The organism is Acidovorax sp. CCYZU-2555 (genome assembly GCF_018413525.1).
Taxonomy (GTDB): Bacteria; Pseudomonadota; Gammaproteobacteria; order Burkholderiales; family Burkholderiaceae_C; genus Comamonas.
This window is the reverse complement of sequence record NZ_JAHCDD010000034.1, coordinates 1-55,962: the sequence shown is the minus strand read 5'-3', so window position 1 is coordinate 55,962 and position 55,962 is coordinate 1. Positions and strand designations below refer to the sequence as shown.

Annotated in this window: 52 protein-coding genes and 1 pseudogene (1 of these 53 only partly in view); 24 read left to right on the top strand and 29 right to left on the bottom strand. The window is 65.6% G+C overall.

What is annotated here, in order from left to right; all coding sequences use genetic code 11:
* Both KHY18_RS13560 and KHY18_RS13555 read right to left on the bottom strand, forming a co-directional pair.
* On the bottom strand, positions 1-5 hold the beginning of the coding sequence (locus KHY18_RS13560) for a hypothetical protein (RefSeq protein ID WP_213300597.1). The gene continues 556 nt to the left of window position 1, outside the view; 5 of the gene's 561 nt are visible here — the first part of the coding sequence; its start codon is at positions 3-5; the stop codon falls past the left edge of the window.
* A gap of 463 nt (positions 6-468) precedes the next feature.
* A protein-coding gene (locus KHY18_RS13555; RefSeq protein ID WP_213300595.1) for an IS3 family transposase occupies positions 469-1,559 on the bottom strand; the annotation gives its coding sequence in 2 pieces (ribosomal slippage) (positions 469-1,301 and positions 1,301-1,559; 1,092 coding nt in all).
* 632 nt (positions 1,560-2,191) lie between these two features.
* On the opposite strand from KHY18_RS13555, the gene KHY18_RS13550 reads away from it, so the two are divergent.
* Positions 2,192-2,734, top strand: coding sequence for a putative molybdenum carrier protein (locus KHY18_RS13550; protein ID WP_213300594.1), 543 nt, complete (start codon positions 2,192-2,194; stop codon positions 2,732-2,734).
* A gap of 218 nt (positions 2,735-2,952) precedes the next feature.
* Here the strand turns inward: KHY18_RS13550 and KHY18_RS13545 are convergent, their stop codons facing one another.
* Together KHY18_RS13545 and KHY18_RS13540 are read right to left on the bottom strand one after the other, a co-directional pair.
* The gene (locus tag KHY18_RS13545) at positions 2,953-3,156 is read right to left on the bottom strand and encodes a hypothetical protein (protein ID WP_213300593.1); all 204 of its coding nucleotides are present in this window, start codon (positions 3,154-3,156) and stop codon (positions 2,953-2,955) included.
* 367 nt (positions 3,157-3,523) lie between these two features.
* Positions 3,524-4,252: a FadR/GntR family transcriptional regulator gene (locus KHY18_RS13540; RefSeq protein ID WP_213300592.1), complete on the bottom strand. Its 729-nt coding sequence runs from the start codon at positions 4,250-4,252 to the stop codon at positions 3,524-3,526.
* Between the two features lie 115 nt (positions 4,253-4,367).
* Here KHY18_RS13540 and KHY18_RS13535 point away from each other — a divergent pair, with 115 nt between their 5' ends.
* From KHY18_RS13535 to KHY18_RS13525, 3 genes are read left to right on the top strand one after another with little or no spacing between them, the layout of a single operon-like run.
* Positions 4,368-5,564, top strand: a complete 1,197-nt coding sequence (locus KHY18_RS13535) for a mandelate racemase/muconate lactonizing enzyme family protein (protein ID WP_213300591.1) — start codon at positions 4,368-4,370, stop codon at positions 5,562-5,564.
* A gap of 29 nt (positions 5,565-5,593) precedes the next feature.
* Complete coding sequence (locus KHY18_RS13530) at positions 5,594-6,553, top strand: 2-hydroxyacid dehydrogenase (protein ID WP_213300589.1); 960 nt, start codon at positions 5,594-5,596, stop codon at positions 6,551-6,553.
* 48 nt (positions 6,554-6,601) lie between these two features.
* Entirely contained in the window at positions 6,602-7,621 is a 1,020-nt protein-coding gene (locus tag KHY18_RS13525) for a Bug family tripartite tricarboxylate transporter substrate binding protein (RefSeq protein WP_213300588.1), read from the top strand.
* A gap of 229 nt (positions 7,622-7,850) precedes the next feature.
* On the opposite strand, the gene KHY18_RS13520 is transcribed toward KHY18_RS13525, so the two are convergent.
* The 6 genes from KHY18_RS13520 to KHY18_RS13495 form a co-directional block, all read right to left on the bottom strand.
* Positions 7,851-9,302: a cytochrome c gene (locus KHY18_RS13520; RefSeq protein ID WP_249729111.1), complete on the bottom strand. Its 1,452-nt coding sequence runs from the start codon at positions 9,300-9,302 to the stop codon at positions 7,851-7,853.
* Positions 9,303-9,319: 17 nt separating this feature from the next.
* A complete protein-coding gene (locus KHY18_RS13515) occupies positions 9,320-10,945 on the bottom strand; it encodes a GMC family oxidoreductase (protein WP_213300586.1) in 1,626 nt (541 codons plus the stop codon).
* Positions 10,946-11,020: 75 nt separating this feature from the next.
* Positions 11,021-11,560, bottom strand: coding sequence for a sugar dehydrogenase complex small subunit (locus tag KHY18_RS13510; protein WP_213300585.1), 540 nt, complete (start codon positions 11,558-11,560; stop codon positions 11,021-11,023).
* A gap of 217 nt (positions 11,561-11,777) precedes the next feature.
* Entirely contained in the window at positions 11,778-12,215 is a 438-nt protein-coding gene (locus KHY18_RS13505; protein ID WP_213300584.1) for a YbaY family lipoprotein, read from the bottom strand.
* Positions 12,216-12,339: 124 nt separating this feature from the next.
* Positions 12,340-12,726: a type II toxin-antitoxin system RelE/ParE family toxin gene (locus KHY18_RS13500; protein WP_213300582.1), complete on the bottom strand. Its 387-nt coding sequence runs from the start codon at positions 12,724-12,726 to the stop codon at positions 12,340-12,342.
* Between the two features lie 16 nt (positions 12,727-12,742).
* Positions 12,743-13,045, bottom strand: coding sequence for a type II toxin-antitoxin system Phd/YefM family antitoxin (locus tag KHY18_RS13495; RefSeq protein WP_213300580.1), 303 nt, complete (start codon positions 13,043-13,045; stop codon positions 12,743-12,745).
* A 263-nt stretch (positions 13,046-13,308) separates the two neighbouring features.
* Here KHY18_RS13495 and KHY18_RS13490 point away from each other — a divergent pair, with 263 nt between their 5' ends.
* The 8 genes from KHY18_RS13490 (at position 13,309) to KHY18_RS27260 (ending at position 19,799) form a co-directional block, all read left to right on the top strand.
* On the top strand, positions 13,309-14,391 hold the full coding sequence (locus tag KHY18_RS13490; protein WP_213300578.1) for a LuxE/PaaK family acyltransferase: 1,083 nt from the start codon (positions 13,309-13,311) through the stop codon (positions 14,389-14,391).
* Positions 14,388-15,869, top strand: a complete 1,482-nt coding sequence (locus KHY18_RS13485) for an acyl-CoA reductase (RefSeq protein ID WP_213300576.1) — start codon at positions 14,388-14,390, stop codon at positions 15,867-15,869. The genes KHY18_RS13490 and KHY18_RS13485 overlap by 4 nt, the downstream gene beginning before the upstream one ends.
* 2 nt (positions 15,870-15,871) lie before the next feature.
* Positions 15,872-16,618, top strand: coding sequence for an ABC transporter ATP-binding protein (locus KHY18_RS13480; RefSeq protein ID WP_213300573.1), 747 nt, complete (start codon positions 15,872-15,874; stop codon positions 16,616-16,618).
* Positions 16,615-17,403 (top strand): ABC transporter permease, encoded by a 789-nt coding sequence (locus KHY18_RS13475; protein ID WP_213300571.1) that lies wholly within the window; start codon positions 16,615-16,617, stop codon positions 17,401-17,403. The genes KHY18_RS13480 and KHY18_RS13475 overlap by 4 nt, the downstream gene beginning before the upstream one ends.
* 24 nt (positions 17,404-17,427) lie before the next feature.
* Positions 17,428-18,438 carry an ABC transporter substrate-binding protein gene (locus KHY18_RS13470; protein WP_213300569.1) on the top strand — a complete coding sequence of 337 codons (1,011 nt, stop codon included), beginning with the start codon at positions 17,428-17,430 and terminating at the stop codon, positions 18,436-18,438.
* Positions 18,439-18,457: 19 nt separating this feature from the next.
* Positions 18,458-19,225, top strand: coding sequence for an SDR family oxidoreductase (locus tag KHY18_RS13465; RefSeq protein ID WP_502768877.1), 768 nt, complete (start codon positions 18,458-18,460; stop codon positions 19,223-19,225).
* Between the two features lie 134 nt (positions 19,226-19,359).
* Positions 19,360-19,542 carry a CsbD family protein gene (locus KHY18_RS13460; RefSeq protein ID WP_213300565.1) on the top strand — a complete coding sequence of 61 codons (183 nt, stop codon included), beginning with the start codon at positions 19,360-19,362 and terminating at the stop codon, positions 19,540-19,542.
* 122 nt (positions 19,543-19,664) lie between these two features.
* Entirely contained in the window at positions 19,665-19,799 is a 135-nt protein-coding gene (locus tag KHY18_RS27260) for a hypothetical protein (protein WP_283771326.1), read from the top strand.
* A 19-nt stretch (positions 19,800-19,818) separates the two neighbouring features.
* Here KHY18_RS27260 and KHY18_RS13455 read toward each other — a convergent pair whose 3' ends face one another.
* Positions 19,819-20,211, bottom strand: coding sequence for a hypothetical protein (locus KHY18_RS13455; RefSeq protein ID WP_213300563.1), 393 nt, complete (start codon positions 20,209-20,211; stop codon positions 19,819-19,821).
* A 233-nt stretch (positions 20,212-20,444) separates the two neighbouring features.
* Between KHY18_RS13455 and KHY18_RS13450 the strand changes: the two genes are divergently transcribed.
* Both KHY18_RS13450 and KHY18_RS13445 read left to right on the top strand, forming a co-directional pair.
* Positions 20,445-21,512 carry a YcjF family protein gene (locus KHY18_RS13450; protein WP_213300561.1) on the top strand — a complete coding sequence of 356 codons (1,068 nt, stop codon included), beginning with the start codon at positions 20,445-20,447 and terminating at the stop codon, positions 21,510-21,512.
* Between the two features lie 98 nt (positions 21,513-21,610).
* Positions 21,611-22,633, top strand: coding sequence for a sensor domain-containing diguanylate cyclase (locus tag KHY18_RS13445; RefSeq protein ID WP_213300559.1), 1,023 nt, complete (start codon positions 21,611-21,613; stop codon positions 22,631-22,633).
* 78 nt (positions 22,634-22,711) lie between these two features.
* On the opposite strand, the gene KHY18_RS13440 is transcribed toward KHY18_RS13445, so the two are convergent.
* Both KHY18_RS13440 and KHY18_RS13435 read right to left on the bottom strand, forming a co-directional pair.
* The gene (locus KHY18_RS13440; RefSeq protein ID WP_213300558.1) at positions 22,712-22,870 is read right to left on the bottom strand and encodes a DUF3309 family protein; all 159 of its coding nucleotides are present in this window, start codon (positions 22,868-22,870) and stop codon (positions 22,712-22,714) included.
* Between the two features lie 346 nt (positions 22,871-23,216).
* Positions 23,217-24,128, bottom strand: a complete 912-nt coding sequence (locus KHY18_RS13435; protein ID WP_213300602.1) for a LysR family transcriptional regulator — start codon at positions 24,126-24,128, stop codon at positions 23,217-23,219.
* 122 nt (positions 24,129-24,250) lie between these two features.
* On the opposite strand from KHY18_RS13435, the gene KHY18_RS13430 reads away from it, so the two are divergent.
* Complete coding sequence (locus KHY18_RS13430; protein WP_249729110.1) at positions 24,251-25,600, top strand: SGNH/GDSL hydrolase family protein; 1,350 nt, start codon at positions 24,251-24,253, stop codon at positions 25,598-25,600.
* 86 nt (positions 25,601-25,686) lie between these two features.
* Here the strand turns inward: KHY18_RS13430 and KHY18_RS13425 are convergent, their stop codons facing one another.
* Positions 25,687-25,968 (bottom strand): hypothetical protein, encoded by a 282-nt coding sequence (locus KHY18_RS13425; RefSeq protein WP_213300557.1) that lies wholly within the window; start codon positions 25,966-25,968, stop codon positions 25,687-25,689.
* A gap of 327 nt (positions 25,969-26,295) precedes the next feature.
* Here KHY18_RS13425 and KHY18_RS13420 point away from each other — a divergent pair, with 327 nt between their 5' ends.
* The 3 genes from KHY18_RS13420 (at position 26,296) to KHY18_RS13410 (ending at position 29,508) form a co-directional block, all read left to right on the top strand.
* Positions 26,296-26,742: a DUF411 domain-containing protein gene (locus KHY18_RS13420; protein WP_249729116.1), complete on the top strand. Its 447-nt coding sequence runs from the start codon at positions 26,296-26,298 to the stop codon at positions 26,740-26,742.
* Between the two features lie 125 nt (positions 26,743-26,867).
* Positions 26,868-27,377: a DUF1993 domain-containing protein gene (locus KHY18_RS13415; protein ID WP_213300555.1), complete on the top strand. Its 510-nt coding sequence runs from the start codon at positions 26,868-26,870 to the stop codon at positions 27,375-27,377.
* Between the two features lie 157 nt (positions 27,378-27,534).
* The gene (locus KHY18_RS13410) at positions 27,535-29,508 is read left to right on the top strand and encodes an oleate hydratase (protein ID WP_249729109.1); all 1,974 of its coding nucleotides are present in this window, start codon (positions 27,535-27,537) and stop codon (positions 29,506-29,508) included.
* A gap of 103 nt (positions 29,509-29,611) precedes the next feature.
* On the opposite strand, the gene KHY18_RS13405 is transcribed toward KHY18_RS13410, so the two are convergent.
* Positions 29,612-30,052 carry a hypothetical protein gene (locus KHY18_RS13405; RefSeq protein WP_213300552.1) on the bottom strand — a complete coding sequence of 147 codons (441 nt, stop codon included), beginning with the start codon at positions 30,050-30,052 and terminating at the stop codon, positions 29,612-29,614.
* Between the two features lie 290 nt (positions 30,053-30,342).
* Here KHY18_RS13405 and KHY18_RS13400 point away from each other — a divergent pair, with 290 nt between their 5' ends.
* Complete coding sequence (locus KHY18_RS13400) at positions 30,343-30,546, top strand: hypothetical protein (protein ID WP_213300549.1); 204 nt, start codon at positions 30,343-30,345, stop codon at positions 30,544-30,546.
* A 353-nt stretch (positions 30,547-30,899) separates the two neighbouring features.
* On the opposite strand, the gene cobA is transcribed toward KHY18_RS13400, so the two are convergent.
* The 4 genes and pseudogenes from cobA to putA all read right to left on the bottom strand — a co-directional run bounded on the left by cobA (position 30,900) and on the right by putA (position 39,902).
* Positions 30,900-31,700, bottom strand: a complete 801-nt coding sequence (gene cobA / locus KHY18_RS13395; protein ID WP_213300546.1) for a uroporphyrinogen-III C-methyltransferase — start codon at positions 31,698-31,700, stop codon at positions 30,900-30,902.
* A gap of 8 nt (positions 31,701-31,708) precedes the next feature.
* Positions 31,709-34,555 carry a nitrate reductase gene (locus KHY18_RS13390; protein WP_213300543.1) on the bottom strand — a complete coding sequence of 949 codons (2,847 nt, stop codon included), beginning with the start codon at positions 34,553-34,555 and terminating at the stop codon, positions 31,709-31,711.
* A 47-nt stretch (positions 34,556-34,602) separates the two neighbouring features.
* Positions 34,603-35,862 (bottom strand): annotated as a pseudogene (locus KHY18_RS13385) (NAD(P)/FAD-dependent oxidoreductase); the annotation flags it as partial.
* Positions 35,863-36,146: 284 nt separating this feature from the next.
* Positions 36,147-39,902: a trifunctional transcriptional regulator/proline dehydrogenase/L-glutamate gamma-semialdehyde dehydrogenase gene (gene putA, locus KHY18_RS13380; RefSeq protein WP_213300540.1), complete on the bottom strand. Its 3,756-nt coding sequence runs from the start codon at positions 39,900-39,902 to the stop codon at positions 36,147-36,149.
* Between the two features lie 94 nt (positions 39,903-39,996).
* On the opposite strand from putA, the gene KHY18_RS13375 reads away from it, so the two are divergent.
* A complete protein-coding gene (locus KHY18_RS13375) occupies positions 39,997-40,488 on the top strand; it encodes an Lrp/AsnC ligand binding domain-containing protein (RefSeq protein ID WP_213300536.1) in 492 nt (163 codons plus the stop codon).
* A gap of 406 nt (positions 40,489-40,894) precedes the next feature.
* On the opposite strand, the gene KHY18_RS13370 is transcribed toward KHY18_RS13375, so the two are convergent.
* Genes KHY18_RS13370 through KHY18_RS13360 form a run of 3 tightly spaced genes read right to left on the bottom strand, consistent with a single transcriptional unit; the run spans position 40,895 to position 44,260 of the window.
* Positions 40,895-41,425 (bottom strand): GAF domain-containing protein, encoded by a 531-nt coding sequence (locus KHY18_RS13370; protein ID WP_213300534.1) that lies wholly within the window; start codon positions 41,423-41,425, stop codon positions 40,895-40,897.
* Complete coding sequence (locus KHY18_RS13365; protein ID WP_213300532.1) at positions 41,418-42,386, bottom strand: Bug family tripartite tricarboxylate transporter substrate binding protein; 969 nt, start codon at positions 42,384-42,386, stop codon at positions 41,418-41,420. The genes KHY18_RS13370 and KHY18_RS13365 overlap by 8 nt, the downstream gene beginning before the upstream one ends.
* Positions 42,387-42,421: 35 nt before the next feature.
* A complete protein-coding gene (locus KHY18_RS13360; RefSeq protein WP_213300530.1) occupies positions 42,422-44,260 on the bottom strand; it encodes a gamma-glutamyltransferase family protein in 1,839 nt (612 codons plus the stop codon).
* A gap of 104 nt (positions 44,261-44,364) precedes the next feature.
* Between KHY18_RS13360 and KHY18_RS13355 the strand changes: the two genes are divergently transcribed.
* The gene (locus tag KHY18_RS13355; RefSeq protein WP_213300528.1) at positions 44,365-45,324 is read left to right on the top strand and encodes a LysR family transcriptional regulator; all 960 of its coding nucleotides are present in this window, start codon (positions 44,365-44,367) and stop codon (positions 45,322-45,324) included.
* A gap of 7 nt (positions 45,325-45,331) precedes the next feature.
* Here KHY18_RS13355 and KHY18_RS13350 read toward each other — a convergent pair whose 3' ends face one another.
* The 7 genes from KHY18_RS13350 to KHY18_RS13320 form a co-directional block, all read right to left on the bottom strand.
* Positions 45,332-45,541, bottom strand: coding sequence for a hypothetical protein (locus KHY18_RS13350; RefSeq protein WP_213300526.1), 210 nt, complete (start codon positions 45,539-45,541; stop codon positions 45,332-45,334).
* A gap of 95 nt (positions 45,542-45,636) precedes the next feature.
* On the bottom strand, positions 45,637-46,437 hold the full coding sequence (locus tag KHY18_RS13345; RefSeq protein WP_213300524.1) for an ABC transporter ATP-binding protein: 801 nt from the start codon (positions 46,435-46,437) through the stop codon (positions 45,637-45,639).
* Entirely contained in the window at positions 46,434-47,375 is a 942-nt protein-coding gene (ntrB, locus tag KHY18_RS13340) for a nitrate ABC transporter permease (RefSeq protein ID WP_213300522.1), read from the bottom strand. Before ntrB ends, KHY18_RS13345 begins: the two co-directional genes overlap by 4 nt.
* A 34-nt stretch (positions 47,376-47,409) precedes the next feature.
* Positions 47,410-48,654: a CmpA/NrtA family ABC transporter substrate-binding protein gene (locus KHY18_RS13335; RefSeq protein ID WP_213300519.1), complete on the bottom strand. Its 1,245-nt coding sequence runs from the start codon at positions 48,652-48,654 to the stop codon at positions 47,410-47,412.
* A gap of 289 nt (positions 48,655-48,943) precedes the next feature.
* On the bottom strand, positions 48,944-49,570 hold the full coding sequence (locus tag KHY18_RS13330) for an ANTAR domain-containing response regulator (RefSeq protein ID WP_213300516.1): 627 nt from the start codon (positions 49,568-49,570) through the stop codon (positions 48,944-48,946).
* A 385-nt stretch (positions 49,571-49,955) separates the two neighbouring features.
* On the bottom strand, positions 49,956-51,383 hold the full coding sequence (locus KHY18_RS13325; protein ID WP_213300513.1) for a M20 family metallopeptidase: 1,428 nt from the start codon (positions 51,381-51,383) through the stop codon (positions 49,956-49,958).
* 26 nt (positions 51,384-51,409) lie between these two features.
* Complete coding sequence (locus KHY18_RS13320) at positions 51,410-52,420, bottom strand: tripartite tricarboxylate transporter substrate binding protein BugE (RefSeq protein ID WP_213300510.1); 1,011 nt, start codon at positions 52,418-52,420, stop codon at positions 51,410-51,412.
* A gap of 206 nt (positions 52,421-52,626) precedes the next feature.
* On the opposite strand from KHY18_RS13320, the gene KHY18_RS13315 reads away from it, so the two are divergent.
* The 3 genes from KHY18_RS13315 to KHY18_RS13305 all read left to right on the top strand — a co-directional run.
* Positions 52,627-53,616 (top strand): LysR family transcriptional regulator, encoded by a 990-nt coding sequence (locus KHY18_RS13315; protein ID WP_349630291.1) that lies wholly within the window; start codon positions 52,627-52,629, stop codon positions 53,614-53,616.
* 14 nt (positions 53,617-53,630) lie between these two features.
* The gene (locus KHY18_RS13310) at positions 53,631-55,058 is read left to right on the top strand and encodes a CoA transferase (RefSeq protein ID WP_213300506.1); all 1,428 of its coding nucleotides are present in this window, start codon (positions 53,631-53,633) and stop codon (positions 55,056-55,058) included.
* Between the two features lie 92 nt (positions 55,059-55,150).
* Positions 55,151-55,962: LysR substrate-binding domain-containing protein (locus KHY18_RS13305; RefSeq protein WP_213300504.1), on the top strand; the 812-nt coding region annotated here is incomplete at its 3' end.

Genomic DNA, 55,962 nt, shown 5'->3' with positions numbered 1-55,962 from the left:
TTCATGATCCCTCCGGGTTTTCTTCATGATACTAATTCAATGAATTTTTTTGGATAAGACAAATTTCCAAAATAAGCCGCGCCATCTCCTACAGTGAAAAAGTTTAAGTCAACTCTTACGGTGATCCCACTGTTACCCGTGCCTAGCAATCATGACTAATTGCTCTCAAAAATCAGGAAATCGAAATTTTTTGAAAATCGAATTCCAACAACACAATGCAGCACCTTCCATTGGTAGGCAACACCTAGGTTCACAGCGACGTCGCACCCAGCTGCAGCACATCGAGCAAATGGAACTGGCGCCAGCCCCGCACCGGAGGCCTTCAACTTCTGCGACGCACGATCAGCATTAGGACCAGCACAAGGGCCTTCGCGTAGTTCAGAACCCCAACACTACCCAACGAATCGAAGATTTGCGGTAGCAGCGACGTCCCCCATTTTCAGTAGCGCTTGGCTTTGGAGTCCGGGGTTAATTTAACTGGTTTTGGATCAGCCTCTGGGCATAGGCCGCTGGGGTCAACCCGCCAAGTACCTTCTTGGGACGCTCCTCGTTGTATTCCCGGCGCCAGGCTTCTACGATCACCCGGGCGTGCGCCAGGCTCGTGAACCAATGCTCATTCAGGCATTCATCGCGGAACCTCCCGTTGAATGATTCGACGTAAGCGTTCTGGTTGGGCTTGCCCGGTTCGATCAGGAACAGTTGCACACCCCGTGCATGCGCCCAACTCACCATCGCGCGGCCGCAGAACTCCTTGCCGTTGTCGGTTCGGATCGCCTTGGGCAGCCCCCGCGTACTGGCCAACTGCTCCAAGATACGCACCAGTTGGTTGCCACTCAGTGCACGCTCCGGCACGATGGCTACCGCCTCGTGCGTAGCGTCATCAATCACGGTCAAGCTCTTGATACTGCGCCCTTCGGCCGTGCGGTCGAACACGAAGTCCATGGACCACACCTGGTTGGCCGCAGTCGGGCGCTCCAAAGGGTGCCGCTGGGCCAGCGGGATCTTTTTGCGCTTGCGCTTCTTCACTTGCAGGCCCGCCTGGGTATACAGGCGATCCACGCGCTTGTGGTTCACCAGCTCGCCGGCTTGGCGCAGCTTCAGATAGATCATGCCGGCGCCGTAACGTCGATGGCGTTGCGCCAAGGCGATGATCTTCTGCCTGAGGACGCAGTTGCGATCCGTCACTGGTTGATAGCGGTAGGCGCTGGGGCTCATGCCAACGACGCGCAGTGCTCGTCGTTCGCTTAGCCCTTGGCCGTTCATGTGGCGCACCAGTTCCCGCCTTGCGGATGCGCTCACCACTTTTTTCGCAAGGCCTCTTTCGTGACCTCGTTCTCCAACATGGCGTCGGCCAGCAGGCGCTTGAGTCGAGCATTCTCGGTTTCCAGCTCCTTGAGTCGTTTGGCATCCGAGACCGTCATGCCGCCAAACTTGCTGCGCCACAGGTAGTAGCTGGCTTCCGAGAAGCCATGCCTGCGGCACAACTCTGCCACCGGCAGCCCTGATTCAGCTTCCCTCAGGAAGCCAATGATCTGTTCTTCGCTAAATCGCTTTTTCACATCCAATCTCCTGTCGTTTGGGATTGGACTCCAAGTCCTTCTGCTACTCAAATCTGGGGGGACGTCGTCGGCAGCACTTTCCGTCGCGATTCGTCAGGCGGCTCTCATTGCCTCGGCTGGTTGACTGTCTTTTTTCGGCTACTTGGCAGCCTATCGGTTGGTCCACGTAGCTGCCTCATCACTCGTGCAAGACGCCCCAGTCCAAAAAATGTGATGCGCCAAGCGCGCTCCCTGCTACAAGAAGGCCCCGCTCGGGCACACTCCCGGTGTCGATGCAGCTTGCGATGAGATCGACGCAAAAAAAAGGTGGCCGCGCTCCTGCAGTGGCTGGTTCGTAACGGAGGGAAGAAATGATCGCCTGGATTATCGGCATCGGCATTGTCGTGCTGGTGGGGTTGGTCGTTTGGGGAATCTGGACGCTGTCTCGCGACATGGATGGCTATTGATGTTTAACTTGTTTGTATGAGTGGCGGCCGCCTTAGGCGTGGAGGCTGCCGTGCAACCCAAGCAATGGGGCGGCGCTCAGTCCCTTCAATCACCGGAGCGCATATGCCAAGAATCATGACCATCCTCGCCCTCATTGGCGTTCTGGCTGCGGCGTACTTCGCTTACCGCTACGGGGTGTTTTGAGGATGCATGCGCTGATCGCTGCCGCTGGCACCGAACAATGGCTGGTCGCCGAGATCGCGTCCGGAGGCCAGACGGGTGTCGATCGTGCAGCGCTTGATTGGGCGCGCCGACGCACAGTGCCCCATGGAGGGTGGTGTCCGAAAGGTCGTTTGGCGGCGGACGGGCCGCTGGCTGCGCATTACCAGCTTCGCGAAACAGATTCGACGGGTTACCGCCAGCGCACCAAATTGAACATTCGCGACAGCGACGCCACTTTGATTTTCAATACTGGAATGTTGGCGGGCGGAACGCTTCAGACAGTGCGTTTTGCACGCACCTTGGGAAAACCGCATCTGGTTGCTCAACTTGATGCGTTTAGTTTGGATAGCGTGATCCAGGAAATCAGGGTGTGGCTCACAGATGGGAATTTCGGCGTGCTCAATGTGGCCGGGCCGCGCGAAGAGAAATGCCCGGGCATCTATGCCGATGTCGCTGCATTGCTGGACGCCTGTCTGCGACCAAATTTGCGCAATGTTATTGCATCGTCAACCAGAAATGACCAGTGATCTGCTGCTGCGACTTTCGCTTGTTTGATTGGGCAAGCGGAACCGCTCAAATCAAATGAGATGCAGCATCTGGCTTTTGGTGGCAATCGCCGCCACAAAGCCAAACGTCATAAACGAAACCCATAACAAAAGATAAAACAGGATTTTCATGGCTGGAACCATCGAGTTCTGTGGATGCGTGCCGCAAGGGCACGCAGTCGGGGTTGAAAATTTCGCCGTTACTTGCTGGTCAACGAGATGATCGTTCTGGCCTGTCGGCTGCGATAGGAGAGCTCGCTGCCGGTGTACGTTTCGCGCGCTCGCCAGCTCAGGCGGTCGGGGACGCCGTCGGGGTACGAGATGCGTGCGCTGGTCTGGGCCTTGGCCCACTCCAGCGGAGCGCCTTGCGGCGATGGGTTGAGAGAAGCGTGCTTGTTGCTCATAACGGCTTTCATGACTGGCATGTGACCAGTGGGAACTATTCTTGACGCTTGGACATGATCTCCTCGTAGGTCAACATCTCGTTACACAGACATCTTGCTCATGATGAGCAGCATGGATTGCGGTGGCCGCATTTCACTTTTCTGTTCCGCTGGGGTTCGACCCGAGCCACATGCAACGAACTCAAAGTCGACGATATGCACCGCAGTGACAGCGTTTATGTGGCATTGGCTATGTTTCAGTTCACTTTTCGCAAACGAAAAAGCCTGCTGGCGTTGGCTAGCAGGCTTTTCTGTTTCGGCGGGGTCTTGAACCGTACCTGAGGCTATGGGTCATCCGAACGCAGACACGGACCGCCGTATTTCACGCTCACACCGCATGCCCGAAAAGTCTATCGATGCCGCCGCGCAAATGCTTCTCCATCGCCTGGCGTGCGGCACCGGCATCGCCCCTTTCGATGGCCAGTTCCACGGCCGCGTGCTCATGGCATACGCTGTCGCGCCGCTCGCCTTGGGGTCGTCCGGCGAGGCTGCGTGAGAGGCCTATGCTGAAGCGCGTCTGCGGTGCCAGCGCGGTCATCGTCATGCTGAAGAAGCGATTGCCGCAGGCCTGGGCAACGGCGTCGTGGAAGGCCACGTCTTCCTCCACCGCTTCACTGCCTTCGGCCAGCGCCTGATCGAAGCGTTCCCTGCAGCGCCTGATGTGGTGCATTTGTTCTGCCGTTCGCTTGCGCGCTGCCTGGGCCGCGGCTTCGCCTTCGATGAACAGGCGGAACTCCAGAAAGTCGCGGATGTCGGCGATGTTCTTCAAGGTGTCGACCGAGACCGGGCGTGCCTGCGGCATGGCGTCGGTGACGAAGGTGCCCGAACCCTTGCGCGCGTAGATGCGGCCTTCGTCGCGCAAGCGGGCCAGTGCCTGGCGCAGCACGGGCCGTGACACCCCCAGGCGCTGCGACAGCGCGGTCTCTCCGGGCATGCGCGCGCGCGGCTCGAAACCGGGTGTGCCCAGCAGTTGCAGGAGGTCTTCATAGACCTTGTCGCCCAACAGCCGTTCGCTGGAGGTAGCGGTGTGTTCCGACGGGGAATAGGTGTTTGGCATGTGACAGCTATTGACAGGGTATACGGGTGAAGACGCAGGGTATTTTCCAAATCAGAATGCGTCATCTGCTCTTTGGAGCGCGATTTTTCTTCAAAGTTATAAAAAGCTGTAAATCATGTCAATCATACGATCCCTTCGTACCTACCGTGTGCCCGACCGGCCCAGCTTGATCTGGCTCGAGGTGGAAACCAGCGACGGCCTGGTCGGCCTGGGTGAAACCTTTCGCGGCGCGGTGTCGGTGGAGACCTGTCTGCACGAAGAGCTCGCGCCCTGGCTGCTCGGGCGCGATTCGCGCCAGATCGAAGGCATCTCGCGCCATCTGCTGTCGCCTTATGTGGGCTACAACAGCTCGGGGGTGGAGGTTCGCTCGGCCAGCGCGGTCGACATCGCGCTGTGGGATCTCGCCGGCCAACGCCAGGGCGTGCCCATCCACGAAGCCCTGGGCGGCGCGGCACGCCCCAGCGTTCCGGTCTACAACACCTGCGCCGGCTACAGCTTCAACACCAGCGGCAAGCGCCGCGACATCGGTTCGGACGACGAGTCGCAAGGCCCATACGACGACCAGGTGGCCTTCATGCGCGATGCGGGCGCGCTGGCTACCAGCCTGCTCGACGAGGGCTACAAGGCCATGAAGATCTGGCCGTTCGACATCTATGCGCCAGCCAGCCAGGGGCAGCTCATCAGCCTGCCAGATTTGGAGAAGGGGCTGGAGCCGTTCAGAAAGATCCGCGAAGCCGTGGGCAATCGCATCGAAGTGATGTGCGAACTGCACAGCCTGTTCGGCAATCACTCGGCGCTGCGCATCTGCCAGGCGCTCGAAGACTACCAGGTGTTCTGGGTCGAGGATCCGCTGTGCAAGATGGACGACGCCGCGAGCTTGTCCGATTTGCGCCGCCGCACACGCGTGCAGATCTGCGGCAGCGAGACCTTGGGCGGCCTGCGGCCGTTCCGCGATCTGCTGGCCGCCGATGCGCTGGATGTGGTGATGCTTGATTTGGCCTGGTGCGGTGGCTTCACCGAGGGCCGCAAGATCGCGGCGCTGGCCCAGGCCTACAACCGGCCGCTGGCGCCGCACGACTGCACCGGCCCCGTGACGCTGATGGCCGGTCTGCAGATGGCCTTGCATGCGCCCACGGCCATCTACCAGGAAGTGGTGCGCGCCACGTTGGCCACCTGGTACCGCGACATCGTCACGGATCTGCCCGTGATCCAGGCCGGCATGGCCCAGCCCACGACGAAGTCGGGTCTGGGCACGCGCCTGCAGGACAGCTTCAAGCACCGTACCGATCTCATCGTGCGCGAGACGCGCTGATCGCCACATTCATTTTTGAGAGAACTGCCATGCATATCAAGATTGTCGGGCTGCACGCGCCCAATGCCCCGCGCCTGCGCGCGCTGCTGGGCGTCGCACACGAAGTGGAGGCCCTCGACGCCTTCCCCAAAGACGGGCCCATTCGCGCCGATGTGATCATCAGCAACAGCGTCAGCGCCGATGAAGCCGCGCGCATCGAGTGCCGGCTGCTGCAGGTTCCGGGCGCGGGCTCGGAGCAGATCGCCAGCGAAGCCCTGCCAGGCGCGACCACCGTCAGCAATGTCCACGGCCATGAGGTGCCGATCGCCGAGTTCACCATTCACGCGGTGCTGGAGCATTTCGTGCAGCTGTGGCAATACCCGGCGCGGCTCGATGCCCAGGCCTGGGCCGAGGCCTATGCCAGCCGTGCCCAGCACGACGAGGCCTATGGCAAGACGCTGGCCATCGTGGGCTTTGGTCATATCGGCCAGGAAATCGCTCGGCGTGCCAAGGCCTTGGGCATGCATGTCGTGGCCGTCACGCGCAGCGGCAAGCCGACTGCGCCCGACCTGGCCGATGAGTTTGTCGCGGTGTCCGCGCTGGATTCGGTGCTGCCACGTGCGCGCGCCCTGGTGCTGTGCTGCCCTCTGGACGACAGCACACGCGGCCTGATCGGCGCCCGCGAACTGGCCTTGCTGCCGCCGCAGGCGCTGCTGGTCAACGTGGCCCGGGCCGAAGTGGTGGAGGAGCAGGCGCTGTACGAAGCCTTGCGCGATCAGCGGCTGGGCAGGGCGGTGCTGGACGTCTGGTACCAGTACCCCAAGAAAGGGCAGCCGTCGGTGCCGCCTTCGCGCTGGCCCTTGCATGAACTGCCCAATGTGCGCGCCACGCCCCACATCTCGGCCATGACGCCGGCCTTGCTGGAGCGGCGCTACAGCTTCATGGCGAAGAACATCCTGCGCCTGCACGAAGGCCAGCCGCTGCTCAACGTCATTCGATCGCCGCAGTAAGACGGCACGCATCACGCTTGAATCGATTCGATAGACAGGAGACAAAAAATGCACACTTCGACTTTTCCCCCCGCTCTGACCCTCGGCAAATCCCGGCGCGCCGTGCTGGGCCTGGCGGCTTCCACGCTGCTGTGCGTGGCGGCCGCGCCCGCCTTCGCCCAGGAGCCCGCGGCCAGCTATCCCAGCAAGCCGATACGCATCACCGTGCCCAACCCGGCGGGCGGCACGTCCGACATTCTGGCCCGCTTGCTGGCCAAGGATCTGGGCGAGATGTTCAAGCAGACCGTGATTGTCGAGAACAAGGCGGGCGGCAACGGCCACATCGGCGCCTCCTACGTGGCCAAGTCGGCGCCCGATGGCTACAACCTGCTGCTGCTGGATCTGAGTGTGCTGACCATAGGCCCCAGCGTGGTGCCCAAGCTCAGCTACAACCCGCAAAAGGAATTGACGCCGATTGCGATCCCGGCGTATTCGCCCCACCTTCTGGTGGTGCGCAACGACTTGCCGGCCAAGAATCTCGATGAACTGACGGCCTTTGCCAAGAAGAGCGGCACGCCGATCAGCTTCGGCACGCCATTGGCGTCCATCAGCCAGCTCGCCGGCATTCTGATTGCCCAGGACCGGGGATTCGAGTTCAACGTGATTGGCTACAAGGGCGGGGCCCAGGCCCTGGCCGACCTGGCCGGCGGCCAGATCGACAGCGCCATGGCCAGCGTCGTCGCGACCAAGGCCCTGGTGCAGGCCGGCAGGATCAAGGCCGTGGCGGTCACCAGCGCCAAGCCGTTTGCGGCCACGCCAGGCGTGCCCACGATCGCATCGCAGATTCCCAACTTTGTGACGGGTTCCTGGCAGGGCGTGCTGGCGCCGGCCAACACTCCGGCGCCGATATTGGACAAGTTGCAGGATGCGATCCAGCGCATCGTCGCCAAGCCCGAGTTTGCCAAGCATCTGCAGGAACTGGGCTCCGAGCCTTCGGCGATGACGCGTCAGCAGATCACGGAATGGATGCGCTCCGAAACCCAGCTGTGGGGCAAGGTGGTCAAGGACAACAATATCAAGGCGGAGTGAGCGCCTCGAACAGCGGGGGACTTGTTCCTAGGACAGGCCGTTCATGGTTCGACCGGGCCGCGCAGGCAGGCTCACCACGAACGGCTTTTAGGCGCTATGCCTATCCCTGCCGTTCGCCCTGAGCCTGTCGAAGGGTGAACGGCCGACCCTCAAGGCATGAGAGCAGGCCGTTCATGGTTCGACCGGGCCGCGCAGGCAGGCTCACCACGAACGGTTGGGTCAGCGCGACTTAACGGCGGCGTGCCCGGCCGCGCTTCTTGGCCAGCAGGACCAACAGCAACAGCACCACGACCGCGCCAACGGCCATGCCCACGCGCGCCAGCAAAACCAGGCTGGATTTGGCGCCGCCTTCGCGTATGACCTGCACCTGGTCCGCGGTGACGGACACAGCGGAATTGCCATAGCTGGTCAGCAGGAAGTTCGACAGCGCGGCCACTTCTTCGTTCTTCAGCGGCACCATCGCGTTGGTCTGGTCGCCAAACGGCGGCATGAACACATGGCCGCCCTTGGGCGTTTCACGGTCCACGCCGTTGAGAATGGCGGCGATCAGGTTCGACGGATTGGCTTCGCCGGTGATCGACTTGCCAAACAGCGCGGGGTAGTAGCTGTCTTGCGTGCCCTGGCCCGATGCGCCGTGGCACGACGCGCAGTTGGCGGTGAAGATCTGCGCTCCCAGCGCCGTGCCGCTTTGCTTCATGCCTTCGGCAAAGGACGTGCCGCGAAAACCTGCGGTGGCGTCTGTGGCCTGACCGTGGGCGAAGCGGTTGCGCTGGGCCGGGTCTTCGGGCTTGTGGCTGGGCACCGACAGGATGTAGGTCGAGATGGCGCGCAGGTCGGTTTCGTTCAACTGGCTGAAGCTGTGCGTGATCGCCTCGGCCATGGGCCCTGCGGCCTGCGATTTGCCCGGCAGATGGCCGGTGGTCAGGTAAGTGGTCAACTCGTCGACTGACCAGCTGCCTATGCCGTGCGTCTTGCTGTTGGTGATATCGGGCGCATACCAGGCGCCGATCTGCGCGCCGCTCATGCTCTTGCTGGCCAACTCCTGCATCATCGCGCCGCGGGGCGTGTGGCAGGTGACGCAATGGCCCGCGCCCAGGGCCAGGTAGGCGCCGCGGTTCCATTCCGGTGTCTGCGCAGGATCGGGCTCGAACGGCTTGTCGTTGGCGAACAGCAGGTTCCAGCCGATCATCGACGCGCGCACGTTCATCGGAAACGGCAGCGAGGTGGTGGCCTTGGGTGCTTCATCGACGGGCTTCACGCCTTCCATGAAGTAGGCGTACATGGCGTGCACATCCTCGTTCGTGAAGAGCGAGAACGCGGTGTAGGGCATGGCCGGGTACAGCTGCGCACCGTCGGCGCGCACGCCCTTGCGCAGCGCGTCGGCGAATTGCTGCTCGCTGTAGTTGCCTATGCCGTGGCTTTTCGACGGCGTGATGTTGGTGGCGACGATATCGCCCACGGGCGACGAAATCGAATGCCCGCCCGCCATGGGCTTGGTCTTGGTGGCGGTGTGGCAGGCGATGCAGTCCGATGCCGTGGCCAGGTATCGGCCTTTTTCGATCAGTTCGGGCGAATAGTTCTGCGCCATGGCGGCGCCGGCCACGGCCAGCGTGCCGAAAGCCAGAACGGCGGCGGTGCGGGCCGCGCTCACGCGGTGGCGCAGGGAAGTGGTGTGTTGCATAGTGGTCTTGCCCTCGCTCATGCTTTGCGCACTTGCGCTTGCAAGGCATCGGCGGCCTTGATGGCCAGTGCGACCATGGTGATGGTCGAGTTGCCGCAGGCCGTGCTGGCCATCGCGCCGCCGCCCGGAATGAACAGGTTGGCGTGGTCGTGCGAACGGCAGTCGGCGTCCACCACGGAGGTGCTGGCGTCGTTGCCCATGATGGTGCCGCCCATGATGTGCTTGCTCTGCGCGAAGCCCTTGGGTTCCTGTATCTTCACGGCGCCCATGGCTTGCGCAATCTTGTGCAGCAGCGGCACGCCATATTCGTCGGCCGAGCGGCGCGTGTAGTCGCCCACGTCGTAATGGATGGCCGGCTTGGCCAGGCCCAGCCAGTCTTTCTTGTCCGACAGCGTCAGGCGGTTCTCGGGGTTGGCCAGGGTTTCGAAGGCGATCACCACGTTGGTGGTGCAGCCGGCTTCGCGGCGGATTTCCTCGTCGAGCGCGCGGCCGACCTTGCCGGTCTTGAGCGCGTTGAAGGTCACAAAGCGGTTGCGGCCGAAGTTGTTCAGGCGGAAGTAGGCACCCGCATGGCGCGAGCGGAAATCGCCCTGCGAGGTTTCCATGATGCCGGAGTTCACGACCGGGCCCGCACCGGTCCAGTACGGCTCGGTGGTGGTGATGGTGAAGCCCTTTTGCGGGTGGTCCATCATGTTGCGGCCGACCTGGTCGGAGCTGTTGTTCGCAATGCCGTTCGGGTTGCGTTCGTCGGCCGACATCAGCAGCAGCTTGGGCGTTTCCAGGCCGTTGCAGGCCGCGACGAAATGCCCGCCGGTGACACGGTGGGTCTGCTTGTTCGGGTCCATGTAGTGGACCGCGGTGATGCGGTTGCCTTCGCCCGATTCGATCCTGCAGGCCACGGCGTCATAAAGGATCTTCACGCCTTTGCGCTCCAGGCGCAGCAGCGCGGTTTCGCCGTCGTACTTGGCGCCGATGGGGCAGACCGGAACGCAGTTGTTGTTGGCGCAGCAAGCCGGGCGGCCGTCGTAAGGCATGCCGCTGTTGCGTGCCTGCGAAACGTGGATGTTCGACAGGCCCAGCTGCGACTTGACGACTTCGGTGAACTTCTTCTCGCCCGGCGACAGCGGCAGGGCCGGCATGGGGTAGGGCGCGGAGCGCGGCAGGCGCGGCCATTGCTGCTCGGGGTCCGAGGGGCCGCAGATGCCGATCGCGTGTTCGGCACGCACGTAGTAGGGCTCGAGCACGTCGTATTCGAAGGCCCAGTCGCGGCCCACGCCATAGAGCGATTGCAGGCGCATGTCTTCGGGCGTCAGGCGCCAGCTGGTGCCGGCCCAGTGCCAGGTCGAGCCGCCGGCGTAGCGGATATAGGTCTGATCGTAGCTGTCGGGGCCGGAGAGCTGCAGGTAGTCATCGCCGGGCATGGGGTGGGGCGCCCAGTCGCGCGGCGGGTAGATCGAGTTGGCGCTGCCTTTGTTCGACAGCGGCATGTTGCGGAAGTTTTCCACGATCTCATTGCGGTAGACACGCGGGCCGGCTTCGAGCATCAGCACGCTGATGCCGGCATCGATCATTTGCTCGGCGATCGTGAGGCCGACGACGCCGGTGCCGATGATGACCACATCGGCGGAAGTATTCTTGTTCATGGTGGGAATGTTTTTTGCGCGCGCGTGGCGCACGCTGGCGTCAACGGCCAGCGCGCAGGGCCGGCACGCGGTTTCTCAGAATTGCGGGATGGGCAGCAGCGGCGCGTTGTCGAGTTGCTCCCACGCATTCGGCGCGGTGAACCCATACGACGGAATCGCCACCACATCGCGGGTGACCTGGAACGTCAGCGCATGCTCGTAAGTGAACATGGCGTCTGCCTTGCCGGCGCCGGCCATGCCGCTGTACCAGGCAAAAATGATCCATTGGGCCAACTTGCGCTGCGGGCCTTCGGGAATATCGTCGTAGAAATCTTCGACCGCCGTCGCCTTGCGCTCCTGCGCGAGTTGCAGGATGGCGGCGGAGCTGTCCGCGAAATCCGCGAAGTTCGCGCGCGCATAGGCTTCCATCTTGGCGCCCGCGGCCGCATTCAGGCCGTGGTTGACCAGCATCTGCGACAGGCTCATGAAAGGCGAGGTCGCGGCGGCGGAGCCGGAAGCCGCGGTGCCGGCACCGGCCAGCGCGGAAGATTGCAATGGGCCTGCATAAGCCGTCAGCATCGCTGCCGCCGCACCGAGCAAGGCTTGTCGGCGAGAGAGGGAATCGGGGGAAGACATCGTGGGGAGCCGCTATTCCAGAGAGTGGGAAAAGATTGCGTGGCGGGCATTTCTTGGCGTCTTGGCGCGACCGTCCAGGCAACTGCGCGAATTCTAATTTGTTAAGGGTTTACCCTTGGTAATTCCCTGGGAAATGGCCTTGCATGCAGGCCCGGTGCGAGGCATAGAAAAAGCCCGCTGGTGGTGCCAGCGGGCTTGAGCTCGGGAGCCGGGCCGCTTATGGGGCCACGCGCACCAGCGTCAGGTCGGCGGTCCTGCCGGCGCCGCGCGTGAGCACGGGGTAGGCGGTGTCGCTGGCGTAGGTTGTCTGGTTGCCGACGGTGATGCGCGCGTTGACCCGGTACTCAGCGGCGCTGTTGATCGGGGTGGTGTCGGTGGGCAGCATGAACTTGTAGGGCGGCTTGAGGTTTTCGATCTGGATCGCGGTCTGGCCCACCACCTTGGCAGGCGCTGCGGCGCTGGCGATTTCATGCAACTCGACGATCAACGTGGATTGCAGCGGCGCGTCTACAGGCTCGGCCAGGTTCACGGTGCCGACAATGGCGTGGGCCTGGGGCGCAGGCACGCGTTGCGACTGGGCGCAGGCGGCGAGCAGCGCCGCGGCGGAAATGACAGTGGCCAGAACGGCGCGGCGACGAATGGTGCTTGCAATCATTTCAATCCTTCTTCTTTGAGCAGAATCTTCAGTCTCGGCCAAAGATTGCCGGCTGGATGTAGGACGGGGGTTTGCATGCACCGCTGTAAATTCTCAAATTCTCGAACAAACCTGAATGATCAAGTCATGCAGGCCAGGTTCTCGGCAAATCAAAGGAAAGCTGTCGCTGGTGGCGAATGGAAAGCAGGTAGCTGCAGCCGTTGAAGCGTGCATACAGCAGCAGGTAATGCGCCATGACGTACTCGCGCAATTCCGCATCGGGCGCGAGCGCGGCGAGTTGCCGGGTCAGACGATCAATGCCGTTGGCCGCTTCGACTGACCGTGTCGGGCGTTCGAGGAACAAGCGGCCCATGGCAGGGAAACGCTCGAGGTTGGAAATGACGGTATCTGCCAGTTCTGCCAACAGCGCGTCAAACGCGTGCCCAGCGCCCGCGTCTATCAGAAAGCTCTCCAGCTCTTCGAGATTGCGCTCGAAATTCGCGGTCGCCTGGATGCTGTATTGGGTGGTCACGGTATGGGGTTGCCGGTCACTTGCCTGCCTTGGTGGCGCGCCTGCGCTGGATGGCCGAAATGGTTTCACGCGCGTCTTTGACCTCACCGGCAGCGACATCCGCCAATCCGCGACTGGCGTCCTCGATCACCAGCAGATGGATGCGTTCGCGCTCCAACTGGTGGTAGTAGTCCAGCCGCCTGGCATCGATCAGGGCTACATAGCTTTCGCCATTCTTGGTGATGATCTTCTCGGCGCCCGCCTTGACCTGATCGGCCAATTCCGAGAGATTGGCACGGGCTTGCGATAGTGGAATCACGTCCCCAGCGGAAATAGCCATGGCTGCCTTGAAATTTGTACAAAGTTAAGTACATCATACGCGCGTGTAGAAGAAGGATAAAGAGCGCTGGCACGTTCGCTGATCGGCTGCGCTAAGATAGCGCCTCGCTCCGGGGTGCACGCCAGTGCTGAGATCTACACCCGAGAACTTGACCCGGGTCATTCCGGCGTAAGAAGAGCTTGCACCCTGACGTGGCTGCGCCTTGCCGCGCGCACGGGCGAGGGGCCTTCGGAGCATTCGTTTTACGCTCTCGAAGGATTTCCATGGACAAGGCCGCCTCGCTGGTCGCAGATCTGCTTGCATTCATCGCGCTCGATGGGTGCACCGACGACCAGTTCGATCAACTCGCGCTGCGCCTGTTCGCCTACCAATACGAATCGAATGCGCCGTTTCGCAGTTTCTGCCAGCGGCGCGGCGCGACGCTGCGCAATGTGAAGACCTGGAGCGACATGCCGGCCGTGCCCATCGATGCGTTCAAGGCCATGGAGCTGCGCAGCGCGCCGGCATCGGCCGACGAGCGCGTGTTCATGACCAGCGGCACCACGGGCCGCGCGGCGCGCGGGCGGCACTTTCACCCGCAGCTCGATGTCTACGATCTGTCGATGACGCGCAACTTCGCCCAGCGCTTCATGCAGGGCCAGGCGCGCCTGCCCATGGGCATTCTGTTTCCCGACGAGCAGGCCATGCCCAACTCGTCGCTGGCGCACTACCTGGCGCTGGCCAAGTCTGAGTTTGGCACGCCCGACAGCCGCTACTTTCTGACGCCCGAAGGCCTCGACATGCCGGGCTTGTGCGCCGCACTGGAAGCGTCCGAGCGCAGCGGACTGCCCTATGCGCTGCTGGGCGCGAGCTTCAGCCTGGTGCATGTGATGGACGCCTTGCGCGCCCAGGGCCGCAGCTTTCGCCTGCCCGCGGGCAGCCGCATTCTCGACACCGGCGGCTACAAGGGCCAGTCGCGCGAGCTGCCGCTGGAAGACTTCTATGCCGATCTGTCGGCGCTGTTCGGCGTGCCGCGCACCCAGTGCATCAACATGTATGGCATGACCGAGCTGAGCACGCAGTTCTATGACGCGGGCAATGCGACGCTGCCGTCGGTGAAGTCGGGCCCGCACTGGATTCGCTCGCGCCTGGTCGAGCCCGTCACGGGGCGCAGCGTCGCGGCCGGCGAGCGCGGCATTCTGGTGCATTGCGATCTGGCCAACTACAACGCGGTCACGACCATTCTGACCGAAGACGTAGGCCTCTGGGCCGACGGCGGCTTCCTGCTGCTGGGCCGCGCCGAAGGCGCTGCGGCCAAGGGCTGCTCGCTGGCCGTTGACGAGTTCGTCAAGGCCGCGACGGCATGACCATCACGCGCATCACCGCGGGCTATCTGCCGGGCCTGCGCGACGACGAAGTGCAGTGGCATGTGCTGGCGTTCGCGCAGGGCAGCCAGCGGCTCGAAGTCGCGGTGCCGGTGCTGACGGCCGCGCAGATGCAGGCGCTTGTCGAGCGCGTGCGCGCGGCCGCCGACTTGCAGCTGCGGGCCATGCCCGTGGCCGAAATCATCGACGCGATAGACCGCGCGATCGCGCGTCTGCTGGACCGCAATGATGCGTATCGCCGTGATGCCGAAACCTGGCTGCCCGTGGTCAGCGGCTACGACGCCGACATGGTGCGGCTGGGCCTCTCGGGATTCTTCAAGACGTTTCGCGCCGCCCAGCTGCGCCGCTTCGTCGCCGAAGACTTCGCCAACCCCGGCGTGCTCGACGGCTTTGAGCCCGCGCCCAAGGGCGGGGCGGTGCGCGCTTTCGGGCCCGATCTGCTGGTGCACAGCTGGGCCGGCAATGTGCCCGCGCTGTCGCTGTGGAGCCTGCTGTGCGGCCTGCTGGTCAAGGCGCCCAGCATAGGCAAGCTGGCCAGCGCCGAGCCGCTGTTCGCGGGCTGGTTCGCACGGCTGCTGGCCGAAGTGCATCCGCCGCTGGCCGATTGCCTGGCCGTGGTCTGGTGGAGCGGCGCGGGCGGCGAGACCGGCCTGGGCGCCGAAGGCGCGGCCGCGCTTTATGCCCAGGCCGACACGGTGCTGGCCTATGGCGGCAATGCCTCGCTCGATGCGCTGCGCCGTCGCCTGCCCGTGACCACGCGCTTTCTGCCCCATGGCCACAAGCTGGGCTTCGGCCTGGTGGGCGCCCAGGCGCTGGACGCGCTCAAGGCGCCGGCCGTGGCGCGGCTCGCGGCCTGGGATGTGATGCGCTACGACCAACAGGGCTGCTACTCGCCGCATGTGTTCTATGTGGAGCGCGGCGCGCCGGTGTCGCCGCGCGCGTTTGCCGACTATCTCGCGGCCGAACTCGCCAACCTGCAGCGGCGCTTCGCGCGCCGCGCGCTCGATCTGGAAGAGGGCGCGGCCGTCGCCAAATGGCAGCAGTCCGTGGAGTGGCGCGCGCCTGCGGGTGACGGCGAAGACCTGCTGATAGGCCCGGCCGATGCGCCGTGGAGCGTGGCGTACAGCGACAGCCTGCAGCCCCTGGCGCCCACGGCGCTGTACCGCACGATTGCCGTGGTGGGCGTCGATTCGCTCGATGCCGTGGTGCCCGTGGTCGCGGCGCAGCGCGAATTCCTGCAGACCGCGGGCATCGCGGCCGCGCCCGAGACGTTGTACCGTCTCGCGGGCCTGCTGGGCGCGGCGGGCGTCACGCGCATCAGCGCCATTGGCGCGATGAGCATGCCCGAGGCCGGCTGGCACCACGACGGGCGTTTCAATCTGCTCGACCTGGTGCGCATGACCGAGATCGAGCAGTCGGCCGAAATCGCGGCCCAGCCGTTTGCGCCCTATGCGGATTGACCATGGCGTTTCTTGATATCCAGAAGGTGGTGTTCACCTACCCGGGCCGCGCGCCCGTGGTCAACGGCGTCGACTGGCGCATGCAGGCCGGTGATTTCCACTGCCTGCTGGGCCGCAGCGGCTGCGGCAAGACCACGCTGCTGCAGCTGGCCGCGGGCCTGTTGCGCCCGCAGTCGGGGCATATTCTGCTCAACGGCGGTGAACTCGCCGCGCCCGGCCCGCAGCTGGGCTTCATGTTCCAGGCGCCCACGCTGCTCGACTGGCACCAGGTGCTGGGCAATGTGCTGCTGCCGGTGTCGCTGCAGCGCAAGCCCACGCCGCAAGACCAAGCGCGCGCGCTGCAGCTGCTGGCGCAGCTGGGTCTTGCCGACCATGCACACGACTATCCGCGCCAGCTTTCGGGCGGCCAGCAAAGCCGCGTGGCGCTGGCGCGCGCGCTGATGCTCGAGCCGCCGCTGCTGCTGCTCGACGAGCCGTTCGCGGCGCTGGACGCGATCACGCGCGCCGAGCTGCAGGACGATCTGCTGCGCACCTGCCGCGCGCTGGGCACCACGGTGCTGTTCGTGACGCATGACATCAACGAGGCCGTGTATGTGGGCGACCGCATCGCGCTGATGCACGGCGGGCGCATCGTCGACGACATCGAAATCAAGCTGCCCGCGCCGCGCACCCAGGCCATGCGCCATGGTCCTGAATTCAACGAATATTGCGCGCGCGTGCGCGCCGCCATGGACAGGACCGCCGCATGAACCCGACGCCATTGCAGGCGCGGCTCATGGCCGCGGCGCTGCTGTTGATTTTGCTGGGCCTGTGGGAGCTGATCGTGCGCCAGTCTGGCCTGTCGGCGCTGGTGCTGCCCGCGCCTTCGGCCGTGGCGGCGGCGCTGTGGACGGGCCTGGCTTCGGGCTATTTCTGGCCGCATATCGCCGCCACGCTGCAGGCGCTGTTGCTGGGCTTGGCAGCGGGCGGGCTGTTCGGCCTGTTCGCGGGCATGGCGCTGGCGGAGTCGGCGCTGCTCGAGAGCGTGCTCAAGCCCTATGTGGTGGTGAGCCAGGTCGTTCCCAAGCTCGCGCTCGCGCCGCTGTTCGTGCTGTGGTTCGGCTTCGGCCTGCTGCCCACGGTGCTGATCACCGCGCTGATCTGCTTTTTTCCGCTGATGGAAAACACGCTCACCGGCCTGCGCCAGGTCGATGCCCAGCGGCTGCAGCTGTTTCGCATGCTGGGCGCGACGCGCCTGCAGACGCTGCTGCGCCTCAAGCTGCCCACGGGCCTGCCGGCGATTCTTGCGGGCCTGCGCGTGGCCGTGGTGCTGGCGCTGGTCGGCGTGGTGGTGGCCGAATTCATGGGCGCGAGCCGCGGCCTGGGCGCCGTGGTCATCGCTGCCCAGGGAATGATGGACACCACCTTGATGTTCGCGGCCCTGGTCATCATCGCGGCCATAGGCCTGCTGCTGTACCAGGCCTGCATGCTGCTCGAGCGCCGGCTGCTGCGCTCCCACGCCTTTCCTCTTTCGTCCACTGCGCGCGCGCGCTGAAAAATCCTGATCGCCATGACTGCAATGCACCACCCGTCTTCGTTCATCTCCCGCCGCAGCCTGCTGGGCGGCCTGGCCGGCCTGACCTTGGCGGGCACCGCCGGCGCCGCCAACGTGCAGGGCAAGATCCGCCTCGCGGGCTGGAGCAAGCCCATCAGCGAGATCACCAATATCCTGGCCGAACCCGACAAGGGCTTCTTCAAGGCGCAAGGCGTGGAGCTGACCTATCTGCCGGGCGCGGGCGGCGGCGACGCGATCCGCAACATTCTCAGCGGCCAGGGCGATGTGGCGTTCACCGATCCCGGCTCGTTCTTCATGGCGCTCGACAAGGGCGAGAAGCTGGTCGCGATCTACGACATCTACCCGCAGAACGTGTTCAACGTGGTCTCGCTCAAGTCGTCGGGCATACAGAAGCCGGCCGACCTCAAGGGCAAGAAGATCGGCGTCTACAGCCTGGCCAGCGGCACGCGCCAGAACCTGCTGGTGATGCTGCACCAGGCCGGCCTCAAGGAGTCGGATGTGCAGATTGTCGTCACCGGCCTGCTGAACTTCGCGCCGCTGATGCAAGGCCAGGTCGATGCCACGGCAGCGACCGACACCGGGCTGGCCGTGGGCCTGCGCAAGGGCATTGGCGAAGTCAACATCATGCAGGTGCGCGACCACCTCAACATCTCCAGCGACATGTTCGTGGTGCGCGAGGAAGTGCTGCGCCAGAAGAAGGATCTGCTCAAGGCGTTCCTGCAGGGCTACCGCGACAGCGCGGCCTGGATGATCGCCAACCCCGAAGAAGCCGCGCAGCTGGCCGGCAAGCACGCGATCGACGGCACGAACCGCGAGATCAATCTCGACGTGATACGCCTGCGCAATGCGTCCTCGCTGCCCACGGCGCAGGCCAAGGGCGCGGCGCCGCGCCTGGGCAGTTTCGATCTCGCGGCGCTGCAAAAGGGCGCCGACACCTACCGCGCGCTGGGGCTGGTGCAAAAGCAGCTCAAGATGTCCGATGTGGTGGACAGCAGCTTGATTCCAGGGGCTTGAGATGGTGCAGGATTCGGCAATGGGGCTGCGCGGCAAGGTGGTGCTGGTCACGGGCGCGAGCCGTGGCATAGGCGCGGCCATCGCCGTCGCCTTTGCGCGCCAGGGCGCGACCGTGGCCATCAATCACCTGTCCAACGACGCGGCCGCGGCGCAGACGGCGGCGGCCTGCACGGCGGTGGGCGGCGACGCCTGGGCCGTCAAGGCCGATGTGGGCTCCAAGCCCGCGGTGCAGGCCATGGTCGACGCCATCGTGGGCGAAGCCGGGGCCATCGACATCGTGGTCAACAACGCTTTTCGCCCCTATGCGTTCGACCCCGAGCGCCGCAGCCATTTCGATGCGCTCGAATGGAGCGACTACCAGGCGCAGTTCGACGGCGCCGTGGGCGCGGCCTTCAATGTCTGCAGCGCCGTGCTGCCGCAGATGCGCCAGCGCGCGCGCGGCAGCATTGTCAATATCGTGAGCAATCTGGTCGAGCACCCGGTCGTGCCGTACCACGACTACACCACGGCCAAGTCGGCACTGGTGGCGTTCAGCCGCAATCTGGCGAGCGAATTGGGGCCCGTGGGCATTCGCGTCAACTGCGTCGCGCCCGGTCTGGTCTACCCCACGCAGGGCACGCGCAACACCAAGGAATCGTTTCGCGAGTCGTTGATCGCGGCCACGCCGCTGCGCCGGCTCGCCAGCCCCGAAGACGTGGCCGGGCCGGTGCTGTTTCTGGCGTCGGAACTCAGCGGCTTCATGACGGGGCAGGTGCTGTTTGTCGACGGCGGGCTGGTGATGCGCTGAACTGCGCGAGGATGTAAGCCAATGCCCACGGTTCATCCTCTTTTGCGCCTACCGCCATCCGCCCGGCGGTGATGCATCCTTGAGGCGTACTTCAACCAAGGGCCGTCAAGACGGTCCAGCCACAAGGGAACACTATGAACACCGATCAAATCAAGGGTACGCTCAAGGACGCAGCTGGCAAGGTTCAGCAAAAGGCGGGTGAAGTGATCAACAGCCCAGAGCAACAGGCCAAGGGCGTTGCCAAGCAGGTCGAAGGCCAGACGCAGAAGGCCGTCGGCGATGTGAAGGAAGTCGCCAAGGACCTGGCCAAGAAATAACGGCGCAGGGTCCGGCATGCCGGACCAGCCCAGGCCCCCGTTGCGCATGCTGCGGGGGCATTTTTGTTTCAACGGCGCCCGATTCCTAGGCGCCCAGATCGCAAGCTACCCAAGGTTGACCTATGAATACACCCCCCGACAAAACCCAGGCCAAACGCGATGCATCTTTTCGCAGCAGCTTTTTCACCTCCCGCGCGCTCCTCATCTTTGGCGTGATTCTCGCGTTCTTGGTGATCGCGATGTTTGTTCCCTGGTAAAAACGGCGCGCCGCCTCGCTCACCGCGGCGCGTCACAGGGCGATTGCCAGTAAGCCGCGCCGCCGCGCGCGCAGGCCAGATCCATATCGTCAGCCAAGTCTGATGGTGTCGCCGAAGAGGACGCAGGCCCAGCGGCGTAAAGCAGCGTGCCTGCGGCCAATGGGCGGTACAGCTCGACATGCGTGACGGTGAAGCTTTGGGGCATCAAGGCGCGGACCTTGTAAATGCAGGCGACGGGTTCGGCCAGCGCCGGGGGCAGGGTACTGGCGGCCTGCCAGGCAGCCCAGGTCCAGGCGGCAAGAATGCCGTCGTATTCGTCGGGTCGAGACGGAATTCGGTCCAGCGGCGCAGCGGGGTGGTTCTGCGCCACCCATTCCTCGAATTTCGCGCGTCTTATGTCCTGTGCTGTCATTGGTCTGGTCTCCGCAACGGTACAAGCGAGGGCTGCCGGCGCGACGCAATGGTCGCCTGGCCGGTGCTGCCATGGGGATTTCGTCACGCCGCCGCACTTTCAGTTCCATCCCCGCGTGACCGTTTTTTCAGGTCGCATGCCTTGAATCTTTGCCCATGGCTTCCAATTTCCGGAACCCCGCGCCCGTTTTGGGCTCCAACCCATTTGTTATCCATTCAGGAGCTGAAGCATCCATGACACACGACGAAATCCGCGCGACTCTGACCCTGTGCCTGCTGGCCTCGTTTGCCGATGGAGAAAAGCATGACCGTGAACGCGAGCAGATCCGCCAGGTGGCGCAAGGGCTGGCGGGAGACCAGGCCATCAATCTGCCCGGCTTGTACCAGGACGTGCTGCTGCGCCGCGTTCAGTTGCAGGACGTGCTGGCGCAGTTGACCAGCACGGACTCGCGCCAGTTGGCCTATGAGATGGCGGTCTGCGTCTGCGATGCCGACGGCCAGACCAGCCCCAAGGAAGAAGCGTTTCTCGCGCAGGTGCGCCAGGCCTGGGGCATGGGCGGCGCGGCCGCTGCGCCGGCTGCTGCGGCTGCGGTGGGCAGCGACTGGGGGCGTGGCGATGAAAGCTTCGATGCCCAGGCCCGCGCCGTGGCCGATGCGCCGCTGAAGACCGCCGTGGCGGGCACTGCGCTGGCCGAAGCGGCGCTGCCCCAGGGCGTGGCCGTGCCGCACCCGGCCGCCGTGGACGCCTTGCCGTCGACGGCGGCGCAGCGCCGGCCGGGCACTCTGTCGGCTGCCGACATGGACAGCAAGATCCTGAAGTCGTCGATCATGAATGGCGCCATCGAACTGCTGCCCGAGAACCTGTCGACGCTGGCCATCATTCCCTTGCAGATGCGCCTGGTCTATCAGATCGGCCAGAGCTATGGCTATGAACTCGATCGCGGCCACATCAAGGATCTGCTGGCGGCGCTGGGCGTGGGCCTGACTTCGCAGTACCTCGAAGAGGCCGGACGCAAGCTGCTCAGCGGCTTGCTGGGCAAGGCCGGCAAGGGCTTCTTCGGTGGCGTGGGACGCCAGGCGGTGAGCAGCGGCATGAGTTTCGCTTCGACCTATGCGCTGGGTCATGTGGCCAATCAGTACTATGCGGGCGGCCGTACGCTGTCGACCGACATGCTCAAGGACGCCTATCAGCATGTGATGAAGGACGGCCGTGAGCTGCAGGCGCGCTATCTGCCGCAGATGCAGGAGACCGCGCGCGGTCTGAACACCGCCAAGATCATGGCGATGGTGCGCGGCGCCTGACGCGCTTGTTGTGGTGCCTGCGCCCCGGGCGCAGGCGCTGCAGCATCGGCTGACAGCTGTTACCGCGGCGGTGTCGGCCACAGGGCAATAATGGCGGCATGGAGCCATTACTAGATCATCTGTCCGAGACCGTCAGCTCGGCCAAAACGTTGGAAGAGCTGTCGCGTCCCTTGCTGGAAATGCTGGTGTCCGTCACCGGCATGGAATCCACCTATCTGACGACCATCGATCTGCAGCACAACCTGCAGCATGTGCTGTTTGCGCGCAATACCAGCGAGATGCAGATTCCCGAGGGCTTGTCGGTTCCCTGGGAAGACACGCTGTGCAAGCGCGCGCTCGATGAAGAGCAGCCGTTTGCCGACGATGTCGGCCTGCGCTGGGGCGATTCGGACGCCGCGCGCGCGCTGCAGATCCAGACCTATCTGAGCACTCCCGTGCGCCTGGCCGACGGCGCCTTGTACGGCACGCTGTGCGCTGCCAGTTCGGCACGGCGCGAACTGCCCGAGCAGGCGCGGCATCTTCTGTCGCTTTTCGCAACGTTGATCGCCCAGCAGGTGGAGCGCGAGTTGCTGGTGCGCCGGCTGATGGAGGCCAATTCCCGTCTGAGCACCTATGCGAACACCGACCCGCTGACCGCGCTGGCGAACCGGCGCGCGCTGCACCAGGCGCTGACCCGCCTGCTGGAGCAGGGCGCGCGGCGCGGCATTGGGGTGCTGGTGGCGTTCATCGATCTCGATGGCTTCAAGGCCATTAACGACACTTATGGCCATGATGTAGGAGACCAGTTTCTGATTGCACTGGCCGAGCGCCTGCGCAATTTGCTGCGCGCCGAAGATCTTGCAGCGCGCCTGGGCGGAGACGAGTTCGTGGTCATCGCGCTGGGCCCCGAACGGCTCGACATGCTGGCCGATGCCGAGCAGGCATTCGCGCAAAGAGTGTTCCAGGCAACGCGTGGCGAGTACCAACTGGGCGCGTTGCAGATGCATTACGACGGCGCGAGCGTGGGCGTGCTGGGCGTGGCGCCGGGCAGCCAGAATGCGATGCAGGCGCTGCAGGCCGCCGACGCGGCCATGTATCAAGTCAAGCAGGCGCGCAGGAGTCAGCTCTCGCACATGCATTGAGCGCGGGCCGCGCCGAATGGAAAAAGTCCACCGGCTGCAGGGCAACCGGTGGACTTTCAATCGGCACTGGCCGGAGGCCTACAAGCGGCCCATGAGCAGAAGCACAATCAGGACGACCACCACCAGGCCCAGAACGCCGCTGGGTGCATAGCCCCAACTGCGGCTGTGCGGCCAGGACGGCAGTGCTCCGACGAGCAGCAGAATAAGGATGATCAAAAGGATGGTGCTGATGGCCATGGTCAACTCTTTTCTGTTTGGTTAATAAGCGATCGCTTCAAGCGCGCATCTCATCTGCGGCGACTGGAAGGGAGCGTTTGAGGCCCCCTCCCGCCCTCGGGATGCGACCCTGGGTTGACCATAAGTCCGGGCCGCTCGCGCCCGGGTAGGATGCCGCCGCATTGACTCGCATGCTTATTGGAAGTGCCGGTCACTGCCGGCCAAAACCCAGGTGCTTTGGTTCGGTGTATTCGGACCATCCGTGGCGTTGACCTTCATGGGAATACGGGTCAGAAGCCAGACGCCGATCCGCGAAGCGCTGCTGCAGCGGGTGGCACATGCCGACGCAACGCCTCCAGCGCTCGCTTCACCCCTGCCCGAGGTCCACCCGTTCGGCCAGGAAATCCAGAAATGCACGCACGCGCAGGGGCAGGTATCCGCCTTGACCGACATACACGGCGTGGACTTCCTCGATATCGCCGGGATTGCAGTCTTCAAGCACGGGCCGCAGGCGGCCGGCGGCAATGTCTTCGCGCACCTGGAAAGCCGCCAGGCGTGCCAGCCCCAGTCCTGCGAGGGCCAGCCGGTGCAAGGCCTCGCCATCACTGGCCTGGGCGTTGCCGGTGACCGGCAGTACGACATCTTCACCCGCATGGCGCAGCGGCCAGCCGGGCTGGGCCCGCACATGGTTGGGCCCCAAGCGGTTGTGCGCCAGCAATTGTTCCGGTGTAGTGGGCGTGCCGTGGCGAGCCAGGTAGCTGGGCGTTGCGACAATCATCATGCGCGTGGCGCCGAGCTTGCGCGCCACCAGATTCGAGCTTTTCAGCGGGCCGGCACGCACCGCCACGTCGGTGCGCTGCTCCAGGATGTCGATGACTTCGTCGGTCAGCACGATGTCCAAGGTCACGTCTGGATGCTGCGCCAGAAACTCCGGTGCCAGCGGCAGCAGGAAGTGATGCCCGAACGGCACGTTGGCATTGACGCGCAAGCGGCCGCGCGGCGTGCTGTGCTCGTTGGCGCAGCGTTCGGCTTCTTCCAGATCGGCCAGGATGCGCACACCGCGCTCGTAGAACGCGCAGCCTTCGGCGGTGATCTGCAATTGGCGGGTGGAGCGATTCACCAGCCGCGCGCCCAGGCGTTGTTCCAGTCGGGCAACCAGCTTGCTGACCGCCGAAGGCGTCATGCCGCACACGCGGGCGGCGGCGGAAAAACCGCCCAGTTCGATGACCCGAACAAACACTTCCAGTTCGCCGGATCGGTTCACGTCCAGCCGCGCCACAGCTGCCTCCTTGATGAAATCAACGCATAAATGATGTTCCTCGGAACAGTCTATTCCGAAGTGATCTTTGAATTCATAATTTTTCTCTAGAAGGTCTTTCAATTCATCAACAAAGAAAATCCATGACAACAGTTTCCAAGGCTTCGGTGGCAGCCATGCTCAGCGTGGCGCTTGCGGCAGCCACGGCCTTGTCGGCCACGCCCGCAATCGCCTGCGCGTGGGTCGCAACCTGGCAGGCCAGTCCGCAAGCCACCTGGGGAGACGACTTCCTGTTTCCTGCCAATGTCCCACCCGTGCTGTACGACCAGACCGTGCGCCAGGTCGCGCGCGTCAGCCTGGGGGGACAACGCCTGCGCATCGTGTTGTCCAACGCTTATGGCGCCGAGCCCATCGTCGTGGGCAAGACCACCATCGCCCGGCCTATAGGCAGCGGGGCGGTTGCAGTCGACAGCCTGCGGTCGCTGACATTTGGCGGGAAGAATGAGGCAACGCTGCTTCCCGGCGCAACGTTGGTCAGTGATCCCGTGGACTTGGACGTTCCGGCACTGGCACAGGTGGCGGTGAGCATCCATTTGCCGAATGCGACGGCCGTAAGCACTTTTCACTGGGACGGCCGCCAGACGGCCTGGATCGCGCCCGGGGACCAGACGGCCAGCGCCGCGCCGGCGAAGGCAGGTGATGCCCTGCAGAACACCACGGCCCGCCCGCTGCTGACGGGAATCCAGGTGGAAACCGCAACGGTCGCGCGGGCCGTCGTGGTTCTGGGCGACTCCATCACCGACGGCGCGAGCGCCAGCCTCGACAGGGACCGCCGCTGGCCCGATTTCCTGGCGGCCCGGCTGGCTGCGCATGGGGTGGCGGTCGTCAATGCGGGCATTTCGGGCGCGCGACTGCTGTCCGACGGCATGGGGGTCAATGCCCTGGCGCGCCTGGAGCGCGACGTGCTGGCCCAGCCGGGCGCAAGCAGCGTCATCGTGCTGCTGGGCATCAACGATATTGCCTGGCCGGGCACGGTGTTCGCGCCCAATGCTGCACGCCCGACGCTGGATGCGTTGACGGCGGGCTACCGGCAACTGGTCGCACAGGCCCATGCGCGCGGCGTGCGCGTGATCGGCGCCACGCTGACGCCATTTGAGGGCGCTTTGCCCGGCACGCCTCTGAGCAACTACTACCAGCGCGACAAGGAGGTCCTGCGCCAGCGGGTGAACGACTGGATTCGCGGCAGCGGCGTGTTTGATGCGGTGATCGACTTCGATGCCGCGCTGCGCGATCCTGAGCATCCCACCCGGATGGCCGCGCGCTTTGATTCCGGCGACCGCCTGCACCCTGGCGACGAGGGCAACCGCGCAATGGCGCAAGCCGTCGATCTCGAAGCGGTGCTTGCGCAAGTCGGGGTCGCGCCCGGCGATACCTCGAAGATCTTGCGGGAGCGCTCGATCATGCTACCTGGCCCCGGCGAAACGCGCCGCTGAAGAGGGGTGGCATGAAAAAAGGGCCCTGAGGCCCTGGTCGTTGCAGCCGTCACGCAGACGGCTGACCGGTGCATTTCAGCCCATGCTTATTGCGGCGTACGCTGCTGGGAAGGGTTGTTGCCACTGCCCGGTTGCTGTTGCTGGCCCGGATTGTTCTGCTGCTGCTGACCCGGATGGGTAGGGCTGCCTGGTTGCTGCTGACCGGGATTGGTCTGTTGCTGCTGGCCCGGGTTTTGCGGGTTGCCGGGTTGCTGGTTGGGATTGTTCTGCTGTTGCTGCTGCCCCTGGCGGTTGGGGTCGTTTTGCTGCTGCTGGCCTGGATTGTTCTGGTTATTGTTGGCGTTCTGGCTCTGGTCTTGCTGTGTCATTTCCATACTCCTTGAGGTGTCGGTAACGGTACTCAGTGATCGGCTGCCACTGAAGCTTTACTTTGGACCTCTGAGGATTTGGCGGGTGTAGGACAGTCAGGTCCTTACCTTTTGTTGCGCTGGATTAGGGTCACCAATGGAGACGCGTGTGGACGCAGGGACAATAGTGCAAGCCCGGCCACTGATACAACAGCAGCCAAGCACCTAAGTCCGGTGCGCTTATCGCGCAAGCGATAGGCAGGATGCTGGGCCCGCTGGCCTTCTCTTGAAAAGGAATAAACAATGAATCTGCGCCCCAACCGCCGCCATTCCCTGGGTCTGCTGGCCATGCTGGCCGCCACGGCCTGTCTGCCTGCGCTGGCCGCGGCCCCGGCCAAGACCGCGATGGAAGTCTGGAAGGACCCGAACTGCGGCTGCTGCAAGGATTGGATCGCGCTGATGGAAAAGGCCGGCTTTGCCGTGACCGTGCACGACACCGGCAACAACGCCGTGCGCGCCAAGCTGGGCCTGCCGCAGCGCCTGGGCTCCTGTCACACGGCCCTGGTCGGCGGCTATCTGCTCGAAGGCCATGTGCCGGCCGCCGACGTGCGCCGCCTGCTCAAGGAAAAGCCCAAGGCGCTGGGCCTGGCCGTTCCCGGCATGCCCGTGGGCAGCCCCGGCATGGACGGCCCCGAATACGGCGGCCGCAAGGATCCGTACGAGGTGCTGCTGGTCACGAAGAATCTGATGGGCAGCGATGTGAGCACCAAGGTGTTCGCCAGCCACCGTTCGTGAACGCACGGCGCAATCGCGCCGCACTTTCTTCGCGGGTCGGCTTTTGCTGTTAGCCTGCCATGGCCGGCAAGGCGCAGGCCATGCCAGCGACGACCATCGTCCCCCCATTTTTAAGTGAACCCACCATGACCAGCCCGCTGTACAACGCTTCCGTTCCCGTCCTGCAGCAGATGCTGCGCGCCCTGTCCGACGTGCTGAAAAAAGCCGAAGACCACGCGACGCAAAAGAACATCGAGCCCAATGCGCTGCTGCAGGCACGACTGTTCCCCGACATGTTCCCGCTGGCCCGTCAGGTACAGATTGCCGCCGACTTCTCCAAGGGCATCACTTCCCGCCTGGCCGGCGCTGAAGTCCCATCTTGGCCCGATACCGAAGCCAGCTTCGCCGACCTGCAGGCGCTGATCGCCAAGGCCCTGGCCCACATCGAATCCTTCACGCCCGAACAATTCGACCTCAGCGAAACCCGCGAAATCGTTCTGCGCCCCGGCACGCCCAAGGAAAAGAAGCTGGCTGCGAGCGCCTACCTGCTGCACTACGGTCTGCCGCAGTTCTTCTTCCATGTGACCACGGCCTATGCCATCCTGCGCCACAACGGCGTGGAGATCGGCAAGCGCGACTACATGGGCGCTTACTGACCCGTTGACAAACGGCGTGCCTTTCGCGCGCGATGATTCCGTCAAGTTTTCGAGGCAGGGCTGGTGGACATGCTCTTGTCCCATGTCAAGTGGCACTCGGGGCTCTGCTGGTATATCTTGGGCGTGATCGTCAGTGATATCCATGAAAGGCAAGACCATGAACCGTGCAGACTCCAACAGCCAGTCCCGGGCTTCTGTTCGCGTGGAGGCGAATGTCGGCGAGAGCTTCTGGCGCAAGAGCGCCAAGGACACCTTGCCCCCGCCGGACATGGTCGGCCCGTACATGCGCAATCGCCCGGTGCCGGGAATGCCGGTGCCGGGACGCAAGGCGTGGATCATCGGCAGCGGCATTGCCGGAATGGCGGCGGCTTTCTACCTCATCCGCGACGGCGGCATGAAGGGGGATGACATCACCATCCTCGACGGCCTGCGCGTCACGGGCGGCTCGCTCGATGGCGCGGGCAATGCCGAGGACGGCTATATCGTGCGCGGCGGCCGCGAGATGAACTGGAACTACGACAACTTCTGGGACCTGTTCCAGGACGTGCCGGCGCTGGAGCTGCCTGCAGGCTACAGCGTGCTGGACGAGTACCGCTGGGTCAACGACAACGATCCCAACTGGTCCAAGGCCAGGCTGATGCACAAGCAAGGCCAGCTGCGCGATTTCGCGACGCTGGGTTTGAGCAAGGCGCACCAGTGGGAGGTCGTCAAGCTGCTGCTCAAGCGCAAGGAAGACCTGGACGATGTCACCATCGAGGAGTACTTCAGCAAGAGCTTCCTCGAGACCAACTTCTGGTATCTGTGGCGTTCGATGTTCGCTTTCGAGAACTGGCAAAGCCTGCTGGAAATGAAGCTGTACATGCATCGTTTCCTCGATGCCATCGACGGCCTCACCGACATGTCGGCCCTGGTGTTCCCCAAGTACAACCAATACGACAGCTTTGTCGTGCCGCTGACGCGCATGCTGCAGGAGCAGGGCGTGCGCGTGCAGTTCGACACCCGCGCCCACGATCTGGACTTGCGTGAGGAGGGCGGCGAGCGCACCGTGACCGCGATCCGCTGCAAGGTGGAGGGGCGCGAGCAGACCATCGCCGTCGGCGCCGACGACGTGGTGTTTGCGCTCACCGGCTCGATGACCGAAGGCACGGCCTATGGCGACATGGATACCGTGCCGGTACTCGCGCGTGCCAACGCCGATCCGGGCGAGGACAGCGACTGGACGCTGTGGCGGAACCTGGCGAAGAAATCGCCGGTCTTCGGCAAGCCCGATAAGTTCTGCGGCGATGTCGCGCGCTCGATGTGGGAGTCGGCCACGCTGACCTGCAAACCTTCGCCGTTGATCGACAAGCTCAGGGAGCTGGCGGTCAATGACCCGTACTCGGGCAAGACCGTCACCGGCGGCGTCATCACCTTCACCGATTCCAACTGGGTGATGAGCTTCACCTGCAACCGCCAGCCGCACTTTCCCGAACAGCCCGGCGATGTGCTGGTGCTGTGGGTCTATGCACTGCTGATGGACAAGGACGGCAACCATATCAAGAAGCCCATGCCGGAGTGCACCGGGCGCGAGATCCTTGCCGAGCTGTGCCACCATCTGGGCATTTCCGAAGAATTCGACGCCGTGGCCGCCAACACCAAGGTGCGCCTGGCGCTGATGCCCTACATCACCGCCCAGTTCATGCCGCGCGCGGCGGGCGACCGACCCCATGTGGTGCCGCAAGGCTGCACCAATCTGGCCTTGCTGGGCCAGTTCGTCGAGACCAGCAACGATGTGATCTTCACGATGGAGAGTTCGGTGCGCACGGCGCGCATCGGTGTCTACACGCTGCTGGGCCTGCCCAAGCAGGTGCCCGACATCAGCCCCACGCAGTACGACATCCGCAACATCCTCAAAGGCGCGCGGGCGCTGAACAACAACGCGCCTTTTCCGGGCGAGCGCCTGCTGCATCGCCTGCTGGGCAGCAGCTACTACGCCCATGTGCTGCCGCCGCTGCCGGAAAACGAGGAAACACTGCGCGAACGCGCCGAGGCCGAGCTGTCTTCGCTGCTGGGCAAGGGCAGTCAGGCCTTGATGACGGCTTCGGGCTGGATGGGGCGCTGGCGCGAAGGGCTGCGGGATAAGTCCAAATAACAGCGCTTTTGGCGGCTGCGCGCAGAAAGGATCGTTCGGTCCTGTGCGTGGCGAGTCGCGTGGGCGGCTTCAAGGGGGAAGAGGGCGTCCAGAGAGCGCGCGCTCATACCTTGGCGAGGAAGGCCGCCGCATCACCCGCTTCACACTTCCAGTCTGCGAAGACCCCAACCAGATTGCATTCCACGCAGCGGCAAGCGATGTAATACCAGCGCACGTCATGTGTGCCCTCGTACACACAGACGCCGGACACCAGCTCGAACGCCTCGTTCTCGCACACGCACTCGTGCGCCTCGGGGGCAGCCTCTTCCACGTGGTCCGCGCTGTCGCCCATCAGGTGTTCCTGCCCGCAGTCGGTGCAGGTGCGGATTGCCACGCCGGCTTCTTCATCTGTCTGCAGCGCAAAAGTCCGGCACCCGCAATCGCATTTGGACGAGGCAAACCGGACGGCCTCATGGCGATTCGCAACGCTGTAGCTGCGCAGCTCGGCTTGGGTGTCGCCGGACGTCGTCCCGTACCAGAACTCGCCCTTCTTCGTCAGTGCCATTGATGTTGTTCCATTCTTCAAGGTGGGCTTCCCGGCAGACCTGACGCCAGGCTTGCCCCGATCCTCTGGATTTTGCCTGAAGGCACGGCGAATCGTCGTCAAGGGGCCGGGCCGGGGTGGTCGCCGACATTCGATGTTGAAGCGCCTGCGTCAGTTCTCAGCCTGAAGCCGTCAGCGCCCCGCATTGAGAACTTGCTTGGCCATCGAGTGCATTGCGGAGTACGGCCAAAACTGGGCCGGCATGCCCTTCGATGGCGCGAAAATGGCGGTTTCAAAGAATCGAGGTATGCATGAACAATCCGGCCCATGATGATCTGTTGAACCGTTACCGCAAGGCGGCGGCCGAGGCCCAGCAAAAGGAGCAACTGGTGCGCGTGGTTGCGGCCAAGGGGCCGCGGGCGATTCAGTTGGCGAGCGAGACCGCGGCCAAGGCCGTGCGTCGGCGCAAGGTGCTGGAAGCACAACTGGAGCAGCTGGGGATTGTGGAGCGGTAAGGAGGCTTTGGGGAGATGGGGCCAGGCTCAGCACGAATAGCGAATGGCCGTTCGCCTTGAGCGATGTAAGCGAGCAAAGGTCTCGCAAGGCGTCAAAAAGAAACAGCGGGCTTCACCCCCCGTTCGTCCTGAGCCCGTCGAAGGATGAACGGCCTGTGCTCAAGTCATGAGGACGGGCCGTTCATGGTTCGACGCGGCCGGCAAGGCAGGCTCACCACGAACGGGTCACGGTTTCGCCGCCGCTTGCCTAATCGCTCACTTTCTAAGTCATTGATTTGGTGGGGGAAAGCTTTTTCTTGAGGGCTTGTCGAAGGCGTCTCGGCCCGAAGGATGAACCCCGAGGGGTGCCCCAATCAAGCCCTGGCCTGATCCAACTCCGCACTCTCCATCCACTGCGCAAAGCTGCTCGCACAGCGCACGACTTCGCCGACGACCACCACGCTGGGGCTGCCCAGTTTTTCCTGGGCAACGACCGCAACGAGTTCATCCAGCCGTGCAATCGCATGGCGCTGGTGGGGCTGGGACGCGTTCTGGATCACGGCCACGGGCGTGTCGCGGGGCAGGCCTTGCAGCAGGCCCTGGGCGATATCGGCCACGCCTTTCATTCCCATGTAGATCACCAGCGTGAGCCGCGCCGCATGCGCGGTGGCGGCGAGCTGGGGCCAGGCGATGGGTTCGGCACCGGGGCGGGTATGGCCGGTGATGAACAGCACGCCATGCGCATGATCGCGGTGGGTCAGCGGCGCGCCGATCTGCGTCATGCCCGCAAGGCCTGCGGTAATGCCGTTGACGATATCGACTTCCACGCCCGCGGCGCGCAGGTGGTCGGCTTCCTCGCCGCCGCGGCCGAAGATGAACGGGTCGCCGCCCTTGAGGCGCACGACGTTTTCGCCTTCGAGCACATTGGTCAGGATGAGCTTTTCAATGAAGGCCTGGGGCGTGCTCTGGCAGCCGCCGCGCTTGCCCACGGCGATCAGGCGCGCGGTAGGCGGGGCCAGCGCGACGATGGCGTCGCTGACCAGGTCGTCGATCAGCAGCACGGTCGCGGCCTGGATGGCCTTGAGGGCCTTGAGGGTCAGCAGGTCCGGGTCGCCGGGGCCGGCGCCTACCAGTGTGCAGCGGCCCATGGGCACGGAGTTCTTGAGAAGAGTCATGGTGGGCCTCAGGCGTTCAAGGGTTCATGGAAGCGGACCACGGCCGTGGTCTGCACATGGCGTTTGAGTTCGGGAATGCAGGAGCCGCATTGCGTGCCGCAGCCCAGGCGTTGCTGCAGCTGCAGCAGGCGTTCGCCGTCGTTGCCCGGGCATTGGCTGAGCGTCTGCACGATGCTGTCGAGCGTCACGTTCATGCAACTGCAGACCTGGGGGCTGCGCGCCTTGGTGCCTGTCGGCGGCGTCGCGCCCTGGGTCAGCATCAGGTGCGAAGGCTGGGGCGGGTCCATTTCCTGGGCCAGCAGCTGCGACAGCCAGGCGCCCGCGCTGGTGTCGCCCGTGAGCAGCATGGCTTCCAGGCGCAGCGCATCCTGGTCGCCGCGCACCACCTGCAAGGCGCGGGTCTGTTGGCGGCGGCGGTCGTTGTAGCGGATCACCTGGTCGCCCGCAAGCCCCAACAATTGTTCGATCTGCTGCAGCACTTCGGCGGCCGGCGGCTGGTGTGCGCAGGCGCGCAGCAGCACGCCGCTGCGCGTTTGCGCGGCCGCGCTCAGCGGCACCTGGTTGCTGAACGGCACGCAGGTCGCGAATTCGAAATGGCCCATCAGCGCCGACAGCGCCTGGCGCACTTCGAGCACGCGTTCCGCGGGCAGCCAGGCCATGGCCAGCAGCGACCAGGGCAAGGCGACCTTGCGCACGGTGACGGCCGTGTGCTTGAGTTCGGGCTGTTTGGACACGGGGCAGAACGCGGGCTGGGTCAGCGCGTTGATGCCCAGCAGGCGCTGGCCGTCGGCGGCGCGGCCGCTCAGGAACTCGCTGCCCCAGTGCATGGGCATGAACATGCGCGTGGGCGCGAGCTGGGCGTCGGACTGCAGCGCCACCATGAGCGTGCCGCGGCGGCTGGTGAGCTGCACCAGTTCGCCTTCGCCCAGGTCTTGCTGCGCCATGTCTTGCGGGTGCATGTGCAGCCGCGGTTCTGCCGCGTGGCTGAACAGCCGGCCCAGCGTGCCGGTGCGGCTCATGCCATGCCATTGGTCGCGCAGCCGGCCCGTGGTGAGCGCGAACGGAAATTCGGCGTCGACGGGTTCGGCCAGCGGCTGGTAGGGCGCGGCATGAAAGCGCGCCTTGCCGTCGGCGGTGGGGAAGACGCCGTCTTCATAGAGCCGCGCCTTGCCCTGCGCCGCGCCCGCGGGCAGGGGCCATTGCTGCGGGGCTTGCTCCAGCTGCGCCCAGGACAGGCCCGTGATGTCGAGATCGCGGCCCGCGGTGCTCGCGCGGTGTTCTTCCCACAGCGCCTGCGCGCCGGCGTCGGCCGGCTCCACGGGATAGGGGAACAGCGTGGGCTGGCCGGGGCGCAGCCGGGCTTCAAGCCGGTGGGCGAGCTGCACGGCGATCTGCCAGTCGTGGCGCGCCGCGCCCGAGGCCGGCACGGCGGCGCGCACGCGCGAGATGCGGCGTTCGCTGTTGGTGACCGTGCCCACTTTCTCGCCCCAGGTCGTCGCGGGCAGCAGGATATGGGCGTGGCGCGCGGTCTCGGTGGTGGTGAAGGCTTCCTGCACCACGACCAGTTCGGCGCGTTCGAGCGCGCGCTGCACCGTGCGCTGGTCTGGCATGCTTTGCGCGGGGTTGGTGCAGGCAATCCACAGCGCCTTGATTTCGCCATCGGCCGCGGCTTCGAACATTTCGACGGCGGTCTTGCCGGGCTTGGCCGGAACATCGGTCACGCCCCACAGCGCGGCGACTTCGGCGCGGTGGGCGGCATTGCCCAGATCGCGGTGGCCGCTGAGCAGGTTGGCCATGCCGCCGACTTCGCGCCCGCCCATGGCGTTGGGCTGGCCCGTGAGCGACAGCGGGCCCGCGCCGGGCTTGCCGATCTGGCCCGTGGCCAGGTGCAGATTGATCAGCGCGGCGTTCTTCGCCGTGCCGCTGCTGCTCTGGTTGAGGCCTTGGCAATAGAGGCTCAGCGTGGCCGGCGATTGCGCAAACCATTGCGCGGCCTGCAGCAGGTCTTGTTCGCTGATGCCGCATTCCTGCGACACGCGTGCCGGCGTGGCTGTCGCCACCAGGCTTTCGAGCGTGTCGAAGCCTGTGGTGTGGGCGGCGATATAGGCGCGGTCCACCCAGCCCCGGGCCAGCATCAGGTGCAGCATGCCCTGGAACAGCAGCACGTCGGTGCCGGGCGCGATCGGCAGGAACAGATCGGCCAGGCTGGCGGTGTCGGTGCGGCGCGGGTCGGCGACGATCACCTTGAGCGCCGGGTTCGCGGCTTTCGCGGCTTCGAGGCGGCGAAACAGAATGGGGTGGGCCCAGGCCGCGTTGCTGCCGACCAGGAACACGCATTGCGCCTTTTCGAGGTCTTCGTAGCAGGCGGGCGGCGCGTCCGCGCCCAGCGTGGCCTTGTAGCCCGCGACGGCGCTGCTCATGCAAAGGCGCGAGTTGGTGTCGAGGTTGTTGCTGCCTATCAGGCCTTTGACCAGCTTGTTGAACGCGTAATAGTCTTCGGTCAGCAACTGGCCGCTGAGGTAGAAGCCCACGGCGTCGGGGCCGTGTGCGGTGATGATGCGCGCGAGCTGGTCGCTGGCGGTGTCGAGCGCGCTGTCCCAGGCCACGGGCACAGCGGGGCCGTCGCGCTGCAGGCGTTGCAGCGGCTGCAGCAGCCGGGTCTGGCGCGTGACCGCGGCCGAGGCCGTGAGGTGCAGCGTGCTGCCCTTGGTGCAGAGCTTGCCGAAGTTCGCGGGGTGCAGCGGATCACCCTGGACTCCGGTGATCTGGCCGTCCTGTGCTTCGATGATCACTCCGCAACCAACGCCGCAGTAGGGGCAGGTGGAGCGCGTTTGCGTGACAGGGGAGGCGGTCATGGGGATTTTTGAATGTGGGGGCGAAAGAGGGGGCAGCGCGCGCTTCAGGCGGGCTTGTTCTGGTCTTCGGCGGCGCTGTCGGCGAGCGGGGTTTCGCCGAACATCAAACGGTCGCGGATGTCGGCGATGCTGCTGCCTTCGCGCAACAGCTTGAAGTACCAGCTGCCGTCGATGGTGTCGCCGTAGAGGCAGGCGCCGACCAGCTTGTCGTCGGCGATCACCAGCTTCTTGTAGACGCCGCTGATCGGGTCGCTGAGCACGATTTCCTCGGTGATGTCCGAGCCCTTGAAGTCGCCGGCCGAGAACAGATTGATGCCCGTGACCTTGAGCTTGGTCGAGGTGACCGAGCCCTGGTAGCGGCTGATGCCCAGCTCCGCAAGGTGGTTGGCCAGCACCTTGCCCTGTTCGAACAGCGGCGCGACCAGGCCATAGGCAATGCCGCGGTGGGCCGCGCATTCGCCCACGGCGTAGATGCGCGGGTCGGTCGTGGTCTGCAGCGTGTCGTGCACCACGATGCCGCGGTTCACCTGCAGGTAGGCGGCTTCGGCCAGCGCGGTGTTGGGGCGTATGCCCACGGCCATCACGACCAGGTCGGCCGGCACTTCGCTGCCGTCCTTGAAGCGCACGGCGCGCACGCGGCCGGCCTCGTTGGCCAGCAGCTCCTGCGTCTGCGCACCCATCAGGAATTGCATGCCGCGGTCGTGCAGCGATTTGCGCAGCAGCTGCGAGGCGACTTCGTCGAGCTGGCGCTCCAGCAGCCAGTCGTTGACATGCACCACGGTGACCTGCATGCCGCGCTTGATCAGGCCGTTCGCGGCTTCGAGGCCCAGCAGGCCGCCGCCTATGACCACCGCATGGCGGTACTGCGTGGCGGCGTCGATCATCGCCTGGGTGTCGGCGATGTCGCGGTAGCCCAGCACGCCTTCGAGTTGATTGCCGGGAACGGGCAGGATGAAGGGGTTGGAACCCGTGGCCATGATCAGCCGGTCGTAAGGCGCGCTCAGCGCCTCGCCCGCGGCGTTGACCGCATGCACGGTGCGCGACTGGCGATCGATGGACGTGACCGTATAGCCCGCATGTAGCGTGATGCCGTTGTCGGTGTACCAGCTCCAGTCGTTGAGAACGATCTGTTCCAGCGTCTGTTCGCCGGCGAGCAGCGGCGACAGCATGATGCGGTTGTAGTTGGGATGGGGCTCCCTGCCGAACACGGTGATGTCATACAGATCCGGCGCCAGCTTGAGCAACTCCTCCAGCGCGCGCACGCCTGCCATCCCGTTGCCTATCATGACCAGTCTGGATTTCTTCATCTCTATGTCCTTCATTGCCAGTTCTGAAAGCGCAAAAGCGTCTGTCCCTGCACAGCCTGGCTGTAGGGAAAGACGCCTTTGTCATGGGTTTGGGCCCATCGTCGGACCGAAACCTTTGTGACCTTCAGTGGCCACGCAAGGGTTCAAGCAATTTGCGGGCCAGCCTGGTGCAGCCTTGCCGCCAGCCACTGCCTGGCGGGTCATGCACTGAGATGGTGAGCCGGCTGCTGCATTCGGGTGCAGACACCGGCCGGGCGGGCAATCGCGGTGCGACGGCCGGGCTTTCAGGCGATGGTCATCAGGCTCGCATTGCCGCCCGCGGCCGCGGTGTTGACGCTCAGCGCGCGTTCCATCACCAGGCGCTCCAGCGGCACGGCGATGGAGCCGCTGGCGGCATGGGCTATGCCCACGATGGGCCCGGGCCGCGCCGCGAGCGCCTGGCTGGCCTGGCGCAGCGATGCCGTGTCGCCATGGTGGAGCACGGCGTCGAAGGCCAGGCTGTCGGTCGACCAGTCGCGCACCAGATCGATCGCCTGTTGCACGGCCAGCGGCAGGCGCGCGTGCAGCGCCAGGGCGCTGGCGGGCCAGACCGCGCGGCTGCCCACGGCCAGCACGGCGGCGAGCTGGGTCAGCCGGTCTTCGTCGTTCGCCGCCAGGCACAGCACGGCCACGCGCGGCGCGAGCGTGTAGACATTGCGCTCGCCCGTGGGGCCTTGCAGTTCCCAGGCGTCCTGGCCATGGGCCAGCGCCTGCAAATGGGTGCAGGCGGTGACCAACTGCGGCCGGCCGGACTGCGCGGCCCATTGGTGCAACTGCGCCAGCGCCGATTCCGCATGCCAGCGCTGCGGTGCTGGCGCCGTCTCTGCCCTGGCCGGCAGCGCGCGCTGCAGCACATCGTCGGGGCGCTGCGACAGCAGGCGGTAGAGGTATAGCGGGCCGCCGGCCTTGGGGCCGGTGCCCGACAGGCCTTCGCCGCCGAAAGGCTGAACGCCCACCACCGCGCCGACCATGTTGCGGTTCACGTAGACATTGCCCGCATGCGCCGCGCCCACCACCTGGGCGATGGTTTCGTCTATGCGCGTGTGCAGGCCCAGCGTGAGGCCGTAGCCCGTGGCGTTGATCTGCGCGAGCAGATGGGCCAGGTCCTTGCGGCGGTAGCGCACGATGTGCAGCACCGGGCCGAAGATTTCGCGCTGCAGTTCGGCGATGCTGTCGAGCGTGATGAGTGTAGGCAGCACGAACGTGCCCCGGGCCAGCACCGCGTCGTCGGCGTTCCAGGCCGTGCGCACCACCTTGCGGCCCTTGGCCCGCATCTGTTCGATATGGGCCTCTATGCCGTCGCGTGCCGGCGCATCGATCACCGGGCCGATATCGACGGCCAGTTGCGCCGGGTCGCCTATGCGGCTTTGCGCGATCGCGCCTTCGAGCATTTCGATCACGCGGTCGGCGCAGTCGTCCTGCAGGCACAGCACGCGCAGCGCCGAGCAGCGCTGGCCCGCGCTGTCGAACGCCGAGGCGACGACATCGGCGACCACCTGTTCCGCGAGCGCCGACGAGTCGACGATCATCGCGTTCTGGCCGCCGGTTTCGGCGACCAGCGGCACGGGCTGGCCGTTGCGGCCCAGGCGCTGGGCCAGCGCGCGCTGCAGAATGCGCGCGACATCGGTGGAGCCCGTGAACAGCACGCCTTGCACGCGTGCGTCGCCGACCAGCGCCGCGCCCACGGTTTCGCCCTGGCCGGGCAGCAGCTGCACCACGTCGCGCGGCACGCCGGCCTGCCACAGGCGGCGCACGGCATGGGCGGCAATCAGCGGCGTCTGTTCTGCGGGCTTGGCCAGCACCGGGTTGCCCGCGGCAATCGCGGCGCTGACCTGGCCTATGAAGATCGCCAGCGGGAAATTCCAGGGGCTGATGCAGACCACGGGGCCCAGCGGGCGGTGGGTGTCCACCGCGAAATCGGCGCGCGCCTGGGCCGCGTAAAAGCGCAGGAAGTCGACGGCTTCGCGCACTTCGGCGATGGCGTTGGCCGCGGTCTTGCCGGCTTCGCGCGCCAGCAGGCCCATGAGCTGCGGCAGATCGGCTTCGAGCAGATTGGCGGCCGCGTCGAGCGCGGCGGCGCGCACCGCGGGCGGCGTGTCGGCCCAGCGGTCGGCGGCGAGCGCGGCGGCGAGCGCGGACTCCACGTCCTGCGACGAGGCTTCGCGCACCCGGCCCACGAGGTCCTGCAGATTCGCGGGGTTGCGGATCTCTACGTCGGCGCCGTCGAATGCCTGGAGCGCAGCCGTCTCATGGTCGCCTGGCGCGAGCAGGGGCGCGGCGGACCAGTCGGCCGGCGCCTGCATGGCTTCGCCGATGGCCTGCAGCATGTGCTCGTTCGACAGATCGAGGCCCAGCGAATTCGCGCGCGCCGCGCCATAAAGCGCGACGGGCAGCGCGATCGCCGCATGGGGCAGGCCATATTGGCCGTCCTGCGCTGCCATGCGCTCCACGGTCTGCACCGGGTCTTCGACCAGCGTTTCGAGCGCAATGGAGGGGTCGGCGATGCGGTTCACGAACGAGGTGTTGGCGCCGTTTTCGAGCAGCCGGCGCACCAGGTAGGCGAGCAGCGTTTCATGCGTGCCCACAGGCGCGTAGATGCGGCAGGGCCGGCCCAGCGCCGACACCACTTGCTCGTACAGCGGCTCGCCCATGCCGTGCAGGCATTGGAACTCGTATTGGCCGGGCGTGTAGATCGCGGGGTCGGCCATCTCGTGAATGGCCGCGACCGTGTGCGCGTTGTGCGTGGCGAATTGTGGAAACACCGCGTCGGGCGCTTCGAGCAGCTTGCGCGCGCAGGCGAGGTAGGCGACGTCGGTGTGGGGCTTGCGCGTGTAGACCGGGTAGCCTTGCTGGCCGTCGACCTGGGCGCGCTTGATTTCGCTGTCCCAGTACGCGCCCTTGACCAGGCGCACCATCAGCCGGTGGCCGCTGCGGCGCGCGAGATCCACCAGGAAGTCGATCACCGCCGGGCAGCGCTTCTGGTAGGCCTGGATCACAAAACCTATGCCGTTCCAGCCGGCCAGCGCGGGCTCGAAGCACAGGCGTTCGAGCAGGTCCAGCGACAGCTCGAGCCGGTCGGCCTCCTCGGCATCGATGTTCAGGCCGATGTCATGGCCCTTGGCCTGCACGGCCAGCGCGAGCACGCGCGGGTAGAGCTCCTGCATCACGCGCGTGTACTGCGCGCGGCTGTAGCGCGGGTGCAGCGCCGACAGCTTGATCGAGATGCCCGGGCCGGCTTGCACGCCCGCGCCTTTGGCGGCCTGGCCGATCGCATCGATGGCCTGCTGGTAGTCGGCCAGATAGCGCCGGGCATCGCTTTCGGTCAGCGCGGCTTCGCCCAGCATGTCGTACGAATAGCGAAAGCCCTGGGCTTCGAGGCCCTTGGCATGCTGCAAGGCGTCGGCAATCGTTTCGCCAGCGACGAACTGTTCGCCCATCATGCGCATCGCCATGTCTACGCCCTTGCGAATCAGCGGCTCGCCGCCCTTGCCGATGATGCGCCCCAGCGTGGTCGACAGCCCGGTCTCGCTGTGCGTCGCGACCAGCCGGCCCGTGAGCAGCAGGCCCCAGGTGGCGGCGTTGACGAACAGCGACGGGCTCTGGCCCAGATGCTGGCGCCAGTCGCCGTCGGCGATCTTGTCGCGTATCAGCGCGTCGCGCGTCGCGGCGTCGGGAATGCGCAGCAGCGCTTCGGCCAGGCACATCAGCGCCACGCCTTCGTTCGACGATAGCGAATACTCCTGCAGAAGGCCTTGCACCATGCCCGCGCGGCCGCTGGCGCTCTTGCGCTCGCGCAGCCCGCGTGCGAGTTGCAGAGCGAGTGCATTCGCGGCCCGGGCGTCGTCGGTGCGCGGGCGCGCGAGTTCCATCAGCGCGGCCATCACGGCCTCGGGTTCAGGCCGCCGCGTCGCGGCCGTGATGGCGTCGCGCAGCGCGCCGCGGTGTTGCGTGGGGCCGTCGACAAAAGCGGGAAGGGAGGCCGGGGCAGCAAGGATGGACATGGGAAACAGGGTTAGTTGATGTGGCAATGGTGCATCGGCATTGCTAGAATATTTGTTCGAAATATTTCGATGCTGCAGAATAAAAAACTAGTTTATGGATTCCGATAACGCACAAGAACGGCTCGATCGCATGGATCTGCGCATTCTGTCGCTGCTGCAGTCCGACGGCCGCCTGACCAACCTCAAGCTCGCCGAAGCCATCAGCCTTTCACCCACGGCCACGCTGGCGCGCGTGCAGCGGCTCACGCGCGAAGGCTTCATCCTGGGCTACGAGGCGCGGCTCAATCCGATCAAGCTCGATGCGGGCATGCTGGTCTTCGTCGAAGTGCTGCTGGACCGCACCACGCCCAATGTGTTCGAGGAGTTCAAGGTGGCGGTGCAGCTGCAGCCCGAAATCATGGAATGCCACATGGTGGCCGGCGGCTTCGACTACCTGCTCAAGACGCGCAGCGCCGACATGAACGCCTACCGGGTGTTCGCCGGCAACGTGCTGTGGCAACTGCCGGGCGTGCGCGAGACGCGCACTTATGCGGTGATGGAAGAGGTGAAGAACTCTTCGCATTTGCATTTGAGGGGGGTGGGGTAGGGGGCTGTGTTTGGGGCTGGAGGGCCGGGGCCTCATGACTTGAGCGCAGGCCGTTCATCCTTCGACAGGCGCTCAAGATACAGCTTTTGTTGTCAAATAAATCGAAGACTAGAAGTTGGTCGATTTTGGCAAACGGCGGTAAAGCAGTGACCCGTTCGTGGTGAGCCTCCCTGGCCGGGCGCGTCGCACCATGAACGGCCCGTCCTCATGCTTTGAGCGCAGGCCGTTCATCCTTCGACAGGCTCAGGACGAACGGGTTTTTGAAGCCCGCTGTTTCTTTTTGACGCCTTGCGAGACCCCGTCACGCTTACCCCGCTCAGGGCGAACGGGGAGGTGAGGCCCGCTGTTTATTTACAGCGGATTGCGAGATGCTGTCTCGCTTATTTTGCTCAGTACGAACGAAATCCTACGCAGCCACATGCCCCGCCACCCAAGGCAAGGCCAGCGCCGCCAGCAGCTCGATCTGCTGCTTCTGGGCCGTGCTCCACTGCGCGCGCGTGCCCAGCACGTTGAAGGTCGCAAAGCAGGTGCCGGAACGCACCAGCGGCACGTTCATCACCGATTGCAGGCCCATCGACAGGATCAGCCGGTTGTCGTCGAACACCTGCTCCAGCGCCGCCTGGCCTTCGCCCAGGAAGATCTCGCCCGACAGCAGCAGCTGCCGTGTCCAGGGCGTGAGGGTCTTGCGCTTGCGGCCCGCGACCGGGTACTCGGCGGGGCGCGACGACCAGATGCGTTGCAGGTCTATGACCTCGGCGGCATCGGCTGGCGCGGGCCACAGCACATGGTTCACGGTGAGCAGGCCGTCGCCCAGCAGTTCCTGGCGCACGCGCTCTATGGTCTGCAGCGCGGCGGAGAAATCCGCGGCGCGCGGCAGTTCATCGAACAGCGCGCTGCGGGCCGCGGGCGGCAGGGTCAGCAGGGTGGCTTCACTCACCCTTGATGCCCAGCTCGCGGATGATCTTGCCGTAGCGGTCGGCGTCGGACTTGAGCACCGTGGCGAACTGCGCGGGCGTGGCCTTGACGACTTCGACGCCCAGGCTGTCCATGCGTGCCTTGACTGCCGGGTCGGCCATGGCGGCGTTGGCGGCGGCGTTCAACTGGTCGACCAGGGCCTTGGGCATGCCGGCCGGGCCGAACAGACCGTACCAGACACCGAGCTCATAACCGGGCAGCGTTTCACCGACCGTGGGCACGCCTTCGGGCATCAGCGCCGAACGCTTGGCTTCGGTCACGGCCAGCAGCTTGAGCTTGCCGGTCTTGACGTGGGGCAGCGTCTGCGTGCCGGCCGAGAACAGCACCTGGGTCTGGTCGGCGACGGTGTCGACCACGGCGGGCGCGCCGCCCTTGTAGGGCACGTGCACCATGGTGATGCCCGCGGCCTTTTCGAACAGCACGGCGCTCAGGTGGTTGGTCGAGCCCTGACCCGCGGTCGCGTAGTTGAGCTTGCCGGGATTGGCCTTGGCGTAGGCGATGAAGTCCTTGAGGTTGTTCGCGGGCACCGAGTTGCTCACGACCATGGTGTTGATCACATTGGCCAGTTGCGCGATGGGCGTGAAGTCTTCCACGCCCTTGAACGGCATGCTGGCCATCAGCGCGGGGTTCATCGCGTGCGTGCTCATAGAGCCCACGAGCAGCGTGTAGCCGTCGGGCTTGGCCTTGGCGACGATGTTGGAGCCTATGTTGCCCGACGCGCCCGCGCGGTTGTCGACGATCACGGTCTGGCCCAGCGACTTCGACATGCGCTCGCCCAGCGCGCGCGCGAGGATGTCGGTCGAGCCGCCGGGCGCCCAGGGAACGATCAGCGTAATGGGCTTGTCGGGGTAATTGGCCGACGCGGCGCCGGCGACGGCCAGCAAGGCGGTGGCGCACAGGGCGCGGATACGGTGAGAGATCATGGAAGCTCCAGTGGTTGAAAGGGGTGAAGAGGGCGTCAGCGGCCTACGGCGTAGCCCTGCATGCCGCGCGGATTCGCCGCGGCGCGCAGCAGCAGTCGGCCGCGCGCGTCGTGCTCGCGCGTGCAGGCCGACATGCGGCTTTCGGACCAGGCGTCGCCCACCTTGACGGTGTGGCCCGCGGCGCGCAGCGCGGCGATTTCCTCGGGCGCGAAGCGCGATTCGACGGTCAGCTGATTGAGCTTGGTCTGGCGCGGCCAGAACGACGCGGGGAAGTGATCCACATGCCAGGCGGGCGCATCGATGGCCTCCTGCAGGTTCATGCCATGCACCGCATGGCGCAGGAAGAACGCCGGCGACCATTGGTCCTGCTGATCGCCGCCGGGCGTGCCGAACACCATGTAGGGCTGGCCGTCGCGCAGAGCCAGCGAGGGCGACAAGGTGGTGCAGGGCATGACGCGCGGCGTGACGGTGTTGGCCAGGCCTTCGTCCATCCAGGTCATCTGCAGCCGGGTGTTGATCGCAAAGCCCAGCGCGGGAACGACCGGGCTGGACGACAGCCAGCCGCCCGAAGGCGTGGCCGCGACCATGTTCCCGTGGCGGTCGATGACATCGATATGGCAGGTGTCGCCCACGAAGACTTCTCGCTCGGCCCATTCGGCGACCGGCGGCAGCGCGGCGAATGTGGGCTCGCCTATGCCGAAGCGCGTGTCGGCCGTGCGCAGCGTGCGTTCGGCCACGCCCAGGTCGGGCAGGCGCGGGGCGATGCCGCTGGGCGCTCCGGGGCGCAGTTCGGTCGAGGCCTGTGCGCCGGTCTCGCTCCAGCGCGCGCGCAGGTAGTCGTCGGACAGCAGGGCCATCTGCGCCGCGCGCTGGGCGCCGGGCGCGTCGCCGTACCAGGCCAGGCGGTCGGCCATGGCCAGCTTCGCGGCTTCGGCGATGCGGTGCACAAAGCCCGCGGTGTGGGGCGGGTGCTGGCCCAGATCGGCGTGGCGCAGCATGCCTATCTGCTGTAAAAAGGCCGGGCCCTGGCTCCAGAAGCCGCACTTGGCCAGCGTGTAGCGGCCGAAGTCCAGCGTCAGCGGGGTTTCGACCGTGGCCTGCCAGTTGGCCATGTCGTCGTAGCGCAGCAGGCCGCCATGGCGCTCGCCGCTGGTGTCCTGCACTTTTTCGGTGCGGTAGTAGAGATCGATTTCCTGGGCGACAAAGCCGCGATACCAGATGTCGATCGCCGCGTCTATCTGTTCGGTGCGGCCCGTGGCGCGGGTCTGCGTTTCCTGCAGCAGGCGCTCGAAGGTGTCGGCAAGCTTGGGCAACTGGAACAGCGCGCCGGGCTGGGGCACGCGCCCGCCCGGCAGCCAGACCTGCGCCGAGCTGGGCCACTGTTCGCGAAACAGGTCCTGCACCGAATAGATGGCCTGCACGGCGCGCGCGATCAGGGGGAAGCCGTCGCGCGCATAGCCAATCGCCGGCGCGAGCACATCGGCCAGCGACCAGGTGCCATGTTCGCGCAGCATGGTCATCCACGCGCCGAAAGCGCCGGGCACGGTCGCGGGCAGCATGCCTATGCCGGGCACCTGCTCGAAGCCCAGCCGGCGAAACGCTTGGGCGTCGGCCTCGGCGGGCGCCACGCCCTGGCCCTTGATCGATTCGATGCGCCCCAGCCGCTCGCTCCACAGCAGGATGGGCACTTCGCCGCCCGGGCCGTTGAGATGGGGCTCGACCACCTGCAGCACAAAGCCGCCAGCCACGGCGGCGTCGAACGCATTGCCGCCGCGTTCGAGCACACCCATCGCGGTCTGCGACACCAGCCAATGGGTAGAGGAGACCACGCCGAAGGTTCCAGTGATCTCGGGACGGGTAGTGAAAGCGCTCATGGTTGCTTTTGGTGCGAGTGGAGGAGGGCCCAACTATAGAAGCACGTAATAGGCCAGGGTGAATGTATTTGCATCAGTCCATGCATTGCAGGCTATAGTTCGCCATGTCTCATTCGATGCCCGAAGTCGAGCGCGCCATTGACGCGCGCCTCAAGCTGCGCCACTACCGGCTGGTGGTCGCGCTCGACCGCTACCGTTCGATCACGCGCGTCGCCGAAATCCTGGGCAGCAGCCAGCCCACGGTCACGCGCGCGCTGGCCGATATCGAAGAAATCTTCAACGCCGTGCTGTTTGACAGAACCGGGCGCGGACTCGAGCCCACGGCCGCGGGCCGCGTCGTGATCGCGCGCGCCGCGTATGCGATCGCCGAGAACGATGAGCTGCTGATCGAACTCGACGGCGTGCGCGCCGGGCGCCAGGGCCGGCTGCGCGTGGGCGTGCTGCCCTATGCGTCCACGCGCGTGCTCGACAGCACCTGGTCGTACCTGTTCTCGCTGCGGCCCAAGATCGCCACGGTGTCGATGGAAGATGTCACGGGCAATCTGTTCGCCGCGCTGCGCGCGCGCACGCTCGACTGCGCGATCTGCCGCTTTTCACAGAACGACCAGGGCGCGCCGGGCGATGAGGCGATGGAGCAGGTGCTGCTGTATCAGCAGCAGCCGCGCCTGGTCGTGGCCCAGCCCAGCGCGGCGCTGCTCAAGCGCTTTCCCGAAGTGGATATCGCCAAACTGTCGGAGATGGACTGGATCTTTCCGCCTGCAGACACGCCGATTCGCGGCATGATCGACGCGATCTTCTCGGCCGCCGGGCGGCGCGTGCCCGTGCCCACGCTGGAAGCCTATGCGGTGCGCACCATCGCGTCGGCGCTGCGCAATCTGCCGCGCGGCATCACGGTGCTGCCCGACGACATCGCCCAGGCGGTGTGCGTGGGCGGCGCGGCCGAAGTGCTGGAGCAGGCGCTGCCCTGGAGCCTGCCGCCCGTGGGCCTGGCCTGGCTGCGCAATTCGCCCAAGGTCGATTTGATCGATGGGCTGAGGCGGGCGATTTTGGCGCGGGAGGTCTGAATCGGGATCAGAGCCCCATCGCATCCAGCGCCGGCGGGCGCAGCAGGTCCTTGTCGATTCCCATGACTTCGCTGGCGCGCTCCATGGCGGTCCAGAGTTGCGCGGGCATCTTGAGGATTTCCTCGGGCGAATCGGCCTGGGCGATCCAGGCGCCGATCTCGTGGTGCTGTTCGGGGGTGAGCAGATCCAGGTGCAGCATTTCGTCAATGGTTTTCATGGGATCAGCGGTTCTCGAATTGCAAAGATGCCCGGGCAGCTGGCGCTGCGCGGCCTGAGCTCCAATATACCGCCGTCCCGTGATGCTCCGGCGCTTCAGGCGGCTTTTTCGACATGCGCCTGGCGCGTGTAGAGAAAATCCATCACTGCCTTGCGGCAGCGCAGGTACTCGGGGTCGTTGGCCAGCTCGACGCGCTTGCGCGGGCGTTCGATGTCAACGCTCAGGATCTCGCCAATGCGCGCGGCCGGGCCGTTGGTCATCATCACGATCTTGTCCGACAGCAGCACGGCTTCGTCGACATCGTGCGTCACCATGACCACGGTGCTGCGCGTGCGCGCGACGATCTCCAGCAGCTCGTCCTGCAGCTTGGCGCGCGTGAGCGCGTCGAGCGCGCCGAACGGCTCGTCCATCAGCAGCACCTGGGGCTCCATCGACAGTGCCCGGGCAATGCCCACGCGCTGCTTCATGCCGCCCGAAATTTCGCCCGGGCGCTTGTCGCGCGCATGGCTCAGGCCGACCAGGGCCAGCGCGGCGTCGGTGCGCTCCTTGAGCTGGGCCTTGCTTTCCTTCTGCGAGAACACGCGCTCCACGGCCAGATGCACGTTCTCGTAGCAGGTGAGCCAGGGCAGCAGCGAATGGTTCTGGAACACCACGGCGCGCTCGGGCGAAGGGCCCTGGATTTCGCGGTTGGCGCACAGCAGCACGCCGTTGCTGGGCGTGGTGAGCCCGGCGATCAGATTGAGCAGCGTCGACTTGCCGCAGCCCGAGTGGCCGATCAGCGCGACGAAGTCACCCTTGGCGATGCGCAGATCGATGTTCTCCAGCGCCAGGAACAGGCCCTTGGCGGTCTTGAAACTCTGCGAGATGCCTTGGAGTTCAATGAATTTGTCGCTCATGACTTCACCTCTTCATAAGTAAATGCCTTGGCGATCTGCACCAGCAGCAGCTCCAGCGCCAGACCCACGATGCCGATCACGCCGATGGCGATGATGATGTTCATCACGTTGAGGTTGTTCCACTCGTCCCAGACCCAGAAGCCTATGCCCACGCCGCCGGTCAGCATTTCTGCGGCGACGATCACCAGCCAGGCCGTGCCCACGGCCAGGCGCACGCCGGTGAGCATGTAGGGCAGCACCGAAGGCAGCAGGATCTTGGTCGCGATCTTCCATTCGGACAGATTGAGAACGCGCGCCACGTTCATGTAGTCCTGGGGCACGCGCTGCACGCCGATCGCGGTGTTGATCACCATGGGCCAGATCGAGCAGATGAAGATGGTCCAGATGGCCGCGGGGTTCGCGCCCTTGAACACCAGCAGGCCTATGGGCAGCCAGGCCAGCGGCGACACCGGCTTGAGCAGGCTGATGATGGGGTTGAACATCTTCGACAGGAACTTGAAGCGGCCGATCAGAAAGCCCGCGGGAATGCCGACCAGCGCCGCCAGGCCGAAGCCTATGGCCACGCGTTCCAGCGAGGCCAGCACGTTCCAGCCCACGCCCTGGTCGTTCGGGCCGTTGCTGTAGAACGGGTCGCTGAACAGCTTGATCGCCTGTTCCCAGGTCGCGCCCGGCGCGGGAATGCTGCCGCCGGTGGCCATGGACACGCCGGCCCAGGCCAGCACCAGCAGCGCCAGGCCCAGCAGCGGCGGCACGGCCGACTTGACCAGCTCCTGCATTCTCAGCACCAGCTTGCTGGGCGCGCGCGGGCGGGCGCTGGCCGTGGCGGCGGGTGCGGCATGGGCCGCATGCCCGGCCAGCGGCAGTGCGACTTCCGCGACGGACTCCACGCTCTCGTGGGCTTGCAGCGGGGCGTTGGGCGACAAAGTATGTGTGTTCATCGTGCGTTCTTCCGTTGAAACCAGGGAGTCAGCGTCAGGCCTTGATCTTGAAGCTGTCGGCGTACTTCTGCGGCTGCGCGCCGTCCCAGACGACGCCGTCGATGAGCTTGCTGCTGCGCATCTCGCTCTTGGGCAGCGGCGTCTTGGAGGCGGTTGCCGCCTGCTTGTAGAGATCGATGCGGTTGATCGCCTTGGCCACGCCCAGGTAGTCGGGGTGGTCCTTGAGCAGGCCCCAGCGCTTGTGCTGCGTGAGGAACCACATGCCGTCGGACAGATAGGGGAAGTTCACCGCGCCTTCGTTGTAGAACTTCATGTGGTTGGGGTCGTCCCAGGTCTTGCCCATGCCGTCCTGGTAGCGGCCCAGGATGCGCTGGTTGATCGCGTCGACGCTGGTGTTCACATAGGACTTGGCGGCAATGGTTTCGGCCATCTGGTTCTTGTTGGCCAGGCTGGCATCGATCCAGCGGCCGGCTTCCAGAATGGCGGCCGTGACGGCGCGCGCGGTGTTCGGGTACTTGTCCGCGAACTCGGCCGTGGTGCCCAGCACCTTCTCGGGGTGGTCCTTCCAGATTTCCTGGGTGGTGGCGGCGGTCACGCCTATGCCGTCCATGATCGCGCGGTGGTTCCAGGGCTCGCCCACGCAGAAGCCGTCCATGTTGCCCACGCGCATGTTCGCGACCATCTGCGGCGGCGGCACGGTGATGACCTTGGCATCCTTCATGGGGTTGATGCCGTTCGCGGCGAGCCAGTAGTAGAGCCACATGGCGTGCGTGCCCGTGGGAAAGGTCTGGGCGAAGGTGTATTCGCGCTTTTCGCTGGCCATCAGCTTGGCCAGGCCTGCGCCGTTGACCGCGCCCTTGTCGGCCAGCTTCTTGGCCAGCGTGATCGCCTGGCCGTTGTTGTTCAGGTTCATGAGCACGGCCATGTCCTTCTTGGGGCCGCCGATGCCCAGGTGCACGCCGTAGACCAGGCCGTAGAGCACATGGGCGCAGTCGAGTTCGCCGTTGACCAGCTTGTCGCGCACGCCCGCCCAGCTCGCTTCCTTGGTGGGAATGATCTTGATGCCGTATTTCTTGTCTATGCCCAGCACCGAGGCCATCACCACGCTGGCGCAATCGGTCAGCGGAATGAAGCCGATGCGCACTTCCTTCTTCTCCGGCGCGTCGGAGCCCTGGGCATGCACCAGCGCGCGCAGGGCGGGGGAGATTCCGGCGACCCCCACGGCGGCGGCTTGCAGAACGGTGCGGCGCGGAAGTCCGGTTTTCATCAGGTCGGGCATATGCAGTCTCGGCAAAAAGTGGCGAAAAAAAAAGGCGCCCGCATCCTGCGCGAAAGCCATGGGCTGGTCGTGCAGTGATGGGGACGCCTTTGTCCGGTGACAGGCAGATCGGTCGTTGAGTGCCTGTCGGTGGGGTCTTCGTTGACCTCGCTTCTAGCTAAGCAACTTCGGTGCCAGGTTGCTTGTTGCTGCATTTTCCCTGTGCAGCGGCTGCGCGCAGGCTCTGGGGGGCAGTTTTGCGCCGCCCGATCGCGCGCCATTTCCGTGCGCGTGCGCTGAATCGGGGCGTTCAGCCCAGAAGTTCGGCCGCGTCGATCATGCGCTGGGCGATTTGCACCATCTTGATGCCCTTGTCCATCGCGAGCTTGCGCAGCCGGTCGTAGGCTTCCTTTTCGGTCAGCGACTGGCGCTGCATCAGGATGCCCTTGGCGCGGTCTATGGTCTTGCGGTCCTTGAGCTCGTCGCGCGCATCCTGGAGTTCGGCGCGCAGCGACTCCTCATGCTTGAAACGCGCCATCGCCACCTGCAGGATGGGGCGTATGCGCTGCGGCGCCAGGCCTTCGACGATATAGGCGCAGACCCCGGCCGCCACGGCGTCGGACACATGCGTGGTGTCGGGGTCGTTGGTGAACAGCACGATGGGCCGGCGCGCGTCGCGCGTGGCCATGACCACATGTTCCAGCGCGTCGCGCGCTTCGCTTTCGGCGTCGACAATGATCAGATCGGGGCGCAGCTGGGCGATGCGCTCGCTCAGAAACACATCGGCCGGCAGCGTGGCGACGATATCATATTGCGCTTCGAGCAAGCCCACGCGCAACGAGCGCGAGCGCTCGAGCTGCAGGCGCACATGCTCTTCCTGTTCGTCCAGCAAGGCCAGATCCGGGACGATGACCACGATGCGCAGGGGATGACTCATGGCTTGGCACAAGCAAGAAAAATGCCATTTTGTGCCGAAACGGGGGGCAGCGGGGATCTGTAAGCTGTGCGTTCATCCTTCTATCCTTCGGCAAGCTCTCAAGAAACAGCTTTTTTGTCAAATAAATCAATGACTTAGAAGGTGGTCGATTTTGGCAAACAGTGGCAAAACAGTGACCCGTTCGTGGTGAGCCTCCCTAGCCGGGCGCGTCGCACCATGAACGGCCCGTCCTCATGACTTGAGCACAGGCCGTTCACCCTTCGACGCGGCCGGCGAGGCAGGCTCAGGGCGAACGGGGATTTTGAAGCCCGCTGTTCTTTTGAACGCCTTGCGAGACCCCGTCTCGCTTACATCGCTCAGGGCGAACGGGGCGGAGAAGTGCAGCTTACTTGCGCAAGAACGGCAGCGGCACATCCGCCGGAATCGGGCAGGCATAGGGCTGGCCCTGGCGGCGTTCCAGCAGTTCGGCTTTCGCGGCTTCGATCAGTGCCGGGTTGGCGATCAGCTCCACGGCCGTCGCGGTCAGCACCTTGGCCGCGTGCACCATGCCGGCGTGGGCCAGGCCCGACTGGCCTTGCGAGACCATTTGCCACGAATGCAGCGGCGTGCCGAACGCATAGCAGGCGACCCAGGCCTGCACCGTGGGCGTGATCCAGCTGACGTCGGCGACGTCGGTGGAGCCGAACATGGTTTCCTGCGCCTTGGGGTCGTAGGGCGCGAGGCCTTCGAACACGGCCGGCACCTTGCCGCGCAGCACCGCGGCCAGCGGGCGGCTGACCGAGTCGAGGTCGTTGGGGTCCAGCGTGGCCTGGAAGTCGCTGGCGAGCTTCTGCTGGCGCGCGTCGAGGCGCAGCTGGCCCAGCGCCTGCATCTGCGCATACATCACCTGGTTGAGTGTGGTGTTCTGCAGCAGGTTGGAGCAGGCCTTGTCGAACACGATCTCGAGCCGGCAGTCGGTCATCAGCGCCGCGCCGCGCGCGACGTTCTTCACGCGTTCGTAGAGTTCGGCGGCCTCGTGGTTGCGGCCCGCGCGAATCAGATAGAGCACTTCGGCGCGCGCCTGCACGACGTTGGGCGACAGTCCGCCCGAGTCGGTGACCGCGTAGTGCACGCGCGCGTCCGAAGGCATGTGCTCGCGCAGGTAGTTGACGCCCACGTTCATCAGCTCGACGGCGTCGAGCGCGCTGCGGCCCAGGTGCGGCGAATGCGCGGCGTGCGAGGCCTTGCCGTGGAAGATGAACTTGGCCTGGATGTTGGCCAGCGTGTTCTGGCTGAACACCGCGGTGAAGCTCGCGGGGTGCCAGGTGAGCGCGACATCCACATCATCGAACACGCCCGCGCGCGCCATGAAGGTCTTGCCCGAGCCGCCTTCCTCGGCGGGGCAGCCGTAGTAGCGAATGCGCGCCTTCCGGCCGCTGGCCTGCAGGTGGGCCTGCAGCGCGATCGCCGCGAAGTGCGCCGAAGTGCCCAGCAGATGGTGGCCGCAGCCGTGGCCCGCGAGGCCCGGGCTGTCGACCGACGGCGTGCAGACCAGCGCGCCGCTTTGCTGGTTCAGGCCCGACAGCGCGTCGTATTCGCCCAGGAACGCAACGGCCGGGCCGTCGTCGCCCCATTCGGCCATGAAGGCCGTGGGAATGCCGGCGACATTGCGCGTGATGCGAAAGCCCGCGCTCGCCAGCGCGTCGATGTGCAGCTGCGCCGACGACATCTCGGCGTAGCGCAGTTCGGCCAGCGACCAGATCTGGTCGGCGAGCGCGGTCATGCGCGGCGTCTCGCGCGTGAAGAAATCCTGCAGTTCGTTTATTGCGTTCATATGCGTGGTCTCCTGGCGCTACGCCGTCATTCGGGCTGGATTCCGGCCTTGTCGAGTTGGGCCTTGTTGCGCTGGATGTCGGCCGCGATCTGCGCGGGGAACTTGCTCTGGTCCATGTCGGTGGCCTGGGCGCCCAGCGCCTGCAGGCGCTTTTGCACCTCGGGCAGGTGGGCGGCCTTGACGGCGGCGTCCTGCAGCTTCTTCACGGTGGCAGCGGGCGTGTTCTTGGGCACGACGATGCCGAACCAGCTGATGCCCAGTGCGTTGAGGTCGTCGTAGCCCAGCTCCTTGAACGTGGGCACATTGGGCAGATCGGGCGAGCGCGCCGTGGCCGACAGCGCGACGGGAATCAGCTTGCCGCCCTTGATCTGCGGCAGGGCCGAAGGCAGTTGATCGGTCATCACCTGCACCTGGCCGGCGAGCGCGTCGTTGAGCGCCGGACCGTTGCCGCGGTAGGGCACGATCTGGATATCGGTCTTCATGGTGTCGTTGAACGACGCGAGCATCAGATGGCCCAGCGTGCCCACGCCGGGCACGCCGGCGCTGAAACCGCCGGGCTTGGCCTTGATCTTCGCGAGGAAGTCGGCGAAGTTGTTGACGCCCATGTTGGGGTGGGCGGTCCAGACCGAAGGCATGGTCACGAGATTGGCGACGGGCAGCAGCTTCGCTCCCAGGCCCTGGGCGCGGGTGTAGAGCAGCGGGTTGATGGTCATGGTGCTCACGGTGGCCATGCCCACGGTGTAGCCATCGGCCGGCGCCTGGGCCACGGCTTCCGTGCCTATCAGCCCGCCCGCGCCGCCGCGGTTGTCGACGACCACGGGCTGGCCCAGCGTGCTGCGCATGCCTTCGGCCAGCACGCGCGCGACGATATCGGTGGAGCCGCCGGCCGCGAACGGCACGATCAGCTTGATGGGCTTGCTCGGATAGTTGTCTGCCGCCTGCACGCCCAGCGGCAGCGCGGCGCACAGCGTGGTGAAGATGACCGCGCCCAGGCATTGCAGCGACAGGCGTGGGGTGGGGCGGGACAGGGCGCTCATGGAACTTTCCTTTGGACGGGCGAAACGCGGCAACATGCACAACCAGTAGTGAGGTCATGCAGGCAAGACATGGCACTATAGAAAAAAAGCGCTGCATCGGCCTCACCGAATCAAGGGCCTGCCATAAGCATTGCCGATGGCTCGCATTGCGCCGGCCGCTGACTTTGGCTCAAAATGGGCGCTTCCTCTTCCTGATCGCCTCCCCCGTGTTCCCCACCGAGAACTGCCCCGAAGGCAAAGTGCTGTTTTCCCGGCTCGCCACGCATGGCCGGCTGCGCCAGTTGCAGCTGCTGCTGGCGCTGGCCCAGTGCGGCTCCATCGTGCGCGCGGCCGCGCACCTGCACATGAGCCAGTCGGCGGCCACGCAGGCGCTGGCCGAACTCGAACGCGTGCTCGACGTGCGGCTGTTCGAGCGCCATGCGCGCGGCATGCGGCCCACGCTGGCCGGCCAGGCGCTGACCGACGCCGCGCGCGGCGTGATGAACGAACTCGAGGAAGTCGCGCAGACGCTGGCCGCGATACGTATGGGCGCGTCGGCCGCGCTGCGCCTGGGCACCATTCCCGCGGCCGCCCAGGCCATCCTGGCGCAGCTGCTGACGCGCTTTTATTGCGAGCACCCGCTGGTGCACATCGATGTGCAGGAAGGCTCGGCCACGCGGCTGCTGCCGCAGCTGATCAGCGGCGGGCTGGACGCGCTGTTTTGCCGCCAGCCCGGGCTGCTGCCCGAAGCGTTCGCTTTCGAGCCGCTGCTCGAAGACGAGGCCGTGGTCGTCGCCTCGCATGCCCACCCGCTCGTGGGCCAGCCGCAGCTCCAGCTCGCGGAACTGAACTGCGCGCGCTGGGTGCTGCCTTCGGCGAACATCGCGGTGCGCGATATCTTCGAGCGCGACATCCTGAGCCGCCTGCCCGATGCGCAATGGTTTCCCGTGGCCACCATGTCGCTGTCGGTGCTTGAAGGCCTGCTGAGCCAGCCCCAGGCCGTATCCTTGATGCCGCGCAGCATCGTCGCCGGGCTCGAGCCCCAGGGCCGCGGCGCGCGCTTTGCGGTGCTCGACTTGCAGGCCGGCAGTTTCCAGTGCGCCTTGCCGCCGCTGGGCGTGGTGTTCCAGCGCGAAGCCAGGCCCCAGCTGCTCACCGAAATGCTCAAGCTGTGGCGCGATGCGGGTCATGCGCCCGCCGCGCCGCCTGGTTCATGACTCTGAAAGATCCCATGCTGCCCATCCCCGAATCGATTCACCCGGCGCTGGCCGCGCTCTGGTCTGAACACGGCCTGGCCGAAGATGCTCTCGCGCGCATCGCCTTCCCCGGTGCGGCCCGGGGTTTCGCCAGCTGCTTCAACGTTGTGCCGGCGGCGCAGATCAGCGCTGGCGCGGCCGCGCTGGCCGCGACCGAAATCGAGCGCTGGCGCGCGCCCGGCCGACCGGCGCAGAGCGTGACCGTCGACGCCCAGCACGCGGCGTTCGAGACCAGCGGCTATTTCACGGTTGACGGCGTGCAGCCCGATGCCTGGGCGCCGATCTCGGGGCTTTATGCCTGCGGCGCGGCGACGGACGCGCCGGGCTGGGTGCGCATTCATGCGAATTTCGATCACCACCGCGATGGCGCGCTGGCGCTGCTGGGCCTGCCCACGGGCGCCGACACGCAGCGCGCGGCCGTGGAACAGGCCTTGCGGCAGTGGGGTGCCGATGACTTCGAAGCCCAGGCCGCGGCCAAGGGACTGCCAGTGGCGGCGGTGCGCGGCAGCGCGCAATGGCAGGCGCTGGGCCATGAAGCCGTGCTGGCCGAGCAGAAACTGGTGACCCTTAAGCGAATCGGCGATGCGCCGCCCTTGCCCTGGCCCGCGCTGGCCGAACAGGACAAGCCGCTGGCCGGCCTGCGTGTGCTCGATCTCACACGCATCATCGCCGGGCCGGTCGCGGGCCGCACGCTGGCCGCGCATGGCGCGGACGTGATGCTGGTCAACGGCCCGCATCTGCCCAACATCGACGCCATTGCCGACACCAGCCGCGGCAAGCGCTCGGCGCAGCTCGATCTGCGCACGGCCGGCGGCCAGCAGGCGCTGCGCGATCTCGTGGCGCAGTCGCAGGTGTTTTTGCAGGCCTACCGGCCGGGCGCGCTCGCGGCCAAGGGGTTTTCTGCCGAGGAACTCGCGCGCCTGCGCCCGGGCCTGGTCGTCGCCGAGCTGTCGGCCTATGGCTGGCAGGGCCCCTGGGCCGGGCGCCGCGGTTTCGATTCGCTGGTGCAGACTGCGACCGGCGTGCAGGCCGACGAAGCGCTGGCACGCGGCCAGACCGCGCCGCGCGCGCTGCCCATGCAGATCCTCGACTACAGCGCGGGCTATCTGCTCGCCTATGGCATAGAGGCCGCGCTGCTGCGCCAGGCGCGCGAAGGCGGCAGCTGGCAGGTGCGCGTGACGCTTGCAGGCGTGGCGCGTTGGTTGCGCGGACTCGGCGCCGTGGCGGTGCCGCACGGCGACTGGGACCAGCCCAAGCCCGACATCACGCCCTATCTCGAGACCACGGCCAGCGGCTTTGGCGCATTGCGCGCCGTGCGCCATTGCGCCGTGCTGTCGCGCAGCGCGCCCGGCTGGGAGCGCCTTTCGGTACCGCCCGGAACCGACGCACCAGCTTGGGTTTAGCGCGCGCGGCGCCGGGTCCATGCCCTGAAATGGGGCATCTGGCGTGGTAATTGCTTGCACGGTGGCAGTCCCTCTGTCACCTTGCGAGCGCAATGACCACCACCGCCTTGCCCCATCCCGTGCCGCTGAACCTGCGGCAGATCGAAGTCTTTCACGCCATCATGATGGCCGGCACGCTCAGCGGCGCGGCGCGCATGCTGTGCGTGTCGCCGCCGGCCGTGAGCCGCATGCTGGCCACGGCCGAGAGCCGGCTGCGCATGCTGATGTTCGAGCGCGTGCGCGGGCGCCTGCAGCCCACGCCCGAAGCGCGGCGGCTGTTTTCCGAAGTGCAGAGCATTGTCGAAGGTGTTCGCCGCTTCAACGCGCTGGCCAGCGATCTGGCCGTGGGCACGCATGGCGAGTTGTCGCTGGTCTCCAGCCCCAGCTATGCCGAATGGCTGATGCCGGTCGCGATACGCCGCTTTCGCGCGCGCTTTCCCGAAGTGCGCATCAAATACCGGCCCTTGCCGTTCGACGCCTTGCTGCCCCATGTGCTGCTGGGCCAGGCCGATCTGGCAATCTCGTCCATGCCCGCGCCGTCGAGCGCCAATGTGGTGGCGCGCGCCATAGGCCATGGCTTCATCGAATGCGCCGTGCCCGAGCGCCATCCGCTGGCCCAGGCCGAATCGATAGGCGCGGCCGATCTCGTGGGCCAGACGTTCATCAGCTATGGCGGCGACACGCCGTTCGGCAATCTGGCCGCGGATTTCTTCGCGGCCTCGGGCCTGGCCTTGCGCGCCGATGTGGAGATTCGCTCCACGCCCGAAGCCATGGGACTGGTGCGCGCGGGCGTGGGCGTGGCGCTGATCGAGGCCTTCGGCGCGCGCCGGCCCAGCCAGGACGGCGTGGTGCTCAAGCCGCTGCG

Bases quoted from the DNA above. Each gene is read 5' to 3' on its own strand.
- KHY18_RS13550 (WP_213300594.1), top strand. From the start codon at position 2,192: ATGCATGCGCTGATCGCTGCCGCTGGCACCGAACAATGGCTGGTCGCC.
- KHY18_RS13545 (WP_213300593.1), bottom strand. From the start codon at position 3,156: ATGAGCAACAAGCACGCTTCTCTCAACCCATCGCCGCAAGGCGCTCCG.
- KHY18_RS13540 (WP_213300592.1), bottom strand. From the start codon at position 4,252: ATGCCAAACACCTATTCCCCGTCGGAACACACCGCTACCTCCAGCGAA.
- KHY18_RS13535 (WP_213300591.1), top strand. From the start codon at position 4,368: ATGTCAATCATACGATCCCTTCGTACCTACCGTGTGCCCGACCGGCCC.
- KHY18_RS13530 (WP_213300589.1), top strand. From the start codon at position 5,594: ATGCATATCAAGATTGTCGGGCTGCACGCGCCCAATGCCCCGCGCCTG.
- KHY18_RS13525 (WP_213300588.1), top strand. From the start codon at position 6,602: ATGCACACTTCGACTTTTCCCCCCGCTCTGACCCTCGGCAAATCCCGG.
- KHY18_RS13520 (WP_249729111.1), bottom strand. From the start codon at position 9,302: ATGCAACACACCACTTCCCTGCGCCACCGCGTGAGCGCGGCCCGCACC.
- KHY18_RS13515 (WP_213300586.1), bottom strand. From the start codon at position 10,945: ATGAACAAGAATACTTCCGCCGATGTGGTCATCATCGGCACCGGCGTC.
- KHY18_RS13510 (WP_213300585.1), bottom strand. From the start codon at position 11,560: ATGTCTTCCCCCGATTCCCTCTCTCGCCGACAAGCCTTGCTCGGTGCG.
- KHY18_RS13505 (WP_213300584.1), bottom strand. From the start codon at position 12,215: ATGATTGCAAGCACCATTCGTCGCCGCGCCGTTCTGGCCACTGTCATT.
- KHY18_RS13495 (WP_213300580.1), bottom strand. From the start codon at position 13,045: ATGGCTATTTCCGCTGGGGACGTGATTCCACTATCGCAAGCCCGTGCC.
- KHY18_RS13490 (WP_213300578.1), top strand. From the start codon at position 13,309: ATGGACAAGGCCGCCTCGCTGGTCGCAGATCTGCTTGCATTCATCGCG.
- KHY18_RS13485 (WP_213300576.1), top strand. From the start codon at position 14,388: ATGACCATCACGCGCATCACCGCGGGCTATCTGCCGGGCCTGCGCGAC.
- KHY18_RS13480 (WP_213300573.1), top strand. From the start codon at position 15,872: ATGGCGTTTCTTGATATCCAGAAGGTGGTGTTCACCTACCCGGGCCGC.
- KHY18_RS13475 (WP_213300571.1), top strand. From the start codon at position 16,615: ATGAACCCGACGCCATTGCAGGCGCGGCTCATGGCCGCGGCGCTGCTG.
- KHY18_RS13470 (WP_213300569.1), top strand. From the start codon at position 17,428: ATGCACCACCCGTCTTCGTTCATCTCCCGCCGCAGCCTGCTGGGCGGC.
- KHY18_RS13465 (WP_502768877.1), top strand. From the start codon at position 18,458: ATGGGGCTGCGCGGCAAGGTGGTGCTGGTCACGGGCGCGAGCCGTGGC.
- KHY18_RS13460 (WP_213300565.1), top strand. From the start codon at position 19,360: ATGAACACCGATCAAATCAAGGGTACGCTCAAGGACGCAGCTGGCAAG.
- KHY18_RS27260 (WP_283771326.1), top strand. From the start codon at position 19,665: ATGAATACACCCCCCGACAAAACCCAGGCCAAACGCGATGCATCTTTT.
- KHY18_RS13455 (WP_213300563.1), bottom strand. From the start codon at position 20,211: ATGACAGCACAGGACATAAGACGCGCGAAATTCGAGGAATGGGTGGCG.
- KHY18_RS13450 (WP_213300561.1), top strand. From the start codon at position 20,445: ATGACACACGACGAAATCCGCGCGACTCTGACCCTGTGCCTGCTGGCC.
- KHY18_RS13445 (WP_213300559.1), top strand. From the start codon at position 21,611: ATGGAGCCATTACTAGATCATCTGTCCGAGACCGTCAGCTCGGCCAAA.
- KHY18_RS13440 (WP_213300558.1), bottom strand. From the start codon at position 22,870: ATGGCCATCAGCACCATCCTTTTGATCATCCTTATTCTGCTGCTCGTC.
- KHY18_RS13430 (WP_249729110.1), top strand. From the start codon at position 24,251: ATGACAACAGTTTCCAAGGCTTCGGTGGCAGCCATGCTCAGCGTGGCG.
- KHY18_RS13425 (WP_213300557.1), bottom strand. From the start codon at position 25,968: ATGACACAGCAAGACCAGAGCCAGAACGCCAACAATAACCAGAACAAT.
- KHY18_RS13420 (WP_249729116.1), top strand. From the start codon at position 26,296: ATGCTGGCCGCCACGGCCTGTCTGCCTGCGCTGGCCGCGGCCCCGGCC.
- KHY18_RS13415 (WP_213300555.1), top strand. From the start codon at position 26,868: ATGACCAGCCCGCTGTACAACGCTTCCGTTCCCGTCCTGCAGCAGATG.
- KHY18_RS13410 (WP_249729109.1), top strand. From the start codon at position 27,535: ATGAACCGTGCAGACTCCAACAGCCAGTCCCGGGCTTCTGTTCGCGTG.
- KHY18_RS13405 (WP_213300552.1), bottom strand. From the start codon at position 30,052: ATGGCACTGACGAAGAAGGGCGAGTTCTGGTACGGGACGACGTCCGGC.
- KHY18_RS13400 (WP_213300549.1), top strand. From the start codon at position 30,343: ATGAACAATCCGGCCCATGATGATCTGTTGAACCGTTACCGCAAGGCG.
- cobA (WP_213300546.1), bottom strand. From the start codon at position 31,700: ATGACTCTTCTCAAGAACTCCGTGCCCATGGGCCGCTGCACACTGGTA.
- KHY18_RS13390 (WP_213300543.1), bottom strand. From the start codon at position 34,555: ATGACCGCCTCCCCTGTCACGCAAACGCGCTCCACCTGCCCCTACTGC.
- putA (WP_213300540.1), bottom strand. From the start codon at position 39,902: ATGTCCATCCTTGCTGCCCCGGCCTCCCTTCCCGCTTTTGTCGACGGC.
- KHY18_RS13375 (WP_213300536.1), top strand. From the start codon at position 39,997: ATGGATTCCGATAACGCACAAGAACGGCTCGATCGCATGGATCTGCGC.
- KHY18_RS13365 (WP_213300532.1), bottom strand. From the start codon at position 42,386: ATGATCTCTCACCGTATCCGCGCCCTGTGCGCCACCGCCTTGCTGGCC.
- KHY18_RS13360 (WP_213300530.1), bottom strand. From the start codon at position 44,260: ATGAGCGCTTTCACTACCCGTCCCGAGATCACTGGAACCTTCGGCGTG.
- KHY18_RS13355 (WP_213300528.1), top strand. From the start codon at position 44,365: ATGTCTCATTCGATGCCCGAAGTCGAGCGCGCCATTGACGCGCGCCTC.
- KHY18_RS13350 (WP_213300526.1), bottom strand. From the start codon at position 45,541: ATGAAAACCATTGACGAAATGCTGCACCTGGATCTGCTCACCCCCGAA.
- KHY18_RS13345 (WP_213300524.1), bottom strand. From the start codon at position 46,437: ATGAGCGACAAATTCATTGAACTCCAAGGCATCTCGCAGAGTTTCAAG.
- ntrB (WP_213300522.1), bottom strand. From the start codon at position 47,375: ATGAACACACATACTTTGTCGCCCAACGCCCCGCTGCAAGCCCACGAG.
- KHY18_RS13335 (WP_213300519.1), bottom strand. From the start codon at position 48,654: ATGCCCGACCTGATGAAAACCGGACTTCCGCGCCGCACCGTTCTGCAA.
- KHY18_RS13330 (WP_213300516.1), bottom strand. From the start codon at position 49,570: ATGAGTCATCCCCTGCGCATCGTGGTCATCGTCCCGGATCTGGCCTTG.
- KHY18_RS13325 (WP_213300513.1), bottom strand. From the start codon at position 51,383: ATGAACGCAATAAACGAACTGCAGGATTTCTTCACGCGCGAGACGCCG.
- KHY18_RS13320 (WP_213300510.1), bottom strand. From the start codon at position 52,420: ATGAGCGCCCTGTCCCGCCCCACCCCACGCCTGTCGCTGCAATGCCTG.
- KHY18_RS13310 (WP_213300506.1), top strand. From the start codon at position 53,631: ATGCTGCCCATCCCCGAATCGATTCACCCGGCGCTGGCCGCGCTCTGG.